This window comes from Paenibacillus sp. EKM206P (assembly GCF_011066155.1).
GTDB lineage: Bacteria > Bacillota > Bacilli > Paenibacillales > Paenibacillaceae > Paenibacillus > Paenibacillus polymyxa_D.
The window spans coordinates 1-57,326 of sequence record NZ_JAAMNQ010000006.1; the positions used below are offsets into that span (position 1 = coordinate 1).

A 57,326-nucleotide genomic window follows, 5' to 3' on the forward strand; every position below is an offset into this window, starting at 1 on the left:
GAAGTGGCCAAACGCATCAGACTGTAAATCTGCTCCCTTACGGGTTCGGTGGTTCGAATCCATCATCCTCCACCAGTTTTATAGGGGCATAGTTTAAAGGTAGAACAACGGTCTCCAAAACCGTTGGTGTGGGTTCAATTCCTGCTGCCCCTGCCAATTATTCATTACTTGCGGCGGTCGTGGCGAAGTGGTTAACGCACCGGACTGTGACTCCGGCATTCGTGGGTTCAAGCCCCATCGGCCGCCCTTTACTTATTGGGGATTAGCCAAGCGGTAAGGCAACGGACTTTGACTCCGTCATGCATAGGTTCAAATCCTATATCCCCAGCCATCTTTATGCGGACGTGGCTCAGCGGTAGAGCATCGCCTTGCCAAGGCGAGGGTCGCGGGTTCGATTCCCGTCGTCCGCTTTGTTACACTCTGGCGCCATAGCCAAGTGGTAAGGCAAAGCTCTGCAAAAGCTTTATTCCCCAGTTCAAATCTGGGTGGCGCCTCCATAATTGAATACGCCGGCGTGGCGGAATGGCAGACGCGCTCGACTCAAAATCGAGTGGGAAACCGTGGAGGTTCGAGTCCTCTCGCCGGTATTAACTAAAAGAGTTCATTAGAGACATTCTCTAGTGAGCTTTTTTTATTTGAGCTTTAGTACCCCCTCATTGCTTGAGCTGAAGACACCTTTGAGTTGTATTCCAAATGCGAATAAATATTTGCCGTTGTTGCATAATCGCTGTGGCCTAACCATTCCTGAACTTCTTTCATGCTTACCCCTAATACATTTACATAAATATACATAAATATACTCCAGGTATTCAAGACAATAAGAATTGTCAAAAGATAAGCGATAGGATTCCTGTTATTCCTTCATACGAATCAGAAGCTCATAGAACGTGTCCACCAGTGGCAGATTACCGGATGGAGTAGCCGCTTTTACTCTTACAGCATATCTTCGTTTTCAACCGCGAGTGCTTGTCCTTCCATATGAGAATTCTTCCTGGCTTCCTGAAGCAAGATTTCGGCTCTTTTCTTGGTTCCTTTTATCTTAAGCCCCGTAGGGATCCATTTTGGTTATCGTTTACCATTCTCATCTTTACAGTTAGGCGGATGTCCCGTTGCGCTTTCTCCTCTTCCAACACCTCCAGAGGGTGAACCCGATCCTTTTTCAAATACCGGTTGAGCTTCGGAATGGATTTGCTACAAAAGTGGTAGCTGAATCCGCCGATGGATTGCTTTAGCGCCCAGAAGGTGCATTTGATTTTGAACCGGGCGGTATAATGTCCGATGATCTAGGTCGCCTCCAGTGTTAGATCGGTGCTGGCTAGAATGGAGCATCGCCTGTTCGGATTCACCAGCAATAACCACAGTTTTTGGTTACTCTTTGGCCCCATAACATATCCACCACAGGTAACTGACGGATTATTCATTGCCATACATGCTCACGATAGCGTACTCAAACGCGGCGATACAGCTTTAAAACAGCTCGGCCAAGCACCACCTTCGTCCTCTTTTTACGGTAGCGACCCCAGTCTGTGGCAGGTGTACCATGACGTTCATAGGCAACGGTATTGGACTTGGCTTCGGTTACCAGATCCACCCGGATGCTGCCGAATTGGTTCCATTGTTCAACCCCCGCAAAGCAGGATTGATCAGAGGTATTTAAAACTATTTCCGGGACGTGCCCTAGTAAAAACACAGCATGAGGCCTATGACAATGACAACAAACCCGTGAAATGCGACTTCAAAATTACGTCACATTTAACACAATTGATATTGATTATCAATATCAATTGTGTTAATATAATTTTGTTTACTAGTGAACAAAAAAATCTAATGGAGACACTGAACTTGGTCTCAACTACTACAAGAGAGGGGAGATTGGGAAATTGGAGTTTCAAAATCATTTTAAAGGTCATCTTTACGAGCAATATATTAAAATGCTACATCTGAATGAGCTGTATACTGAACAAGAATTTAACTCGTTTCGGCAACAGGCCAAAAAGTACCAGATTGACATGCTCTCCAACAATATTACTAGTGTGCATGTTATTGATTGCATTGGTGATTATGAACCGATAAATCATACCGGGATTGTGGAGAAGATGGGGTTGTCCAAAGCTAGCATTACTAAAATTAGTGCAAAGCTGCTGGAAATGGGCTTCATTATGAGAAGTCAACTGAACAGCAATCGTAAGGAGATTTACTTTAGTTTAACGGATAAGGGAAGACACGTTTATCATTTGCATAAAGAAATGCACAAAGAAAAAGAAGAAAGGTTTTACCAATTCATTGAATCCTATTCAGAGGTTGAGCTGCAGACTATTGGAAAATTTATGAGTGATTTGGTGGCGCGTGCCGAAGAATACTCCGAAGGGAAGTTTACGATAAATGACGACATTAAAGATTGAGGAATTAAGATCCAAGATTGAAGGGAAAGAAATTTTAAAAGGGCTCACACTGGAGATTCATGGCGGAGAGATTCATGCGATTATGGGGCCTAATGGGACGGGAAAAAGTACATTGGCTTCAGCTTTAATGGGCCATCCCAAATATGAGGTTACTGGCGGTAAGGTGACATTGGACAATGAAGACCTTCTGGAGATGGAGGTGGATGAGCGTGCCCAGGCAGGCTTGTTCCTCGCAATGCAATACCCAAGTGAAATTGCTGGCGTGACCAACTCGGATTTTCTCAGAAGTGCCATCAATGCACGGCGTGAAGAAGGCGATGAGATATCCTTAATCCGTTTTATCCGTGAAATGGAGAGCAAAATGAAGGGGCTGGAGATGAACCCGGAATTTGTGCATCGTTATTTGAATGAGGGATTCTCTGGCGGTGAAAAAAAGCGGAATGAGATTTTGCAAATGATGCTACTTGAACCCAAGTTTGTGATCCTGGATGAAGTGGACTCAGGGCTTGATATTGATGCACTGCGTATTGTGGCCAATGGCGTAAATGAGATGCGCAGCCCGGATAGAGGCTTTTTAATCATCACCCATTATCAACGACTGTTGAATTATATTACCCCGGATTTTGTGCATGTCATGATGCAAGGCCGGATAGTTAAATCTGGCGGTCCGGAGCTTGCCCACCGTTTGGAGGCTGAAGGGTACGATTGGGTGAAGGAGGAACTTGGGATTACGGATGAGACGGTAAGGGATGCTTAAAAGCCGGAGAGGAGGAACAGCACGTGGATATACAAGCTAGAGTTTCAATGAATGTGGACGATTTACGCGCATGGTCAAGCGCTAAGGATGAACCTCGTTGGCTGATTGAACGCCGCGTTCATGCACTCGAACTGGCAGGGACGCTGGAGTTGCCTAAAGTGGAGAAAATCAATCTTGAAAAATGGGATATCTACGAAAGTGGAGATTACAAAGCTGAGAATGCGTGGTCTAGTTTGGAGGAAGCGCCGGAGGTTGTTCGAGGTTTGGTTGCTTCTCCGGTGAAAGGCGGACTAATCGTTCAGTTCAACTCGGATGTAGTGTATACGAAATTGTCCGAGAGCTTAGCCGCCCAGGGAGTCATTTTAACGGATCTGCATACTGCGGCAAAAGAGCATGAGGAGCTGGTTCAACGTTATCTCTTTCAGGCAGTAAAGCCAGAAGAACATCGTTTATCTGCTGCACACAGTGCCTTATGGAGTGGTGGCGTTTTTCTATATGTCCCAGACGGTGTAGAGGTTGAAGCACCTATTCAAGCGATCTTTCTTAACGATACAAGCGGTGTGTGTTTTGCTCCTCACGTCTTAATTGTGGCAGGGAGCAACAGCAAGATCACTTATGTGGATAATTGTGTATCGAGTGGTGATGATGTCAAGGTATTGCATAACGGTGTGACGGAGGTCTTCGCGGGGGCGGGCTCAAAGGTGCAAGTAGCTTCGGTTCATCAGCTTGCTGTAACTACAACAGATTTCACCCAGCGACGGGCGGTCGTTCTTGCTGATGGGGGTGTGGAATGGATTATCGGTGAGATGAACAATGGTTATACCGTGAGCGATACCAAGACTTTGCTACAAGGCAACGGGGCGGTCTCCGACAATAAGGTGATTGCTATTGGCACGGGCAATCAAAAATCGAGCTATACAGCTCAAGCTCAGCATTTTGGCAGAAGCTCGGTAAGCCAGATGATTACGCGTGCAGTCATGCTTGAAGAAGCTACGGCCATTATCAACGGCATTACAAAGATTGAAAAAGGTGCAACCCATTGTGATGGTCAGCAAACAGAACGCGTGCTTATGTTAAGTCCTAAAGCTCGCGGCGATGCCAATCCGATCCTGCTGATAGATGAGGATGATGTAACTGCGGGTCATGCTGCATCCGTGGGGCAAGTAAATGCAGAGCAAATCTATTATCTGATGTCGCGCGGGATATCACGGAGTGAAGCCGAACATCTTGTTATTTTCGGATTTCTCGCTCCTGTCATTTCGGAGATCCCGCTGGAAGGTGTTCGCAGTCGCCTAAAAGATTTAGTGGAAAGCAAGCTCGGCAGATCATAGCAAATCAAAATGAATCTTGAAAGGTTAAAAAGGAGTGATACCAATGGCTAAAAAAGCACCAGATATGGGCGAATATAAATATGGGTTTCGCGACAAGCACCAGTCTATTTTTCAATCTGGAAAAGGTCTGACGGAAGAGATTGTCCGGGAAATTTCCCGAATCAAGGAAGAGCCGGAGTGGATGCTCAATTTTCGGTTGAAAGCTTTGAATCAATTCTACAAAATGGCGATGCCTGAATGGGGAGCGGATTTGACCGAGCTAAATCTTGATGACATCCAGTATTACGTTCGCCCTTCTGAAAAACAGGGAAAGACCTGGGAGGAGGTTCCTTCCGAGATCAAAGCAACCTTTGACAAGCTGGGAATCCCTGAAGCGGAGCAAAAGTTCCTGGCGGGCGTATCCGCTCAATATGAGTCGGAAGTAGTTTATCACAGCATGCGGAAAGAGCTGGAGGATCAGGGCGTTATTTTCCTTGATACGGATAGTGCATTAAAGCAATACCCCGAAGTGTTTAAGCAACATTTTGGGACGATCATCCCTCCCGCCGACAATAAATTTGCGGCGCTTAATAGTGCGGTTTGGTCAGGCGGTAGCTTTGTATACATTCCGAAGGGTGTTCAGTGCGAGGTACCTATACAAGGTTATTTCCGTATTAATTCTGAAAATATGGGTCAATTCGAGCGGACATTAATTATTGCCGAAGAGGGCAGCTTTGTCCATTATGTTGAAGGATGTACAGCACCTATTTATAGTACCAGTTCTCTGCATAGTGGAGTTATTGAAATTATTTGCCGGAAAGATTCCCGTGTCCGTTACACGACCATTCAGAATTGGGCTCCTAATATCTACAACTTGGTAACCCAAAGGGCTGTGGCAGAAGAAAATGCCACAATGGAATGGGTGGACGGCAACATCGGCTCCAAGGTAACAATGAAGTATCCGGCAGTATTATTGAAAGGACGGGGAGCCAAGGGGTCCATCCTGTCTATTGCCGTAGCCGGTAAAGATCAGCATCAAGATGCTGGCGCGAAGGTAATTCACCTTGCTCCCGAGACAACATCTACGATTATATCCAAATCCATCAGCAAGCAGGGCGGAAAAGTAAACTACCGAGGGTTGTCCAGCTTCAGCCGCGATTCCGCAGGGTCCAAGTCCAATATTAAGTGCGATACGTTGATATTGGACCACATGTCAACATCAGATACGATTCCGTACAATGAAATTAAAAACGACCAGATTACTTTGGAGCACGAGGCAACAGTATCCAAAGTGTCCGAGGAACAATTGTTTTACTTAATGAGCCGCGGGCTTACAGAACAAGATGCTACACAAATGATTGTAATGGGCTTTATTGAACCGTTTACCAAAGAATTGCCAATGGAATATGCCGTTGAAATGAATCGGTTGATTCAATTTGAGATGGAAGGAAGCATCGGTTGATTCATTAATTTAATAGATCAAACCTTTATCATTCTTTAAAGAGGTGCTAGTAATGAAGAAAAATAATTCGGACGATTCAGAACTAGCTCAAATTACCCGAGAGATACGAAAACTTCAGTTCTGCTTCAATATGCTGTCAGGATTGAGCGCAAGTTGTGGTGTGATGATACCTTTAGACTCTATTCTTACGCTTATAAGGGAACTTTCGGATCAAGAGGTCACTCTTAGGCAAAAAGCAAAGGATCACTCAGACGATCTAGGGTGAAAAAAGGTATGAATGACGGTTGGTAAAGAAAATGGGAGGAATTGACATAATGGATGAAAATGGAGTTTTATTCGATGAAGTATCGGAAGTTCTTCTCAAACTACGTCCTTTCTTACTGCGTGACGGTGGAGATGCTGAACTGGTCGAAGTTGAGAACGGTATAGCAAAATTAAGATTTTTGGGAGCTTGCAATGGTTGCCCAAGTGCTACGATTACGTTAAAGGTTGCTATTGAGCGCGCAATTCTTGAGGAAATTGATGATATTAAAGAAGTTGTACAAGTGTTCTAAATTCCTTGATACTGAGCAACTGAGTTAGTCCTGTCGCAGACCATAGCTACGGAAGTTGATCCCGCTGCTCAATACCAAAGTACATTGACAGATTACCTTGCGGGTCGAAATCGACGAGCAGCGCTTATCTCCCTTCATTAAACAAGGTATTATCAATATTATATTCGGTATCGAGTGGGAAACCGTGGAGGTTCTAGTCCTCTCGCTCATACACAAAAGGGTGATAAAATGCTTAAAGGCATTTTATCATCCTTTTTATTATATATTCATGATTTTGGCAACAAGGTTAACATGGATTTGACCAGCGCTTTGATCTTATCGTAAGATGATGGTACTGAAAAAACTTTTCTAGTTTACCGAGCGCGAAAGAAATGAGGAAGAATATGCAGGAAAGAATTTTGGAGGCTTTTGTAGATGAAGTTCATGAAAATGGATTGAAATTTACGATGGATGATCTTGCGAAAAGACTCGCTATTAGCAAGCGTACGTTGTATGAAAACTTTTCGTCTAAGACGCTTATTTTAGAAACACTTATTGAGCGTACAAATGATGATATGATTCGAAAAACTGAGCAGATTATCCAAAATAATGAGTTATCTTTGTTAGACAAGATTAAGCAGTCGATTAGGGTCATGCCTCTGTATTATAAGTTTTACGATTTAAGGATATTGGACCAGATGAAAAAGTATTATCCTGAACAATGGAAAAGGGTACATGCCGATTTAAATGATTGGTCTCCGATTAGAACATTAATTCAGGAAGGCATCCGAGAAGGAATTATTGTGAACAAAAATGAGGCTCTGATCATGAAGCTTATTATTGAATCTGTAAATTTAACGCTTGATCAGCGTTTCTTTCTGGATAACAGTGTGACGGTAGAGGAAGCTACTTATTCTATTGTAGATATTTTGTTGTTCGGTTTGGTCGAGAATTAAAAAATAGCCTCAACAATATGCTGCATATTTGAAGAGGCCACTTTTTTATATGAAAACTAAGAAAACATTTTTAGTTTCAATTGTTTTTTGAAAAGGGATAATGAAGTTTACCTGATATCGAATAAAGAGATACGGAAAAGGAAGGGTGGAAATATGTCTATACTCACAAGAAATCGAGGAGCAATGCTGTTATTGATGCTTAACATTTTTTTGGCGTTCATGGGGATTGGCTTAGTTGTCCCTGTATTACCTAAATTTATAAGTGAGCTAGGGATGAATGGTTCTTCGATGGGACTGATGGTTGCAGCTTTTGCGTTGACTCAGCTTTTATTATCACCATTGTCAGGAAAGTTGTCTGATCGTTATGGACGTAAAAAATTGATTGTTTCTGGGATGTTCATCTTCATGTTATCAGAGCTTGTTTTTGGACTGGCTCATTCCATTCCTACCCTGTTCATAGCACGAATCATGGGTGGAGCAGGGGCAGCGTTGCTGACTCCTTCTATAATGGCCTATGTCGCTGACGTGACCTCGTTCGAAGAAAGAGGCAAGGGAATGGGCATGATCAATGCGGCGATCAACACAGGCTTCATAATCGGGCCAGGGATTGGCGGATTGCTTGCCACATATGGAATACGCATTCCCTTCTTTGCGGCAGCTGGAGCTGCGGGAATAGCAGCTATCTTGTCTCTGTTAGTGCTGCCTGAGTCTTTAAGCAAGGAAAAGCAACAATATAATAGAGAGCTTCCACGTCAAAAAGAAAATCTTTTGCAGCAATTTGCCAAGTCATATCAATCTCCATATTTCATGGGTTTACTCATTGTATTTGTCGTTGCTTTTGGGTTAGCGAACTTCGAAACCGTATTTGGACTGTTTGTTGACCATAAATATGGTTTCACACCGATGGATATTGCCATCATCATAACGACAGGCTCCATTTTGGGAGCAGTTGTCCAAGCGACTATATTTGGATGGATCATTAATCGTTTTGGAGAGAAAAAAGTAATTCACCTCTGTTTGGCCATTGGGGGCCTGTTCATTTTTCTAACCTTATTTGCTGAACAGTACGTGATGATTATGCTGACGACCTTCATCATTTTTCTGGCTATGGATATCCTTCGCCCGGCAGTAAGTACTTCTCTATCGCGGCAGGCCGGAGATGAGCAAGGCTTTGTGGCAGGCATGAACTCATCCTATACCAGCTTGGGTAATGTGATTGGACCATTAATTGCAGGACTGTTGTTCGATGTTCATATTAATCTGCCTTATATGGTTGCAGCTATAGCGTTACTGGCTTGTCTCGTCCTTTCACTACGTTCCAAGCAAGCGGGTGAGCAACATTCGATAGCCCGTGCAGCAGAACAGCATAGAGGAGGATAGCCGCAGGTCTATACTCATCCCCGACTTAGGTCTAGGTTCAAAAACCGTCTGGGGTCCGTTTTGTCAAACGCTTGTTCAGCGTACAATAAGGACATAAGCAAGACACAGTGAAAGGCGGTGAGAGATGATGAGAGTTAACAAAGGGAATGGGTTAGCCATTGTACTGATCGTGTTGGGTTCGATTATGCTGCTCGGTAAGTTTACTCCGTTTTTCGGTCACTTTTTAGGACATCTGATTGGTTACTTAATTCCGATAGCTATGGTTATGCTAGGCTACTACGGTGTGAAAAAAGGAAATGCGCTCTTCGGCTGGATCGTACTTGTACTTGGGGTACTGATTTTGCTCGGCAAACTGTCCTGGCTTCTGGGACCACTACTGGCAATCGGGTTGATTATATTTGGTGTTTCCCTGCTGAGTGACCGCAGAAGACGTTACTGATTTTAGCAGTTTAGCGAATGAAGAAATATTGCAGTAACGAAGTTTTAATTATGGGGATACGAATTGTGAAAGGAGCAGATGCAAATGAGTGTTTTTCGAAGAATGCGCGATATTACGGTAGCGACCTTCAATGAGCATTTGGAACAAAGCCAAGACCCAGTGCAACTGATTGACCAGTTCTTGTATAATACCCGCCAGGAAATTGCCGAAGCGGAAAAACTCCATCAACAGTATGCGATGCATACAAGACAGATGAAGCAGCAGTTGGATCATGCATTGTCCATGCAGACCAAACGGGAGGAACAGGCGCTACTGGCTTTGAAAGCTGATGAAGAACATATTGCGAAGCTGGCCCTACAGGAGAAAATGCTATATGCAGAAAAAGAAGAGCAGTATAGAGAATTGTGGGAGCAGAGCCGTGAATCACTACGTGAGCTAGAACAACAGCTAGATACGTTAAAGACAGAATATCAAACGGTACACAGCAAGCGTCAGTATTATGCGGCACGTGTACAGACGTTGAGACTCCAGCAGCAAATGAACGAACGGGCTGGTACATACGGTGGACGAAATGTTCCCCGAATGTTCAACCGCTTGGAAGACCGGGTAGCCGATATGGAAGCAGAAACGATGAGTCTGCGTGATTTACGTCGGGGTGAGGGCGACCATGCACAGGATGCCCAAGGCGGTGGATCGCTGCTCGAACAAGAGTGGGCGAGACTGAAAAGCAAGCTGAACAACAGCGGGAAGGAGTAATTTGATAATGACCCGAATTTACAGATCAAGCCGGGATAGAGTAATAACAGGTGTATGTGGCGGTCTTTCTGACGCAACAGGAATGGACTCAACATGGATTCGTATTCTGGTTGTGATCAGTTTCTTTATTACAGCAGGAACCACATTTATGATTTATGTGATTGCGGCACTGGTTATCTCCAAGGAGCCGAGATCTCCTTTCGATGGAGGATTTGGCCCTGACAGCGGGCCCTACCATCAACAGGATCCACGCTATTATGGCAGTCACAATACAAGATCGCAGTATGGGCAGGGAACTGGTTACAACCAGGGCGGTGCATATGGCAATTCGAACCCGTTTTTTGGTCAAGATGCCCGCAACTCATCCAAATTTAACACAGGTCAGAACAATGACTTGGATTCCATGATGGAAGATATTGAGAAAAAGGCAATGAAAAAAGAATTGGCAGAGTTACGCAAAAAAGTAGAGCAATTTGAGAAGGGAGATCGTAAATAATGGGGATCTTTAAAAGAATGAAGGATATGACAAGAGCATCGGTGAATGAAGTGTTGGATAAAGTGGAAGATCCGATTATTATGTTGAATCAATATCTGCGCGATATGGAGGCGGAAATTCACGAGGCTGAGGTAACGGTTGCCAAGCAAATGGCGAATGAACGACGTATGAAACAGCGTTTAGAGGAAGCGGTACGTGTATCCAATGAGCGTGAGAAGCAAGCCGAATCCGCATTGCGAAATGGTCAGGAAGAAGTAGCGCGCAAGCTGTTGGGAGAGAAGATTTATTTTGTGCAAAAGCAGGACGAATACCGCGACTTGCATACACAAGCTGAGCTTCAAGCAAAAGAATTAGTACAACAGCTTCACGACATGAAAGATGAGTTCTATAAAATGCGCAACAAGCGCAATGAGTTAGTATCCCGTGCTCAAATGGCGAAAGCCAAAAAGCAAATGTCTCAAATCAATAGTTTGCATACGATTGAAAGTGGGTCTGCTTCATTGGGCTTCCACCGTATGGAAGAAAAAATTATGCAAATGGAAGCTGAAGCTGACGTACTGCGTGCTCCTTACCGTCAAGCTCCAGGAGAAGCATATGTTAATCCGGCTGAGGCTGAAAAACAGTTTAAAGTGGATGAGCAGCTTCAACAGCTTAAGTCCAAAATTCAGACAGGTGTTAAACCAGTCGATATGAAGAAGGACTGACTACTCGGAAACAAGACATTATGATATGCTGTATGGAATGGACATTGGTCGATGATCGTGCCTAATCTGTATGGTTCAGGAAAGCCATATGGCGGAATGTTGCGCCACTATGGCTTTTCCGTCCTGTATAAACAAAAAGGGGGTGCAGCATGGAGAGAAGAAAATCAGCCTTGGCACTGGCAGGGATTGGCATCGGGATTATCATTTTATTCGGTCAGTGGATTGGGTTCCTCTCCGTGGTTGCACTGATTCTAATGTTGGCCGGAATATATAAGATCCGCAATTCCAAAATCAAAAAGGGTTACACGATGCTCGCGATTGGTGCTGGATTGCTAGTGCTGGATCATTTGTTCCTGTTTGTGGTAGTTACACTAGCATCATTAGCTATATTCTATTCACGTTCAAGGAAGCTGCATAAAGGTCAAAGCTCCATATTCAAGCACAATTTTATATCGAATCATAAATGGGATGAAGTGCCGTGGAGCCTGCGTAGCACAAGCATATGGCATGTGGTTGGCGATGTGGATGCCGATCTGACGTTGGCTCTACCAGAGGAACGTGAGTCCGTCATATTTTTACAAGGGATCTTCGGTGACATTGATATCACGCTACCGGATAATTACGGTGTAGAGGTGGAGATGTTCGTCCTGTTCGGACAGATTCAGTTTGACCGGGATCATGAGGCGGGGATGCTCAATCGACTGGTTTGGAAGTCTCCCCATTTTGAGCAGAGTGAATATAAAGTGAAGTTTGTCGTTTCGTACTTGGCGGGCGATGTCCGCGTCCGATTTTATTGAATCAGGAGGAGCCGGGATGAATCATAAAAAAACGTCCAACATGGTAACCCGCAGTATGGGTCAAGGTATCCTCCTGTGTGTTGTTGTAGGCGTAGTTGTCTTTTATATGCTGTATACATATGGATATGTGAAGTCGTTTCCAACCTGGGGAATGATATTGAAAGTTGCAGGAGCCGTTATACTGGTGTTGATTGGTACAGGGGCAATGTACGGATTTTATGAGAGCTACCGCTTTAAAAGCAGACTGGAAATGTTGAGAGAGACGTTGCTGATGTGGGAAAAGGGAACCCCTGCACGTGAGTTGCCGCCCCTAGGGCATGATGAACTTGGTAGACTGGGAGAGCAGCTGGAACGGATTGGACGTAAATGGCAGGAACAAGTTACGTCTTTACAACGCTTATCCACGGATAATGCTCAGTTGGCGGAACAGGCACGGATGACTGCGATTGTGGAGGAGCGGCAGCGGCTGGCCAGAGAGTTGCATGATGCCGTATCACAGCAATTATTTGCTATTTCAATGACCGCGACGGCTGTGGGGAGGACGCTGGATAAGGATTTTGATAAAGCACAGCGTCAAGTTGCGCTAATTGAAGAAATGTCTTCTGTGGCACAATCTGAAATGCGGGCGTTACTACTTCATCTACGGCCTGTCTATCTGGAAGGGAAAAGGCTTGAGCAGGGGTTGCGTGATTTGGTACAAGAGTTGCAGGCAAAGGTACCGATGGAGATTGATTTTGAGATTGAAAGCGGAGTACAGTTGGTTAAAGGCATTGAGAACCACTTGTTTCGTATTGTGCAGGAAGCGATGTCTAATACGTTGCGCCATGCCAAAGCAACCCGCATGGAAATTCGTATCGTGCAACGCCCAGATTCCATCAGGCTGACGATTCGGGATAACGGTATTGGTTTTGAGCTGGATGAGAAAAAGCAGACTTCATATGGATTATCCACGATGCAGGAGCGGGTCAGTGAAATTGGGGGAGCGATTCAGTATATAACGGCTCCAGGAAAAGGGACACGGATTGAGGTGTCCGTGCCAGTTATTAATGATGAAAGCGGAAGGAACGATGATCATGGAAACGGAATTACCGATTAGCGTACTGCTGGTAGACGACCATGAAATGGTACGAATTGGTCTTGCGGCGGTGCTGGGGACGGAAGAAGGTATTGAAGTGGTCGGCGAGGCCGGAAGCGGAGAAGAAGGCATACGGTTGGCTTCCGAATACAAGCCAAATGTGATTTTGATGGATCTGGTCATGGATGGCATGGATGGCATCGAAACGACACGCCAAGTAACTCGTCTGCTTCCAGAGACAAAGGTGATTGTGCTGACGAGTTATTTAGACGATGAGAAAATGTATCCGGTCATTGAGGCAGGGGCATTCAGCTATTTGCTTAAAACGTCTCGCGCTTCCGAAATAGCGGATGCGATCCGTGCAGCTGCACGTGGACAGTCCGTACTAGAGTCACAGGTGGCCTCCAAGATGATGAATCGATTCCGCCAGCCACAGGCTGAAGCGCCCGCCCATACGGAGCTGACTGATCGTGAGATGGAGGTACTTCGCCTGTTGGCACAAGGGAAGTCTAATCAGGATATCGCAGACGAGCTGATTATCGGGATTAAGACGGTAAAATTCCATGTCACGAACCTTCTCGCTAAATTAGGAGTGGAAGACCGTACACAGGCGGCGATCTATGCCTATAAGAACGGATTAGCAGAGTAGAATGTAGAATAAACGAATACAAAGAACCGGAGACGATAATAGTTCTCCGGTTTTTTGTGTTCTATAACAAGGTGTTTAGATCAGGAGGAATAAAAAGGCGATTAAAGCCAGATCTAGTGCAAGCCCTGCACCGTATCCATATCCGCCGTACCCACCGCGATAGCCTGCTTTGCCATTTCCATAACTACTATAGCCATTTCCAGCAAATCCGCCTGCGTCATAAGGAAAGGATGGACTCAGAGGTGCATTGGGCGGCTTAATTAAGGCATTTAGTTTGGCAGAGGTGCGAACTTTGTTTTTAGGATTCCTTTTTTTCTTTTTAGAGGAAATCTTTTTTGGGGATTGTTTTCCTTTGTTACTGTAGCTCCCGGCATAGAGACTGCCAGGAAAGGAGGGTGGATATCCGTTCAACATCAGCTTGCCTTTGCTACACCCACTTAAGATGCCGATGTGTCGTGTACCATCACGCATAACGGCACAGACCAGACGTCCACCATGAGGTGCCACATTAGCTTCATTTACAGGATAAATGGGAAACATGATTTCACCTCTTTTGGTGTAAGATGCATTGTGATCATAGTCTATTCTGACGGTGCCTACGATGTATGGTCGAACACCCAGTAGGCAGATGAATATTTTAGAAGGGCTTTGCCGTAGTGCTGTGTGTATAAAACCTCTGACAATGGGAATGCTATTGATAGATTCATAGATTTCAATCCAGCCGAAAAAGAAAGTATCCAGAGCGTAGGTTTGGGAATCGGATGGTTGTGGAGCGGGGGGAACGATAATGTTAAAAGCAAAGCTGATTAAAAAGGGGATTATTGCAATTTTGGTATTAGGAACGGTGCTGGTACTAGCTGGCTGGCGTTACGGAACCCTTCAGACAAACCGAAATGACTCCCGCGAGGCAGAAACGGCTTTACGCTCATTGTTAATCATCTCGGCTCAGACCCCGGGTACGTTGGATAAGCTGGTTGTGAAGTGGCAAGGCGATTGGATTTCTAATCATGAAGAGCCAGCAGATGTGGCGGCACAGATAGCTGATCAGCTGAATATACCCACAGTAAACAAACTCGTGGAAAATGGACACACGGTTTATCGTTCTGTTCGTAATAGTGAGGATCTAAAAATCCGCTTAAATGTAATGGAACGTCAAACTGGGCAATGGTATGTAGTCGTTCAACTGGAGAGCAACGATGCAGGACGTGAGCAGTTGATTCAGCTTCATAAACTCTGTGCTGAGCAATTAAAGTCTATGGGGATTCAAGCGCAGTGGAACACGGCCCTTCAGCGTTCGCTGCATACAAAGGAATCCAAAGATCAACTGTTGAAACTGACAGAAGCGAGCTTAACAGGGAACATCTCCATGCAGGCCAAAGAAAGATATACGGATGCGACTACTGTGGCTATATCCTATGAAGCTCCAGAGCTGCCGTTAATGATTCAAAGCGGTGAGCATCAGGTCCAGATGCAGATGGCTGTACATGAAGATAAGGAGCAACAGGATACACGTATAACGCTCGGTTTTCCGCTCATCACGATTGAATACTGACTTATAAGGTAAATTGATGATTCATCGGATAGCTTATCCATGGAGGATATGCTAAAATATCATCAAATCTTTAGTTCCATGTTTTTCGAAAATCAAGTATGATCTTGTATAAATATACACAATACTACATGCGGATTTCGGGGATTGTGGATTGCGGAATCTTGACATGGGAAGAATGAGGTACTACATGGCTGACATACCTGCTAAAGAATCTGTTGTGACGCAAGGCGCAGTTCTGTTTATTTTTGGCGCTACGGGCGATTTGGCTCGTCGCAAGCTTTTTCCTGCTATTTACAGCTTGTACCGCGAAGGCAAGCTTGCTGAGGATTTTGCCGTTATTGGCGTAGCAAGGCGTCCTCGCACAGAGGAAGAATTCCGTAATGACCTGTACGCTTCCATACAGGAGTTTAGTCGCTACAAAGCAGAAAATGATCAAGATTGGCAGGCATTTGCCGAGCATTTTGAATATAAATCGCTTGATATCAACAATGTCGAAGGGTTCCATGAGTTGAGACAGCAGACGGAGTCTATAGAAAGCAAGTTTAACATACCGGGAAATCGGTTGTTTTATTTGGCCTTGGCTCCTGAATTATTCGGAAGCGTGTCTAAGAGTTTGAAAGATGGCGGCATGATGGATGGAAAAGGGTGGAATCGTCTTGTCATTGAGAAGCCATTCGGTTATAACCTCGAATCTGCACAAGAATTGAACGTTGAAATACGAGAAGTATTTGCCGAAGAAGAAATTTATCGGATTGATCACTATCTTGGCAAGGAAATGGTACAAAATATTGAGGTGATCCGCTTCGCGAACGCCTTCTTTGAACCACTGTGGAATAATAAGCATATTGCCAATGTGCAAATTACGCTTAGTGAAACGGTAGGGGTGGAGGAACGCGGAGGTTACTACGATCATTCCGGCGCCTTGCGGGATATGGGACAGAACCATATGCTGCAAATGCTAACGATGATTGCGATGGAGCCACCTAGTCGTTTGTTGCCTGAGGATATCCGTGATGAAAAGGTGAAAGTGCTGCGTTCGCTGCGCCCTTTTGAAACGTCTGACGATGTGAAAACCAATGTGGTGCGTGGTCAATACATCGAAGGCAGTTATCGCGGTCAGCAGTTGCCGGGATATCGCCAAGAAGACAAGGTTGATCCACAGTCAAACACAGAGACTTATTTTGCTTCACGCGTGTTTGTTGATAATTTCCGTTGGGCTGGCGTACCATTCTATATTCGTACGGGCAAACGTCTCCCTGTAAAAACAACGGAGATTGTTGTGGAATTTAAGAGCATGCCAACGAACGTGTACCTCGGTCAAAAGCATAAGCTGGAACCGAACTTGCTCGTCATTCGGGTCAATCCAATGGAGGGCATTTACATTAAAATTAATGCCAAGAAACCTGGCTCGGAATCAGATATTGAGCCATTGGCTATGGATTTTTGCCAAAGCTGTATGGTGGGTATCAACTCACCGGAGGCTTATGAACGGTTGCTGATGGATGCCATTGAGGGTGATTCGACGTACTTCACGCGTTGGGATGAGGTTGCCACGGCATGGGGATTCGTCGATCGAATCGCCAAAGCATGGCAGCAGACCCCGGATACGCTGGAAACCTATGCTGCAGGCTCATGGGGACCGGAAGGTGCACACAAGCTATTGGAGCAGGATGGCTTCAAGTGGTGGCCGGTTAGCGGTCAGGATGAAGATAATGTCATCTGGCGAGTAGGCGGCGTTCAGTAATCCCGTTTTGTCCTGCATCCCCCTATGTCCTGTTTAGGACGTAAGGGGATGCTTTGCGTTCGGAGTGTGCTATAATAGCTTAGTCTCAGGTTTTCAGTTTGCAACTGATTATAGGTTAAAGGCAGGCTAAAACATGTAAATAGATCGTATTTATAATGAATATGGTAACGGGGTACGCCGAATAATGGGGCTAACGGCAATGAGCCGATGATTTTATGAAAACAGGCGTGCATCATGGCCTTTTTATGAATAGCTTGAGCAGGAATGCAATGGATTTGATCATGAAGGGATATGTGAAATGAGTAAAACAACAGATATACTTCAACAGGAAGTCGACAAACGGCGTACGTTTGCGATTATTTCTCACCCGGATGCGGGTAAAACGACACTGACGGAAAAGCTGCTGCTGTTCGGGGGCGCGATTCGTCTTGCTGGTTCAGTTAAAGCGCGTAAAGCAAGCAAACACGCCACGAGTGACTGGATGGAGATTGAAAAACAGCGGGGGATCTCTGTAACATCCTCAGTGATGCAATTTGATTATAATGGTCACCGCATCAACATTCTGGACACGCCAGGTCACCAGGATTTCAGTGAAGACACGTATCGTACATTAACAGCAGCAGATAGTGCAGTCATGCTGATTGACGTAGCGAAAGGTGTGGAAGCGCAAACGATTAAGCTGTTTCAAGTTTGTGCGAAGCGTGGAATTCCGATTTTCACCTTCATTAACAAACTGGATCGTGAGGGACGCAGTCCTTTTGATTTGATGGAGGAGTTGGAGCAGGTACTTGGCATCCGTTCGGTGCCTATGAATTGGCCGATTGGTACAGGACGCGAGCTGTGCGGTGTCTATGACCGTGTCAAAAATCAGGTCGAGCTGTTTCAGGGAGATGACCATTCCACGATTAAAGTACAAAAAGTGGAAGATTACAATGATCCGATCATTCGTGAGATGGCGGGCGAATATTTGCATGACCAATTATGCCAAGACTTGGAGTTGCTTGATGTCGCGGGTGACCCTTTTGACATGGAGAAAGTACAGCGCGGAGAATTAACACCGGTATTCTTCGGCAGTGCGATTAATAATTTTGGTGTACAAACATTTTTGGAAAACTTCCTTCAGCTTGCTCCTAAACCGGAGCCACGCCGTAGTACAGCTGGGGAAATTGAACCAACAAACGAAAAGTTTACTGGCTATGTATTTAAAATTCAAGCGAACATGAACCCGGCTCACCGTGACCGTATTGCATTTTTGCGTATTGTGTCTGGTAAGTTTCAACGCGGGATGAGTGTTAAGCATGTACGGATGGGCAAGGAGATAAAGCTGTCTCAGCCACAGCAGTTCCTGGCACAGGACCGTGATATTGTTGAGGAGGCTTTTCCTGGCGATATTATTGGATTGTTTGACCCGGGTATTTTCCGTATTGGTGATTCACTCAGCCAAGGTAGCGAGGTTGTGTTTGATGAATTGCCGACCTTCTCGCCTGAGATTTTTGCCAAGGTAACGGTGAAAAATGCCTTGAAGCACAAACAGTATCTGAAGGGTATTGACCAGTTGACCGAGGAAGGTATGATTCAGGTTTTCCGTACGGTAAGCTTTGACGATACGCTATTAGGTGTTGTCGGCCAACTGCAATTTGAAGTATTTGAGTACCGCATGAAGGGTGAGTATGGAGTTGATGTACAGCTTCAGCGTATGCCATTCCAATTTGCACGTTGGATTGTGGATGAGCAGATTGACCCGAGCAAGTTCCGTATTAACTCTACGCTGGTAAAGGATAAGAAGGGCAATTATGTCGCCTTGTTCGAAAACGAGTATGCCATGCGTACGGCTATGGAGAAAAACCCGACAGCTAAGTTTCTAGAAATGGCTCCGTAAGATTGAATAAGCAGAACAGTTTGATCTCAGTCATTTAGTGTATACAACGAATAGTCCACTCGATGTGAATGCGAGTGGACTATTTTCATTTTCGAATACGGGTAAAATAATGAGCACAATTAAATTGGAACAAAAAGTTAAATAGCTAGAGCTAGGTTAAAGGCACGGGTTTGATTTTATCGATTTGTTCATGTGCCAAATGGACGAAATCGTGCTGTTGATTTGGGCTCATATGCTTCCAAGCGATTTCAAGAATGACACCCAATCCAGGCAGAGCGGCTTCAGGTCCGTCCACTGACCCAATAATCATATCCGTAAGATCAGCTTCTGATTTGCCGTGTACTTTGTGAACAATTGCTTGTCGTAAATCCATTGTAATGGGCATGTGTACCTCCCGTATGTTGTAGTAGTGATCGAATGTATTATGGCTTGGGCTGTTGTCCAGTATACATGGAGAAGCATTTGGCATAAGTATGTCAAAATTTATGTTTGTAGCATGATATGCTATACTATGACGGACAGTATGGTGATCGGGAGGTAAAGAAGGAATGGCAAAAAAACAGTATGCGGTTATTGGCATGGGACGTTTTGGTTCCAGTGTTGCCAGTGCGCTGAGTGAGATGGGTTTTGATGTGCTGGCTATTGACTCGGACGAGCAGCGTACACAGGAAATGTCGAATATTGTGACGCATGCGGTGTCTGCCGACTCGACGGATGAGGAAGCGCTGCGAGCGCTGGGTATCCGTAATTTTGACGTAATCGTAGTTGCGATTGGCGAAGATATACAGGCCAGTATTCTGACGACATTGATTCTCAAGGACATGGGCGTACCAGCTCTTGTGGTCAAGGCACAAAATGAGCTGCATGGAAAAGTGTTGCAAAAGATAGGTGCAGATAAAGTCGTTTATCCTGAACGGGATATGGGGTTACGGGTAGCCCATCATTTGACATCCCCCAACATTTTGGATTATATCGAGCTGTCCAAGGACTACAGTATTTTGGAGATGAGAGCCGCCGATTCCATGATTGGAAAAAACCTGAAAGAGTTAGACATACGTGCACGCTTCGGCTGCAATGTGATGGCGATTCGCAGAAATCAGGAAATGAACATTTCACCTTATGCCGAGGATCGTCTGGAGCCGGGTGATGTACTGGTCATTGTGGGCCACAAGGATGACCTGACCAAGCTGGAGCTGGCATTTGCAGCCTAATGAGGGCTTGTGTTCAAGTGCAAGTGATACATCATTTATTTTTATTGAAACGGACAAAGAAACGGAAGGTTAAACGAATGGAAATCATTTCACCGAATAATGCGCGTGTAAAAGAGTGGGCGCAACTGCTGGAGAAAAAGCATCGCACACGGCAGCATAAATATATTGTCGAGGGTATTCATCTGGTGCAGGAAGCGCTGCGTTCGGACGCGGCTGTCGAAACCGTCGCCTATGATTTGGACAAGGGCATTCCCGCCGAGCTGAATGGCCTGGATCCAGCCGACCAGCCGGTGGAATGGGTTCCCGTGTCAGCGGCGGTCATTGCAAAATGCACCGATACGAAGACGCCGCAGTCGGTTTTTGCCATCGTGCGTAAGGAGGAGCGCAGCGCATTCCCGGCATTGCTGGAGCAGCCGGATGCACTGGTAATGGTGCTGGACGGGGTGCAGGACCCCGGCAATGTAGGCACCATCATCCGCAGCGCGGACGCTGCTGGAGCCGCAGGCGTAATATTGGGTCATGGCTGCGCCGACCTGTACAATCCCAAAACGATTCGCTCCACGATGGGATCGTTGTTTCACCTGCCGGTGATTGAAGGCAGTCTGGAGGAGCTTTTGCCGCAGGCCAAAAGTAAAGGTGCCCGCTTGCTCAGCACCTCGTTGGATGCGAGCTTGTCATGCTATACCATAGATTTGCGTGTTTCCACTTGGCTTGTGATCGGAAACGAAGGCCAAGGTATTTCTGATGCTACCGCGCGCATGGTGGATGAGTCGATATTCATTCCGATGCAGGGGCAAGCGGAATCACTGAACGCGGCGATGGCTTCTACGGTGCTGTTATTTGAGGCCATGAGACAACGAAACTAAGAGAGTGAACACGGGGCTGTGGTTTATAACATCAATTGAGACTAATTATATTATTAAATGAGACTGTTTATACCATCTAAATGAGACAGTCAATGTCCCCGAAAACCCAAGTAGAAGTGGCTTGGTGTTCTTTTTTTGTAAGAACGACTGAAGGTAATTCAAAGTAGGCTGTTACATCTAACATAATATTCATGCTGCGGACTTTCGTCCTGGGTCCGGCATTCGCTGAGTCGTGAATATAGGAACGTTATCCGAAAGAACCCTAAATCGATTAAGAGATGAGGAGCATTTGATGACCTATAAATCAATTTTAATAGATCAATTAACTGCATGTTATAACGATAAGAGTTGGTTCATTCCTCTTGCGGATATACTGGATGATCTAACAGCAACGGAAGCAGTTACTGAGAATGACAATAAACAAACCATATGGTCCATAGTGAATCATCTTATTTATTGGAATGAAACATGGCTTGAGCGTTTTAAGGCAGGAGAATTTATATTAAATAATGCTATTAACAATGATGAGACATTTTCTTTGACTCAAGATCAATTGAATGATTTAGGCTGGAAGGAAACATTAAATAGACTTGAGAATGTATTTAGCAATTGGAGAGTTATTTTAGAAGAAACAGATGAATCAAAGCTCACAAAACAACTTCCAGAATATTTTAATGCTCCTTGGTGGGGAGTTGTTTCTAATTTAAGTATTCATAATGCATATCATATCGGACAAATCATGTTGTTAAAGAAACAAATTCGAGTTAAATAATGTTTTTAGGTTGTTCCCAGATGAGGGGGCAGCATATGCAGAGCTGGTCGTCCGGCCAGGAAGTGATTTGGCTTGGTAAATCAAGCTCAAAAAAAAGGCACGTTTTCAGTTTTGAAAATGTGCCTTTTTTGCCATTAATTTAAAGTCGAAATGGCAAACGTAACAATGAGTGTCATCTGCTTAATTTGCGCCCTTCTTTGTCAAGAAACAACAGTTCGTAGTATTTTTTGGGTCGCCCTTTACTGTTGTCTCGTTTTTCAAATACCGTTTGTACGTATTTACTTTCTTCAATTTTGTTAAGGATACGGTTTGCACCTCTGACGGTCATGGACAGGCACCCAGCAACATCCTCAGAGGATAATTTATTTGTTCTCATGATTTCTGCATAAGACATGATTTTTTGCAAGTTGATGTTGTTTATTCCGATAGTTTTGGCTAACGCGATGATTTCCGGGTCCCCCTGTTCAGAGAACTGTATGACATTCATGCTCCGCATTGGGCCGATAACCTTCTGATCCTCGTTTATAAAAAAGCTGCAGCTGCCCGTAAAGGCTTCCGCCTGTCTGTGAGCTTTGGTGGCGTTAATGTTAGCTTGAAAATATTCATGTCCCGAGCCCCACCCGATCTTCACCTTGTCGCTTATGCGCTCTTCCAGATACTCCAGTAGGGTGCAGTTATGCGCGTTAGTGGTGATTTTCATGAAATTTCCGTAGGTGGTGTATAGTCTGACAAAGCCTTCCGAAATTTGGGCCGTGTCTGCCAGATTCACGCTGCGCAGAAACCTGCCGACAAGGACCTTTAGCTCATGAAGCTGCTCTTCAGATAGCGGATCCGCCGTTCTGGTCGATAAGCATGCGACAACTGCCCTCTGACTCTTAAGCTTGAGGATAGTAATCTCGTTGATGATCTCTCTTATGGTCTCTTTAACGTTTTCCAAAGTGGGCCGGATTAAGATATATCTGACTCCGTGCTTTTTGAGTTCTGGAACAAAGTGGCCGAACGCGGTGATGGACAAGTCTATTTTCTTGTCTTCCCATAGAGTGATATGGTTCTCCAGCATTGTCTCCACCCGTTCGAGCAGATCACCGCTGTCAATGGGCTTTCCCTCATGAGTCAGGTATTGCTGGAATTCGCTGAAAGACTTGATTATATACGCATAATCCACATAGATCCGGGATATATCAAGCCCAGGTTCTGTAACCAGCAGCCGGAAAAGTTCCCTGTAAAGCAGGTTTTCATCATCCTGCAAAATGTGAACAGGTACTTTTTCATCCAGGCATTCCTTATCGATTGACTCGTAAAGCATCCTGCCACTGATCACAAATCCATCCACCGAATCTAAGTTTTTGAGATAGATGTCTGTTGTTTCCCGGAAGTTACTGATTGTAAGAAACCTGAACTGACATAAGGGCCGCATTTCTTCTTCAATGGCGCGGAAATAGTCCATATGGGTCTCAGGCGTGATAATACCCAGCTTGATTTTCATGATAGATTCCTTTCATAAACAGTTCAATCAAAAGAGTTATATCACAATAAATGTGATATTTCAATGTTCCGGCAGCCTCTAAAATAATGTTCTTAAAATGTCTTATTTTCTCTTGACAGCGAATGGATTTAAAAGTACGATAAAAGCGTTCTCAAAAAGTCTTAAAATATGAAGGGGGGAATGTTTACTCTGTTCTTACGTTCATTCAATTTGTGCTTTGGGAGATGTTTATTGTGATTGAAGAAGCTGGAGGTTTTTTGAGTATGGCCCATCAGCTGCAGGACAAATTGGTCAAGCACAGGCATCATCTTCATGCGGTTCCGGAACTTGATTTAAGTTTGCCGAGGACAACTGCCTACGTAAAAGAGGTGTTGGAGTCGATGGGGCTTGAGCCTACTCCCGTAGGAGAGTCAGGTCTAATGGTTACGATAGGCGGACAACATGCCGGGAAGGTGATCCTTATCCGTGCGGATATGGATGGGCTGCCCATTCAAGAAGAAACGGAGCTTTCTTTTGCGTCGTTGAACGGAAACATGCATGCATGCGGTCATGACTTGCATACTTCCATGCTGCTCGGAGCTGCGGAGATCCTGAAGGCCAACGAAGAGCAGCTTCGCGGGACGGTTAAGCTTATGTTTCAGCCGGGTGAAGAGACTCTGCACGGGGCAAAGATGATGCTTGAGAATGGGATTCTTGATAATCCTAAGGTGGATGCAGCCATGATGCTTCATGTGTTGACCGGAATGCCAATTCCTATCGGGCAATTTGTAGTGCCTGAGGCCGGTGGAGCTATCTCAGCTTCCTCTGATTGGTTCGAAATCATCATCCGCGGAAGGGGTGCACATGGAGCAATGCCGAGTGCCGCGGTCGATCCGTTAAATGTGGCTGCTCATCTTCATCTGGCGCTGCAGGGTATTCTCAGCCGTGAAATTCCGCCAGTTGAGAGTGTCGTCCTTACCATTGGCGTGATGGAAGGCGGAAGTACAAACAACGTGATTCCCGATACGGCCAGAATGAAAGGAAGCGTACGCACATTTAACGCCGCATTGCGGGACAAAATGGAAACCCGTATCCACGACATTTCTGCAGGTATCGGAGAAACTTTTCAGGCAAAGGTGGATGTGATCTATACCAGGGGATGTCCTGAGGCGAAAACGGACAGCGGGCTTAACCGTCAAATGAGAACTACGATTGCAAACACTTTTGGCGCCAGTTCCTTAATCGGTATAACCCAATTGATACCCGGCGGGAAATTAATGGGATCGGAAGACTTCGCATTTATCTCACAAGCGGTGCCAAGTACCTCAGTATTTCTTAACGCAGGCAATACCGAGGAAGGCTATGGTTACCCTGTGCACCATCCAAAGACGATGTTCTCGGATGAGGTGCTGTACAAAGGGGCTGCGGCTTACGCTGCTTTCGCCAGAGATTGGCTTGAAAGTAATAGATAATATCTCAACAAAACCAGGAGGAATTGAAATGACAGAGAGACGTATGATTGGACCAACCAAATTTGAAGAGTACTCGGAGAAATACAAGGAATTTCTATTAATGACCCGCCGTGACGGAATCATCGAAGTACGGTTGCATACCGACGGAGGGCCGTACAAGCATTCTTGGGAAGCCCATACGGCATGGTCCCATGCATGGTCAGATATTGGCCGCGACCCTGAGAACGAGGTAATGATTATTTCAGGAACAGGGGATAAATGGGTAATAGGGGACCCTGAGGTCTGGAATACAAAATTTATGGACTGGCCGAAGCAAAAGAAGCTCGAACAGTATCATGAATCGCTGAGACTGCTTGAAAATTTGATATTCTGCATTGACATCCCCACCATCGGGGCGATCAACGGGCCGGGAACGCACTGTGAACTCGCAACTCTCTGCGATATTACCATTTGTACTGAAGACGCGGACTTTTTTGATCCTCATTATCTGGGAGGCACACCTCCCGGAGATGGAATGCTGCTCACACTGCAGAACATGATCGGTTTCAAGAAAGCAGCATATTACGCATACACCGGCAAGAATATCAATGGTCAAACCGCCTTGGACCTGGGCATCGTTAGTGAAGTCCTGCCCCGGGAAAAGCTTCTTCCTCGCGCATGGGAGCTTGCGGAGATGATCATGCAGGCACCGCGTTCAACGAGACATCTGTCCCACTCCATTATATCCCGTCCATGGAAACAAGCCCTGGTCAGTGATCAAGGGTTCCAGCTTGCCCACCAAATGTACGACATGGCCATTGATGAAGAAGGAGCTCTGGAGCGGCTGAAAAAAATGCAAGGACGTCTAATGGGCAAAGAAGTTCATTAGAGCTATGGCGGGACCTACACGATTCGTAGAATACTCGGAGAAGTACAAGGACTTGTTCTTCATGACAGAAATTGATCAATACCGCGAAGCTAAAAATATATCTACCGGATACATTTACACTGTGCTCTATAAGAAAATAAAAGGCATGAATTATTAAAAGATAAGAAAGATTATTGTCTGAATTGAATCCGTATCGTTAAATTACTTTAGATATTCTGAGGACGTTTTTAATTCAAGCTATATGTGGTTAATAACTGCCATAAGACACTTTGAAACAACAATTAAAAATAACACTAACGAGACGACGCTGCAGAAAATATGTAGTGTCGCTTTTTTAGAGGTTACATGTGAAAATCTCTATTCTTAATTTTATTTATGAAAAGATAAAAACTAGATCAGCTAATTAATTTGTTACCCGAAAGGAGAAGGGGATATATTCCTACAGAGGAAAACCGCATTTTCAGCACGGTGTTTCTTGTCGAGCAACCGTATCTGATAACGGACTGTGGGCCAGAAGTCAAACTTAGCATTGCATTATAGCCGAGTGATTTACGCTTTGGAGGTTGGTAATATTGATTACCAGGAAGGGAGGTTTTCTACATGGAATCTTTAATGTGGAATAATAAAAACTGGCTACATGAAGACCAAGAATTCTCACCAAAACGGAGAGTAGATAATAAAATCAGCTGGCAAAGGCCTCACATCATCGGAAGTTTTCACAGTAGAAAGATGAAGCGTACTGTCGAGTACCACTCATTGAATGAGTGTTTATTTTATTATTTTCTAGAGGTGGATGTTTCAACATTATATTACTATGTTCAACCCGTTGAAGTCCCCATCCCATATAAAACAAAAAAATTAGAGAAAAAAATTTTGGTTACATGTGCCTGATGTTCTGGTATTTCGAAATGGTTATCCTCCTTTGTTATATCAGATAAAAGAGGCACCAGATGTGGTTCATAACATTAAATGAGACTAATTATATTGTCAAATGAGATAGGAACATCTACGCCTGCACCTGGTTTTTCTTCCGCCCTATAGTCCCAACCTAAATCCAGTAGAGGGGCTATGGCTGTGGCTTAAATCCAATGTGGCGAATAACGTGTTTTTTTAGAGGTTTTATAAGATTAAGCTTCATGTCGGCCAGTTTATGAAACGGATTAACAACTGGAAACAATTCGAGTTTTGAATATTTTGGAATATACTCTTTAAAATGTCATTTCATTTGAACATCCAAATAGAAAGGTATTTGATTATGATATTCATTAACAAACTCCTCAAAGCCTTTCGGCTTGGACAAGTCGAGCTATATTACTCCTAAATAATGATAAAATTATTATCCTTTTCCTCAATCTATTTTCCACTAAAGTAGTACAGAAAGTTGAATTTGAAGTAGCTGATTTACAAGAACAAAAATATCATTCCATATATCTGTCTTCTGCAATATGGTCATTTAACAGTAAAGGACAGCATTGGAGGTTCAAGATAATCAAAAAAATTATACCTCTTGGCTCTATGCAAAGGGATTTTCTAAATTTCTTGCAACAAAATATTTTAAATTAGCGACTGAGTAGATCACCGATCTTCGAAAACATGTGCCCTTCCAGACGAAGACGAACAGCCAGGTATCTTTCGTAAAGTCGTTTATCTGAGGTCTCTTTCATGGTTCTTTTCATTACCCAATAGGCGATTGAAATAATGTTGTTGGTTTGTTAATTGCGTGTTATTATATCAAATGAATTTGACAGGTTCCCAAATCTTTGTTAGAGTTTCAATCAAATACGTATAACCTTTTCATGGGATGTTACCGATAGGGCATAACCTGAATTGGCTTGTTTACACTGTAAGTGTACACAGGCTGGTTTGGGTTTTTTTATTGTCTGTCACCCTTCGCTACCCCTTTTATCACACATTTGGAAGGAGAATGTTTATGTCCAGTTATATTTTCCCTAAAGACTTTTTATGGGGCGGTGCTCTTGCTGCCAATCAGGCCGAGGGCGCTTATTTGGAAGACGGTAAAGGATTGAGTCTGGTAGATCTGCTGCCTACCGGAGAGAAGAGAAGAAGCATAATGAAAGGGAATGTTCCCTCGCTGACTCCACTTGAAAGCGAATTCTATCCTTCCCACGAAGCCATTGATTTCTATCATCACTATCGCGAGGATATTGCGCTATTTGCAGAAATGGGCTTCAAGGCGCTGCGTGTTTCCATTGCCTGGGCTCGTATTTTTCCAACGGGAGAAGACGCTACTCCCAATGAAGCAGGTTTGCAATTCTACGATGATTTGTTCGACGAGTTGCATAAACACGGCATTCAGCCAGTCGTTACCCTCGCTCATTTTGACGTGCCGGTGGATCTGGTCGAGAAATATGGAAGCTGGCGGAGCCGGAAGCTGGTAGGCCTGTTTGAAACCTATGCCAAAACAGTATTCACCCGCTATAAGGATAAAGTGAAGTACTGGATGACATTCAACGAGATTAACATGCTTCTCCACTTGCCATTTCTTGGCGCCGGTCTTGTTTTTCAAGAAGGTGAAAACGTTAAACAAATTCAGTACCAGGCTGCACATCATCAGCTTGTTGCAAGCGCGTTGGCTGTAAAAGCGTGTCACGAAATTATCCCGGATGCCAAGATTGGCTGTATGCTTGCTGCCGGCAGCTTCTATCCGTATACGTGTAATCCCGAAGATGTGTATCAGGGCATGGAAAAAGACCGCGAGTCCTACTTCTTCATTGATGTACAGTCACGCGGTGAATATCCTGGTTATGCGAAGCGCTTCTTCAAGGATCATGGATTAAACATCGAGATGGAATCAGGCGACGCAGCCATTCTGAAAAATCATACCGTTGACTATATCGGATTCAGCTATTATTCAAGCCGGACGACCAGCACAGACCCGGAAATCGTCAAGAACATGACCAGTGGTAATGTATTTGGCTCCGTGGCCAATCCATATCTGGACAAGTCCGAATGGGGTTGGACAATCGATCCAAAAGGATTCCGCATCACAGCCAACCAACTGCATGACCGTTACCAAAAGCCACTGTTCGTAGTAGAAAACGGTTTTGGTGCCAATGATGTGGTTTCGCCTGAAGGAGAAGTTAACGACGATTACCGGATCGACTATCTCAAGCGGCATATTGCCGAAATGGGTGAGGCTCTGCAAGACGGAGTGGAAATTATCGGTTACACAAGTTGGGGACCTATTGACATTGTCAGCGCTTCCTCAGGAGAGATGAAAAAACGCTACGGTTATATTTATGTGGACCGTGATAACGAAGGCAACGGTTCGTTGAAACGGATTAAAAAGAAAAGCTTCCACTGGTACAAAAACGTAATTCATTCCGACGGTGAAAATCTGGGCGAATAATCGTACCACAAGTAAATAGGATCGGACGTCCCGGGCCCACGGGGATTTCCGATCTTCGTTTCTTCATTGAAAGCGTTGACAATCGTTCCTCTTCAAGCTATACTTGACGCAATTCCATCATTTTTAGGATTGTTACTGCGTAGCAGGCAAAACCTAAGCCACAAATAAGAAGATGTTACAGTCTTGTTTATTTGGCGTGCTTCGGTTTTTTTCTGTTTACAATAAAGAGGATGGAGCAAGTGTGGCTCTTGCTGGCATATGGAACGGGGGATCAAGATGAACATAGCAAAGGTCATCAACAACAATGTAATCAGCGTCTACCAGACGGACGGTACCGAACTTGTGGTGATGGGTCGGGGGATTGCTTTTAAGAAAAAGCCTGGAGACAAAGTAGACGAAACCAGAATTCAGAAGGTGTTTGCTCTGAAAAACAAGCAGACATCCGATAATTTCAAAATGCTGCTGCGTGAGGTACCGCTTGATTTGATTGTGATTGTGGAGGAAGTCATTAATGACGCCAAGCATAATCTGAACAGAAAGCTGAACGAAAATATTTATGTTTCACTGACCGATCATATCAATTTCGCTGTTGAAAGATACCGGGAAGGATTGGAAATCAAAAACGCGTTATTGTGGGAAGTCAAGCAGCTGTACAAAGAAGAATTCGCGATGGGTCTGAAAACGTTGGAGCAAATCAAACAAAGGCTCGGTATTGAACTGCCTGTGGACGAAGCGGCTTATATTGCGATTCACATCGTGAATGCTGAAATGAACGAGGAAGTCATTACGACCATGAGTATCACGAAGTTTATCCAGCAAATTATTAATATCGCAAAATATCATTTTAAGGTGGAGTTCGACGAGGACTCTCTGAGCTATTTCCGTTTTATTACGCATCTGAAATTTTTCGCCCAGCGCGTATTTAAGGGAAATCACTACGAAAATAACTATGATCATTTGTATGACATGATTAAGGAAAAGCATAAGGAAGCGGCTGCTTGTACAGAGAAAATCGGAGCTTTTGTGCAAAAAGAATACAACCACGAATTAACGAACGAAGAAAAGCTGTATCTGACCGTGCATATTGAACGAGTGGTGAATAGATAAGTCGTACTTTTCCGACGAAAAAAATCAAAATTATACGTTAAAAAGTTTTTATTGACAAATATGGTAGATTGATTATATTATGAGAGTAACAGGAATTTAATAAGTTTTAACTGGGATTGTTACTGGTTATGCAGGCAAAACCTAAGTCATGAAAAATTGCGGGACTAAAGTGCCCACCATTTTTCAAGGCTTAGGTTTTTTGTGTGCCTAAATATGTAAAAAGCCCCTTAGAACATGGAGGTGTCTATCATGAGTTATGAAAAACTGGCCAAAGAAATTGTACACCTGGTAGGTGGCGAAAAAAATGTAGTATCGCTCGTTCACTGCGCCACACGCCTGCGTTTTGTGCTAAAAGATGAGGCAAAAGCAGACAAGGAAAAGTTGGAAAAAACCGACGGAATTATCACTGTGAAGCAGAGCGGTGGTCAGTTCCAGGTTGTAGTCGGCAACAAAGTACCAGAGGTATATAATGCAATCGGCAATGTATCCAATATCTTGAATGAAACTGGAAAAGAAGATCATTCAGCTAAAGGCAAGAAAGGATTTGGCGCCGTAATCGACGTAATTTCCAGTATTTTTGCACCGTTGCTTGGAGTTATGGCGGGGTCCGGTATTTTGAAAGGTCTGCTGCTGATTGCGAGTAACCTTGGCTGGTTGCTACCGAAAGACACTACCTATATGATTTTGTATGCTGCGGCCGACAGCTTGTTTTATTTCCTCCCTCTCTTGTTAGCGGTTACAACGGCACGGAAATTCGGAGGTAATATCTTCGTTGCCCTGACCATTGCCGGAGGGTTGCTTTACCCGACCATTGTCACGCTAAAAACGGAAGCTACACCTACGGACTTTTTCGGTATTCCTATTGTTATGATGAGTTATTCATCTACCGTTATTCCGATCATTTTAGCCGTCATCGTCATGAGTAAGCTGGAAAAATGGTGCAATCGAGTGATCCATGAGAGCGTCAAAAACTTTATTACACCTTTGATTCTACTTGTAATTATGCTTCCTCTAACCCTGATCGTGTTTGGTCCAGTCGGGGTGTATGTGGGCAACGGGATCGCTACTGCACTCGTTGCTGCATTTAGCTTTAGTCCATTGCTGGCTGGAGCAATCCTTGGTGCTTGCTGGCAGTTGCTCGTTATTTTCGGTGTTCACTGGGGCCTTGTACCTGTATTCATTAATAATATTGCTGTTAATGGCAGAGACGGGATCAAGCCTTCCGCTGCGGCTTCCATCTTTGCTCAAACCGGCGCTTCGTTCGGTGTTATGCTGAAAACCAAAAATAAGAAGCTGAAAACGCTGGCGGGTTCCGCTACACTTACCGCTTTGTTCGGCATCACGGAGCCAGCAGTTTATGGGGTTACGCTGCCGTTGAAACGTCCGTTTATTGCAGGTATTATCGGTGGTGCTGTCGGTGGTGCCATTATCGGTCAAGCGGGAACGCAAGCATTTGCCTCCGGCGCACCTGGATTGCTGACCTTGCCGATCTTTTACGGCCCTGGTGGACAAGGATTCCCGGGATTGATTTTAGGGATTACCGTTTCATTCCTGGTGTCGGCCATCTTGACTTATATTTTAGGTTTTGAAGATCCAGTTGAAGAAGAGGAAACTACTAACAATTCGGTTAAAGAATCGACCTCTACAGTTGTTGTTTCTAATGAAGAGGTACTTAGCCCAATTGAAGGAACTGTGGTCGCTTTGTCGGAGGTTCCCGATCCTGCATTTGCTTCGGAAGCTATGGGTAAAGGGATCGCCATCCAACCGACAACGGGCAGAGTCGTAGCCCCGTTCGATGGAACCATCACCGTGGCGTTCAAGAAAAAACATGCGCTTGCAGTTGTTTCGCATCATGGCGCAGAAGTTCTGATTCACGTCGGAGTAGATACGGTCAAGCTGGACGGTAAACATTTTACGTCCCATATCAAAGAAGGCGATCAGGTGAAAGCTGGGGACCTACTGCTTGAGTTTGATGTTGAGCAAATCAGGGCAGAGGGTTATCCTACGATTACGCCAGTTATCATTACGAATTCTTCCGAATATACTGAAGTCCTTCCAATCACTCAAGGAGAGGTAACGGAGCAGGCCCCGCTGTTGAAACTGTCTAGCGCTCTGAATGAGAAAGAAAGCATTGCCTAAATGTCTTAAGGACAAGGCTCTGATGATCCATATTCCCGGATCATCAGAGCTTTTTTGTCGTCCTTTCAGGTAGCAGATAAGTCGATTTGTAATTGACAATATGTCAATTAAATTAGCTTGTACGGTTGTAAAAACTATTCTATAATTTCTTGTAAATATGAAAAATTTTCTGAAAACATTAACTGAATATGAATTGATGGATCAGGGGGAAATGCAAGGAATGTTAGAGAAGTGGGCAGAGGCAGTAAATGGCGTCATTTGGAGCAATCCTGTGGTATATGTCTGTTTGAGCGTGGGGCTATTATTTTCAATTATGACTCGATTTCTGCAAATCAGACATTTCAAAGAGATGATTCGCCTTGTCTTTAAAGGGAAAAGTTCTGAGGCAGGTGTATCCTCATTTCAGGCCTTTACGATGGCGTTATCAGGACGTGTAGGAACGGGGAATATTGCGGGGATTGCACTGGCAGTCGGTATGGGAGGACCCGGGGCAATATTTTGGATGTGGGTCATGGCTTTTATCGGATCGGCCACTGCGTTTGTTGAATCTACACTGGCTCAGATCTATAAGGTAAAGCGTGATGGTCAGTATCGAGGCGGCCCGGCCTTTTATATTGAAAAAGGGACAGGCTTAAAATGGTTTGCGGTTATTTTCGCAGTTGTAGCGTTGGTCGCTATGTGTTTACTGTTGCCGGGAACTCAATCGAATTCGATTGCGGTAGCTTTTCATAGTTCGTTTGGTATGGATATGAAGGTTTCCGGGATAGTAGTTGTGGTGTTGCTGGCGCTTATCATATTTGGTGGTGTAAAAAGAATTGCCAATGTGGCACAGGTAGTCATACCCTTTATGGCACTTGGCTACATCCTTGTCTCTTTCTATATTATGATGACGAACATTACTGCGCTTCCCGATGTATTTGCCCTTATTTTTCGCAGTGCCTTCGGTATCGATTCAGTGTTCGGTGGTATAGCAGGGACAGCCATTGCCTGGGGGGTAAAACGAGGCATTTATTCGAATGAAGCAGGACAAGGCTCTGGTGCCCATCCAGCCGCCGCCGCAGAAGTGTCTCATCCGGCAAAGCAAGGACTGGTTCAAGCATTTTCTGTATATGTAGATACCTTTTTAGTCTGTACGTCTACGGCTTTCATGGTCTTGTTTACAGGGATGTACAATGTGAAGGGACCAGGTGGGGGCTATATTGTGCAGCATCTTCCGGGTGTTGAAGAAGGAACTCAATATACACAATCTGCCATCGAATCGGTATTTCCGGGTTTTGGGTCGAGTCTTTTGTCCATTACATTGTTCTTTTTCGCCTTTACCACCATTATCGCATATTATTATATCGCTGAAACGAATATGGCCTACCTGATTGCCGATCGTAAAGCCAAATGGCCTATGTTCCTGTTAAAGCTGGTTATTCTGGGTTCGACATTCTATGGAACGGTTGTCAAGGAATCTGCGTTGGCGTGGACACTGGGGGATGTGGGGGTCGGTATTATGATGTGGGTGAATCTGATTGCTATGATCCTCCTGGCCAAGCCTGCGCTTCTGGTGCTTAAGGATTACGAACGGCAACGGAGGCAAGGGATAGACCCGGTATTTGATCCGAAGAAGGCAGGGATTTCAAATGCCGATTACTGGTCAAAGGAATATCAGCCTCCTTCAGATGAGTTGACGATCACCGCTAAACCAAGCAAGCTTCAAGCCTAATAAGATAGAGAAGTAAGATCAAAGGTGGCTCCGCGGGGAGTCATCTTTTTTTCGTTATCTTGCCTTTACATTCCAAGAAGGGTACATATGTTCACTATTTAGTTTATAATTTAGACAGAGGGATTTTGAATAATCCTGCCATAGATATGTGGGAGGTCACATTTGCATCAGAGAGGTGATTTGAATGAGTACATCCGATTTATCCATAACTGACGACAAGTGGAGAGCTATCGTAGAAAACGACAAGTCTTATGACGGGATATTTTTGTACGCCGTGAAGACAACGGGAATATTTTGTCGCCCCTCCTGCAAATCCCGACCTCCCAAAAGAGAGAACATCCGTATATTTAAAACAGCGGAACAGGCATTGGCTGAGCATTTCCGTCCATGCAAAAGGTGTAAACCGACAGGACAACGATTGCCTGATCATGAATGGATCGCACGGGTTACAGAATACGTGAATTCTAACTATATGAAGGACTTAACATTGCACATCCTAGCTGAGATAAGTCATGGAAGTCCGTATCATTTACATCGTACCTTCAAGCGGGTCATGCATCTAACCCCGATGGAATATATACAGCAGACCAGGTTGGAACAAGCGAAGGAGCTGCTCATCTGCTCAGATATATCTGTTGCGGAAGTGGGGGAGAACGTAGGTCTGTCCAATGCACCTTACTTTATTACGTTATTTAAAAAGAATACAGGCTACACCCCATTGCAATATCGCCAACTCAAATCGAAAGCAACATAAAATGGAGGTACACAGCATGGCACATCAAATAAATAAAACGATCTATTGGTCATTGTTGACACATGAGGATTGGAATTTATATATTGCAGCTACATCGGAAGGATTATGTTATGTGGGCTCGCCCAATCATCCTGTAGAGGAATTGTTTTCATGGGCAGGAAGTCGATTTCCCGGTAGCCCTTTAGTTGAAGAGGATGCCGCTTTACAGCCCTATGCCAAGGAGCTGATTGAATATTTCCAAGGGGAGCGCACCCAATTTACATTGCCCTTTGACTTTCAGGGGACTGCATTCCAGCTGGCGGTTTGGAATGCGTTGTGTGATATTCCGTATGGGGAAACACTATCCTATTCAGATATTGCCAACGCTATTCAAAAACCAGCCTCTGTTCGTGCGGTGGGGGCCGCCATCGGTGCTAATCCGATTTTGGTTACGGTCCCTTGTCATCGGGTCATTGGTAAAAATGGAGCTATGACCGGATATCGTGGTGGTTTGGACATGAAGGTTAAGCTTTTGCAGCTCGAAAAGGAAAGAGTGGCGTTGGTTCAGTATGAAAAATGAGTATTACAAATCCCCAAAGACACTTCTGAATAAAGGGACCGGCTTCTTGTCAGGGTATACACACTCGTTGAACCCGTATACAGGTTGTACCTTTGGTTGCTCGTATTGCTATGTACGCCAATTGCCAGTCTCCACATTTCGGAAGGAAGCGTGGGGGACATGGGTTGATATTAAAAATCAGGCGGCAGATATTCTTCGCAAGGAACTTCGTAGAGCCAAATCCAAAGGTAAAGTCACGATTTTCATGTCGTCAAGCACAGATCCTTATCAGCCTGCTGAGTACAAGGAAGAGGTGACCCGGTCTCTGCTGGAGGTGATGGTGGATGAGCCACCAGATTTTCTCTTTTTACAGACGCGCAGTCCACTGGTACGGCGGGATACCGATTTACTGCTCCGATTGGGGGATCGTGTTCGTGTAAGTATGACTGTAGAAACAGATCGAGAAGATATACGCAAACATTTTACCCCGGAAGCTCCTCCCATCCAGGCTCGTCTCCAAACGCTGCATCTCTTAAAGGAGGCAGGTGTACCGACGCAAGCTACGATTGCTCCGATGCTTCCAAGCAGTGAACATTTTGCAGACAAGCTCGTGCCTCTGGTCAACCGTGTCTGTATTGATGATTATTTTATGGGAGATGGCAGTGGGGGGAGACGAACGCGTAGCTTAAAAATAGGTGCGCTGTACGAGTCATTGGGGCTGGAAGAATGGTATCATCCTGCTGCCTATAAGACGGTTTATGAACGTTTTCTCCATGTTTTCCCGAAAGAACAGCTCTACGTGAGCAAAGAAGGATTCGAACCTTGATGGAACAGAAGTCTATGCCATTGAACCAAGAGTGAACCATATAAGGGGGCAGCGGGAGAACGAATGCAAACCGTAATGACCAAAAACTTTGATTATGGGGACAAGGAAATCAATTATCTAAAAAACGTAGACACCGTACTTGGTGCAGCGATGACGCAAATGGGCAAGGTAGAACGGGTAATCATTCCCGAACTGTTTGCGGCGCTCGTTCATGCGATTGTGGGACAGCTTATATCGGCCAAGGCGGTTCAGACCATATGGGCAAGGATGCAAGAGAGGTTAGGCATGATCACTCCACAAAATATAGCCGTTCAGACGGCTTTAGATATTCAAAGCTGTGGCATCACCATGAAAAAGGCCACATGTATCCTTAATATAGCCCAAACGATCGAGCAGGGCTTATTGGACTTACAGGAATTATATGAGCTTTCCGATGCACAGGTGATCCAGAAATTGTCCTCGCTGCAAGGGATAGGTCCTTGGACGGCTGAAATGATGCTGATTAATTGCATGGAGCGTCCCGACGTCGTCAGTTGGGGCGATATGGCTATTCGACGGGGAATGATGAAGCTGTACAATCTGGAAACACTGACCAAGCAGCAATTTGAGGAGTACCGCCGAGTTTATTCGCCCTATGGTTCGGTAGCCTCTATTTATTTGTGGAGCATTTCATTTCGTTAAGAATCAGGGAGTGGAAACGATGGAGAAAACAATCAGAGAACAAATACTGTCATACGTGGATGCGGATTTTCAGAAATTCACGGCTGCATTGCTTCCGACGATTAATAATGTGCTGGGTGTACGGCTGCCAGTGCTGCGTAAGCTGGCTCAAGATATTGCCAAAGGGGATTGGCGTCTCTACCTAGATACCGCTGAAAGTGAACACTTCGAAGAAGTCATGCTGCAAGGTATGGTGATTGGTTCTGTAAAAACGGATATAGAGGAAGTTTTGAGTTATACCGCCAAGTTTGTTCCGAAAATTGATAATTGGTCCGTATGTGACAGTTTCTGTGCCGGATTGAAAATCACCAAACAGCATAAAGAAAGAGTATGGGAGTTTATTCAACCCTACCTGCTCTCCAAGAAAGAATATGGAATTCGGTTTGGTGTGGTTATGCTTCTGAATTTTTATATTGAGGAACAGTATATGAACCGGGTGCTTACTTTGCTAGATCAGACTCATCGTGAGGATTATTATGTACAAATGGCGGTAGCATGGGCGATATCGATCTGTTATATCAAACTGCCTGAGGCAACGATGGCGTATTTAAATCATAATACATTAGATGATTTTACTTTCAATAAAGCTCTGCAAAAAATTACAGAATCATATCGGGTGGATCAGGCCACAAAAACGACCATTCGTAGTATGAAGCGAAAAAGAAAATAGGATGGGGCTCAGCAGCCAGGTACGCACTTTGCCTTTTTTGGAATTTAATAATAAAATGGAAGTAACTTTCGAAAAGGAGATGACGTGAATTGGCAGAGCAAGTGCGTCTTGGTAAAACAGATTTATATGTAAAACCAATCGGTTTGGGTGCAAATAAGGTGGGAGGACATAATCTCTTTTCCGATTTGAACAATGAAACGGGCAAAGAAGTCGTTCGCACAGCTTTGGACAATGGCATCAACTTTCTGGATACGGCTTTTATTTATGGACCTGAGCACTCGGAACGATTAATTGGTGAGGTATTGAAAGAGCGTGGTCAGCGTGATAAAGCTGTTATTGCCACAAAGGGTGCACACAAATTTGTGAACGGAGAGATTGTTTTTGACAACTCGCCTGCTTTTTTACGAGAATCCGTCGAATCTAGTCTGAAAAGATTGCAGACCGATTATATCGATCTGTTCTATATCCATTTCCCCGATGAAGCTACGCCGAAGGCAGAAGCAGTCGGAGAACTGAAGAAGCTTAAGGACGAAGGCAAAATCAAGGCTATTGGCGTATCTAACTTTTCCATTGAACAACTTAAGGATGCGAATAGCGACGGTTATGTAGATGTGCTCCAATCCCAATATAATTTGTTTCAACGGGAAGCTGAGAAGGATCTGCTGCCTTATACCAAGGAAAATGGCATTTCGTTTGTGCCTTATTTCCCGCTAGCTTCAGGATTGCTGGGTGGTAAGTATACGAAAGACATGACCTTCACGGACATTAGAGCGAATAATCCACTGTTTCAGGGAGATACATTTGCTCTTAATTTGGACAAAGTGGAGCAGGTACGGGAGATTGCCAATGCGTTGAATGCAGAGGTTGCTCACGTAGTGCTCGCATGGTATTTGACCCGCGATTCGATTGATGCCCTCATTCCAGGGGCGAAGGGGCCGGAGCAGGTGCTGGCGAATCTGAAGACGCTAAATGTCCAATTGAGTCAGGCTGATATCGAAAAGATTGACCATATTTTCAAATAATGAGTGCACCTTATATTTGCAATTATATATTTGTTCCATCTAGAGGAGCTGCCGGACGGGCGGCTTCTTTTTCGTCCCTTCCTTGCATATCCTTGTAGGGTAAGTTCAACGCTGCGGGGGGATCGGATGATGAGAAGACCGCAATGGCACAGCGCGCCCAACAGAAGGCGACGCGGCAGACGTAGAGTATTTTTGATTGTGGTACTGGCGCTGCTGGTAGGAATCATACAGGTGGCTGCTTATGTGGAGCAGCATTTGAAGCCGCCTATGATGCATCTGGCAAAAGTGCGGGTCAAACAAATGGCGACGGAGGCTATTAATTCAGCAATTACAGCACAGGTAGAGCAGGGGAAGACAGCTGATAATTTGATCGAATGGAGAACGGATGCACAAGGAAGAACCTCCGGCTTTGTTCTGAATTATGCAGAGCATATGAAAATTACGTCAGACACGCTCAAAGCAGTTAAGGCAACGATGGACAGCATGAGCCATTTTGATGAGAGCGTTCCGATTGGTCAGGCATTGGGCAGTCCATTGTTGGCAGCTTATGGCCCCAAGATTCCTCTAAAGGTGGAGCCGCATGGAGCGATCAAGGTGGATTTAAATACGCGGCAACAGGATGCGGGCATAAACATGATCTTGGTTGAAGTGTATATTCGGATTACGACGGAAGTGTCTGTGGTTATACCGTTTGAGATGCAACCTCAGATTGTGGAGACGGAAATCCCCGTTTCTTATTTGCTGGTGGTGGGCAACGTTCCGATGTACTACTATGACAATCAGGGAAAACCAGTAGGTAAAAATGGTGCAGCCGCTCCGCAGTTGGCGTTGCCTCCCCATTCCATAGAGAGTAGCGGCGCTATAGATTCCAGCATAGTAAGTGTTCCAGAGGTACAGGAAGACCCAAACTCCTCTAGTCAGCCCCCAACGCCATAGAGCAGAGTGGAGTGGCGTGAGTTGCTCTGGAAAAATAAAAGGGACCCTATGAGGAGGTCCCTTTTGTCTTTCCTGTTTTGAGCGCTTTGCGTTCGGACTGCTCCCACTGTCTTAATAATGGATACGGGTCAAAGGACCAATCTGCCCAGCCATTGTCCCGATATATACCATAGTGCAGATGCGGTGGAAACTTGCCTTGGGTACCAGGTTTTCCATAGCCCGAGCTTCCGACCCAGCCAACCGTCTGGCCAGGTGTAACGACGTCTCCGTTGTGAACGGTTTTGTCAAAGCCGGAAAGGTGCGCATAGTAGTGATAGCGGTTGTTGAGATCTCGGATTCCGATGCGCCATCCTCCAAAGGGATTCCAGCCCTTCATTTCAACTACACCGTAGCAGGTACTGCGAACTGGAACTCCGTAGCCAGCAAACAGGTCAGTTCCTTCATGTATACGGTAGCCCCCCCAGCTGCGACGGCTTCCCCATGTGCTGCGGTAGCTATAAATGCTGCCTAAAGGAAGGGGGAAAGCTTGACTGACCAGATCCAGCTTGCCATACGTCCGATACAGCTTGGCAAACTGCTGAACTCTTTGAACTGCGCGGCTGTTATGGTAATATTCCCAAACAGCAATACCAAATTCATCCTCGTTGTTTCCATACTTTCCGAGATAAGATGCGATGCTGAACAGCAGATCCTTGTCATTATTACGGTCAGCAATTCCATCACCCGAACCGTCTTGTCCCAGCCCGGAAAATAGTTCTATGGAACGTGGATTTTGATCCTCCGAATCAGGGTTCATCAAGCCGGACCAGATCGGTCCCGTAACGAAAATACCTATGGTCCGTTCTGCATGCTTGCGATCTTTGGGATGAGCCACCGTAAGTGTACGTTCATACTGGTCGATGGCGGCCAGCCTGTACCAAGGGACTCCTGTCAGGGCTTCGATGGAACGATATAAAGCAAGCCTGGAAATATACATTGAAGACTGTGCATGTTCAGCATCTACATTAACTGTCAGGCTGCTTCCGGCGGACGAGGATTGTAAGTGATTGGCAAAGGCATGGGCAGGAAGCGGACAGGCCGTTGTCAGTGTAGCAGCGCATATCAGCAGCGATAACAGACGAACAGCGCGGGCTGTCCGCGTAGGGTAAGGCACGTGAACCGACCTCCTATAGAAGGGCTTAACCGCCCAGTAAATTCTAGACCCTATTCAATAGCGTGAATAGGGCGCTTTTGTTTAGATTGAGCCATATCCGCCGCTTTTATCCATATAAAAAGTTTACTTTTTTCGGCATCAATGTCATATCAAAAAGGGAACAATGAATGGAGGTTTTTCCATGGCTTTCATGTTATAATGTATGACAATGACAGCTTAAGCTTATCAGAAAGAAGGTCTATGCCATTGTCTAGAAAAGAGAAGGAAGCTAAGCCCGACTGGATTCGTATTAAACTTACGACAGGCGATAACTATCAAGAAATCAAGAGCATGATGCGTTCCAAGACATTACATACCGTATGTGAGGAGGCACGATGCCCTAATATATATGAATGCTGGGCCAATAGGACAGCTACATTTATGATTTTGGGTGATATTTGTACGCGTGCGTGTCGTTTTTGCGCAGTAAATACGGGATTGCCTACGGAACTTGACTTGCAGGAGCCTGATCGCGTCGCGGAAGCGGCTGGGAACATGAATTTGAAGCACTGTGTCGTAACCAGTGTGGCTCGCGACGATTTAAAAGATGGGGGCGCTACTATATTTGCAGAAACGGTTCGTGCGATTCGCGGCCGGTTACCTTTGTGCAGTGTAGAAGTATTGATTCCCGATTTTATGGGCGATATTGAATCGCTGCGAATCGTCATGGATGCCAAACCAGATATTCTGAATCATAATATTGAAACGGTGGAGCGCATGTCCGACAAGGTTCGGGCTAAAGCGAAATACCGTCGCTCTCTGGAGCTGCTTCAACGTGCGAAGCAATTAAATCCGGCTATTCCAACGAAATCAAGCATCATGCTAGGTGTCGGAGAAGAGTGGGACGAGATCTTACAAGCCATGGATGATCTGCGTAAAGTCGATTGTGACATTCTGACAATTGGTCAGTATTTGCAGCCGTCCGAGAAACATTTATATGTGCAAAAATATTATCCACCGGAAGATTTTGCGAAGTTAAAGGAAGAGGGATTACAGCGGGGATTCAGCCACGTCGAATCTGGACCGTTGGTCCGCAGCTCCTACCAAGCGCATGAGCAGGTGAAGTCAGCCGCTCAGCATAAGGAAGAAAGCGCCCTTTCGCAGGCTTGATCCGGGAAAGGCGGTCAGAATAGCTTGTTTCAAATCGGTGGTAAAAACTATGAATTGTTGCAGGATCACAAGAACGGATGGAATCCCGAAGCGTTTCGTGATCGGTATAGTGAAGTGCTGGATCGCTATGATTACATTATTGGTGATTGGGGTTACAATCAGCTGCGTCTGAAGGGCTTTTATCGAGACGGCCATCCCAAAGCAAATAAGGATACATCTATAGGGGTACTGGACGATTACATTAATGAATACTGCAATTTTGGCTGTGCCTATTTTGTGCTGCAAAAAAGCCGTGAAGTGGTTAATAAAAACGGCGTCAATGATGAAATCGTTGCTCCAGATATTCAGCAGTTGGTAGATGCTCAAAGGGAACAAGCGGGAACGTTAGAAACCGAAGAGCAGCAAGAAGTATTGCAACATATAGCTGGAGAACAGGAGTGGCCGCAACCACAACAGGATTCCACAGCTACGGAGGAATCGCTAGTGGAGCAGCCTCGAGAATTCCGAGAACCACGCGAGTTGCAACGTCGGGAACCGAAGGATGCCCAGGAAGTACGTGAGCGACAGCCGCGTGAAGCTCGCGAAAGTCGTTCATCCAGAGAAGGACGTGAAGGAAATCGGCAACGTGAGCCACGTGAAGCACGTGATTCGCGCCAGCCAAGAGAACCACGTGAAGCAAAGGATGGACGCAATCCGGGTGAAGGGCAGCAAACTCGAGAACCGCGTAGACAGCGCAATCAGCAAGGGAATTTCGATAAAAAGGAATCGCGTGGACCACGCTATGAGCGTCAACCAAAGGAAAATCGGGAGGGACGGCAAGTTCGTGTCTCACGTGAACCTGAGGGCCAGCGTCAGACCCATCCAGCTGCTAAAGCCGAAAAAACTGAGGGTAGTAAAAAGAATAAAACATTTACTGCTCCACAACAAAACGGTTCCTGAATTTTCAGGAACCGTTTTGTTTGTAAAAAAAGAGCCAGAGTCGGCTCTTTTACAGGTTCTAATTAAGAAAGGCGTTGCGTACTCGATCCCAAAATGGGAAAGGACGGTAACGAGCGAAGCTGATCTTCTGACTTGCGACCTGACATCGAACAGAGATTAAGTCATCCACAGGAAAGTTCAGGTGATCTACTGTCAATAAAAGACGCTGATCTTTCCGTGAAAAAATATCACAATGATGATGTTTGGGCAGTAGCAATGGCGATCCTAGTGTCCGATACACGCGGTTATTAATGGAAGCGATCTCAGTCAATTGCAATGCTTCAATGGTGGGATGAACCATAGCTCCGCCAAGTGCTTTATTATAGGCGGTCGTCCCTGAGGGGGTAGAAACACATATACCGTCACCGCGAAACATTTCAAAGGTGATATCGTTAATATCTACTTGGGCAACGACAGTGCCATCCACCCCTTTTAACGTAAACTCATTCAAGGCAATAAAAGAAGCATTGCCTGATTTCTTGTGAATTTCCAACTCAATCAGTGGATACTTAACGATTCTCGGGTTAAGCGGTCCCTCAGATCCGCTTTGGCTCATCAGGTGGATTAGCTCCTCCAGCTCGTCCGCACGCCAATCGGCGTAAAAGCCTAGATGACCGGTATGTACACCAACAAAGGCAATATCCGGAATGCGGTCGATGAAGGTATGAAACGCATGAAGCATTGTACCATCGCCTCCAATAGACACGACGATTTCCGGCGATTCGGCATCCAGCTTGAAATTCTTTTCTTGGGCAAGACGGTGAAATTGCTGACTCAAGTCCATGGAGTGCTGATCCCCGCGATCCAGAACATAATATCTCAAGATGAAAAGCTCCTTTGTCATGGGTATATATCGATCATAATCAATTATGAGCAAGAACACAATCGTTCATTGCCTGTGTGTTCTTCTCAAACGTACGTATAAGCGACGGGTACCCACACTCAACCATGAGAGACTAAGCATTCCAGCCAGTATAAAGCCAAGAAACAGCAGACTTTGCAACAGCATGGCGGACGAGAAGCCAGGGGACCATACGATGTCGTATATTGGAAAAAAGACTGGAGAGCTTCCCTGTCCCATCAGAGGCTGCCATAACACGAGAGCGAGCAGTGCCGAGATGAAGCCGTGCGCAGCCCGGGCCAACAAAAATGGCATATAACGAAGATCCGTCATATTTAAAATACTTGCAACCTGCGCATGAACCGATAGCCCGCCCCAGGAGAGCACAAAAGCGGCTGCGGCTACCTTGAATGGTATCGCTGCCGTGGCTTTACCTGCGGCCTGCGCTCCTAAAGTGACTTCGAAAATACCACCTACGATGGACTCCGTTAACGTAGGAGGAAGACCACATGCAGTCAAGAGGTTTGCCGTAAGCAGATGAAGCCCGCTCATTAAACCGGAGTTCGTCAAAGCTTCTAAAATGACGCAGAAGAATACAACTAGCCCTCCTACGACAATAATAAGGCGTAGGGAGGAAGTAATCGCCTGACGGAGTAACTCACCCAATGGACGACCATCTTCCAAACGAGCTGTATGCATGGCATATAATGCTTGGCGTAGGGGTCCAGGCTGTCTATTGCGACCAGCAGCTTTTGTATTTGTGGACTTCGACCAGGCTTTTGGAGTAGGTTGAGGGCGGTCGCTGCGAGTATCTGTTTCCCCTGAACGAGAACCGTGGAAGCGCATAAGTAGCCCGATGATGAGCACACCACCATAATGAGCCGCGCCCAGTACGAGTGCAATTTCTGGTTGATGGAAGAAGCCAACGGAAACCGCACCGATCAAGAATATCGGATCAGAGGAAGTCGTAAATGCGACCAAACGCTCTCCTTCAATGCGTGTGATCCATTTTTGCTCCCACAGCTTGGCTGTTAGTTTAGCTCCAATCGGGTAACCGGATGCACAGCTGACCGCAGCGACAAAACCTCCACAGCCAGGTACACGGAATAGAGGCTGCATCAGCGGATCCAACAGCGCACCTATGAAATGAACAATTCCGAAACCGAGGAGAAGCTCGGAAATAACGAAAAACGGGAATAAAGATGGAAACAGCACGTCCCACCAGATGGCAAGCCCCCGAAGCCCGGCATTCAGAGAAGATTGCGGGTATACAGCCATAAGTATAAATAGGAATAGCAGTGAAAGGATGAGCAGAGGAAGCGAGTAACGACGGTATAGCGACATAGAGGCCCCTCCTTTGGAGTTGTACTATTATACCTATGTCGGGGATGGACAAAGAGTACAAAAAAAACAAAGAAAACGGTTACATTTGTTGCTGTATTTTTGTAAATAGTATGTTAAAATAGGAAAACAACGATCCATAACCTTAAGGATGGAGTGATCAGGATGAGTATCGTTGCCGGTCTGTTCGTATGTGCTTTTGTGTATGTTATTCGTGCCTCTCTCGTCCATTCCGGTGAAGAGGATTGGCGGAGTTATTAATTGTATTTATAGAATGACGAAGCTATGTGCAACGAAGCACATCCTCTTCATATGTTAAATTGATAAAATGACGCTTATTTTTAGCGTCATTTTTTGTTTTTTGTTATAATACGGGTGTATATTTATTACCATAGCACAGAAAGTTGGAGGAAAAGTGAACCCTAGCCTGAGCATTTATGACAACCTTGGGGGCGCGGAAGGTATTCGTGCTATTATTGAGGCCTTCTACCCGAGAGTTTATAAAGATCCGTTGTTAAGTCCCCTGTTTCCTAAAGACATGGAACCGGTTAAGGAAAAGCAGTTTATGTTCCTGAGCCAGTTTTTTGGAGGACCGTCCCTTTTTTCTGATGCATATGGTCATCCGATGTTACGTGCGAGACATATGAAGTTTCCCGTTACGGAGGAGCGAGCAGAGGCATGGTTGTCTTGTATGGCAGGTGCGTTAACGGATACGGGCATTGAGGAGCCGCTTCGTTCAATCATACTTAACCGTTTGTCTGGTCCTGCGCATCATTTTGTAAATACCCCGTAAGCTTGCGGGGATTGCCGAATTTTGGAGAGGGTTGTAAAAACATTGGAACTTGAACCGTTATATCAGATTAAAATCACCTGCACACATTGTGAAGAAGAATTTCAGACATCTCGTGTCAGACCAAGCCTAAAGAAGGCCATTCGTACAGATTCAGATTTTTGCGCTTATTATAAGAATGAAAATCCGGATTTTTATGTCGTAAGGGTCTGTCCTCATTGTGGGTTTACCTCGACAGAGCACTCTACCGTTCAGTTAAGCGATCAGCAAACCAAGATTTTTAGAGATAAAATCGGTAATCGCTGGCAGTCTCGCGAATATGGCGGGCATCGTAGCTGGGAAGAGGCATTAGAAACGTATAAACTGGGTTTACTCTGTGCCCAGGTCATCGGAGAAAAGGAACGCGTAGTAGCCAGTCTATTACAGCATATCGCATGGATGTACAGATACCAGGGAAATGAGGAGCAGGAGCTTCGCTTTCTCAAATTTAGTCTGGATTCTTACGTTCGGGTTTATGAACTGGAGGGTGTCGGGGCGAATAATGCCAAACTGCTGTATCTGATTGGTGAATTGCATCGACGTACAGGGAACTTTAACGAAGCGGTACGCTGGTTTTCGCGTGTCATTAATGACAAAAAGATTATGGATGCAGCCATGATCCGGGCTTCCCGCGAACAGTGGTCTGTACTGCGAGAACAAATGATGGCTAAAAATTTCCAACTGCCGGAGGAAATGCAAGACGCAAGCTCCTCCTGAAGAAATAAAGGTGTGCACTATGGCCGATTTAGGCTCATGGTTCACACCTTGTTTGTAAAACGGGTTATATTCTCTTACAACTCATGAATTAATGATGACGCAATGTGGTATCTGACAGCAAATAATCGTCATCACAATCCACTAAAGTAACCTTGTTATGGCAACATGGAAACACAAGCAGCTTTTTCATACCTTCGTGTATGAGCTTAAGTTCTTTAGGCTTCAGGGGCAGCAATACATTATCCTGGTCGCAAAACGGACAAGACTGTACATAAACGTCTCCCATGACGATGTCATAAGGCCAGGTTTTATGAAAAGGGATCATGATTTGTCCGATTCTCCGCCGTTCGGGTCAGCGGTTTCTTCTTTAGCCAGTTCGGCCAGCTTTTGCATCAAAATGTGCTGGGGTGTATGCATAAGGTGTTCCAGCGGAATACCGAGCTTTTCGGATAATTTCACAGCCGTTTCCGGCGAAATTTGTAAGGGTCTCATTCTGTTTTCCTCCCAATTGTAGTGATTTACTATCACGATGTAGCTTTATTGTATATGAAACCACATGAATTCGCCAAAAAAGAAAGGTGGAACTATTATGAAAACACCGTTAAAGCAAACATGGGATCTGGAATCTATTTTTAGCGGAGGGTCTTCCTCTGCCTCATTCCATGCATTTTTGGAAGAATTGGAAAGCAAGGTCCAACAGCTGCAGTCCCAGCTTAAAGCAGCTAAAGTACCACAAACGGTATTGGATACCGAGCGTCTGGATAGTGTATTGAGTAGCATCCAGGAGCTGTTTAATGGCGCGTCGCAGGCGGGTTCCTTTGTCTCTTGTCTAACTGCTCAAAACCAGCACGACAAGCTGGCTGTTCAACTGGGAGCGCGTGTCAACACGCTGTATGCCCAAGGGAAAAGTGCTTTAGTATCTTTCCAGAACTTGCTGGCACAAACCAGTGAAGACATTTGGCAGAAATGGATGGAGCGCGAAGCTATCCAGCCGATTTCTTTTGTCCTGAACGAATATCGGAACGAAGCACGTGAAAAAATGGCTCCTGAGCTGGAAAGCCTTGCATTGGATCTGGCAGTGGATGGCTACCATGGATGGGGCGACTTCTATGATACCATTGTCAAAAATATGACGATCCCTGTACCAGAAAATGGCGAGATCGTAAACCTGTCTGTAGGTCAAGCAGCTAATAAGCTGGATGAAGCAGATCGCAGCGTACGTAAAGATGTGTTTGCACGTTGGGAAGAGGCATGGGCTCAGGTAGAGGACTATTGCGCGGATACATTGAATCATTTGGCAGGCTTCCGTCTGAAGCTATATGAAAAACGAGGCTGGACAGATGTGCTTAAAGAACCGCTGGAAATCAGCCGTATGTCCGCACAAACGCTGGATACGATGTGGCAGGTTATTAATGAAACAAAGCCTATTGTAGTTAAATACTTGGAGCGGAAAGCAAAGCTGCTGGGCTTAGAGAAGCTGTCCTGGCATGACGTTGAAGCTCCGCTGGGAACATCAACCACTAAAATCCCATACGACGATGCTGCTGTAACGATTGTTGAGCAATTTGGTAAATTTAGCTCGAGAATGGCTGACTTTGCCCAAATGGCTTTTGAGAAAAGTTGGATTGAAGCAGAGGATCGTCCTGGCAAACGTCCGGGTGGTTTCTGTACATCTCTGCGTCTAAGCAAAGAGACCCGTATTTTTATGACCTATGCCGGATCACCATCCAACGTTTCGACACTGGCCCATGAGCTCGGACACGGTTATCACCAGCATGTGATGAATGAATTGCACCCATTGAATCAGAATTATGCCATGAACGTAGCTGAGACGGCGTCGACGCTGGCAGAACTTATTGTATCAGATGCTTTGCTGGAAGCTGCCGAGGGTCAGGAGAAGGTAGCTTTGCTGGAGGATAAAATTCAGCGTGGTGTAGCCTTCTTTATGAACATTCATGCCCGTTTCCTATTTGAAACCCGTTTTTACGAGTTGCGGAAAAAAGGAGTCGTAGGAGCACAACAATTAAGCGAGTTGATGGAACAAGCGCAGCGTGAAGCGTTTAGTGGTATCCTGGATGAGGCTCATCCTCATTTTTGGGCATCCAAGCTGCATTTCTATATTACGGACACTCCTTTCTACAACTTCCCGTACACATTCGGGTATATGTTCAGTGCAGGAATTTACGCTTTTGCGAAGGAAAACCCTGACGGCTTCGCCGACCAATATGATGCCTTGCTGCGTGATACAGGTCGCATGACAGTCGAAGAATTGGCTTCCAAGCACTTAGGTACCGATTTAACACAGGCTGACTTCTGGCGTAATGCTGCGCAAGTTACTGTTCAGGATATTGAGCAATTTTTACAAATGACAAAATAACGGATTTACACTTTTGAAAGGTCTCCTATAAGGGAGGCCTTTTTTGTAATTTTTACAGAAGATGATGAACAAAGTCGCAAAATGTCGAAGTGTAATTAACATTACCTGTTGGCGAAATTTAAAATGATGGATATACTTAGAAAATAGTTATAAATACCCAATTATGTTGGTTTTGATTGTAAGGTTAAAAATCTTCGCATATAATTGAGCCGTAAGACCTATTAATTATTTTCGGACAAGGTATATAGGAGGGTTTTTGTAATGGATGAAGTAGGTCAATTGTCGTTGGCAAGGCAGATGGATATCGTTTTAAAAGAACTGGATAATGAACTGGCGGGTTTGTCGTCAGGCATCGTATTTGTACAAATACGTAACAATGTAGTTGGGAAGTTTGGGATTCGCCATAATCCGCTTGCAGGTAAGGGTGGCACGTTTGCAGCAGTAGAACCGGGGTTATCAGCAAAGCATCGGGAGGATTTTCGGCGTATGGCCCTAGAAACGCTAAATCATAAGCGTAGCTGGACTCATGGTGAGATTGCTTTCGATTTTGCCATCAGACAAGGAACGATTTTGGTAGATGCAACACTGGAGTCCAACTACAACATGGCGAATCTCATGATCCGCTACAACAAGCCTACATACCGAGCGGCTAATTCGGAATAATCATCAATATGAGAATTTTGCAAAATCCTAATTTAAAAAAGAGAAAAGGCGGCCTTCCTTGGGAAGACCGCCTATGTTATATGCCCGTTATAACGCATTTTGGTAAATTACGATGAACGGAATGCTCATGTGGAATAATGACGCTTATTGACCTGAACGTCCTGATAATTGCTGTTCGGCCAGCTGTACCAAGCGTTTAGTGATATAGCCTCCCAGAGAACCAGCTTCACGGGATGGCATGTCACCGTAGTAACCGTCTGCCGGAATGGTGATGCCCAGCTCTTGTGCAGCTTCATATTTCAATTGTTGCAGTGCGTTGTTGGCTTGAGGAACAACAAGGTTGTTACTGCGACGACTTCTGCCTTGATTAGCTTCATTCATGTGTAGTCACCTCCTTCGGCTGTGATGAGGTTAGTATGCGACAGAGTTATGAAAATATGCGCCGAAGGAAGGAAAGTGACTAGAGGGAAATTACGGATATATGATATGAATCTGAGTTTTGAGATCGATGGATTGCTTAGGCTCCAGACGGATCAGCCCGCCTCCTTCAACAGGATCAGGTAAATTAGGAGCATCTGACAGCCAGGTATAAGGCTCAATGCAAAGATACTGATCGCATTCACCTTTGGTGTATAACACCCAATACTTAAAGTATTGCTCATCTGCTGTGTAGCGGATTTGATAACCATCATCACGAGTCAAAAGAGCTACAGCAGGGCCTTCCGTTGCCCGCAGCAGCGTGTCTAGATTTGTTCCTTTCAGTGAAAGACCCGAAGAGAGCTGTTCCAAGTCATTCAACGAAGTAATCATACCTGTAGGTAGCTGTTCAGCATCCTGCTCATATACGCCGTTCACAGGTAGCTTTAGGCGCCAGCGCTCAGGTTCTCCGTCCACCATAAACCAAGTGTGATATCCCAAGCCAAATGGGGCTGCTTTTTCACCCAAATTGGTTACGCGCAGTGTTTGACTTAATATAGCACCCTGCAAGCGATACGTCATCTCCAGACGCAAAGGAATGGGGAATTGTTCCATCCAGTGCGGATCACTTTCTGTCAAAAGCTCGGTAGTGACACTGCAACCTTCTTCATCCTCTTCAATATCACTGCAGCGCCAGGATTGATTACGATGCAGACCGTGTATATGGTTGTCATTGGCTGTATTTCGGTCGAACTGGTAAGGAACACCGTCAAACTCAAATTGTCCTTTGCGAATTCGGCCAGGAGGAATCAAAATGGGCAAGCCAAAATGATAAGGCTTTTGTAAATAAAAAGCCAATTCTTCCTCACCGGGCCGACGTACGATATCCCTGTCGAGCTTCAGATCACGCACTGAGATAATATTATTCCCGAGGCGAGGGATCATCGTAACTTCCAGTTCACCACTATGTAAAACATACGTGTCGTAACCGTTCCAGTGTTCTTTGGTCACTTGTTTCATATCCATGCTCCTTTGTCCACTATAATCGGTTGAAGCTTCGTGTCATTATGATAACAGATTTTTGATCGTAGGGCACAATCGTCATTTGACAATAACATTATGCGGAATTATCATTAATGTAGTTTAGAAAGTAATGACATGGATAACGCGATGATGAGGACAAGTAAGCTTTCGCATAAGCTCTTCAGAAAGCCGGTGGTGGATGGGAACCGGTGAGCCTGCATTGCTGAATGGACCTTGGAGTGCCGCACAGAACAGGATTTTACAGTCCTCAGTATGACGGCCGATTGCTCCCCGTTAACGGAGCTTTAAGATTGCAATCAGTCATGGCGCATAGCTCCGATAAGCAAAGGCTGACGGCAATGAATAAGGGTGGTACCACGGTCTCGCGTCCCTTGAGGATGCGGGGCCTTTTTGCGTTCTAAATATTGAAATAATCGGAGGAGGAAGAGTATGAAAACTGTACTTTCAGGTATTCAGCCTAGTGGACAACTTACTTTGGGCAACTACATTGGTGCAATGAAAAACTTTGTCAAATTGCAAGAGGATCACCAATGTTACTTTATGGTTCCAGATCTTCATGCGATTACCGTACCGCAGGAACCAGCTCAATTACGCGAGCAGTCGGAGGCGGTAGCGGCATTATTTATTGCAGCGGGTATTAACCCAGAGAAATCCAACGTCTTTTTACAATCCCATGTTCCTCAGCACGCTGAGCTGGGATGGTTGATGACAACACTGACGAATATGGGCGAGCTGGAACGTATGACTCAGTTTAAGGACAAGGCTGCTGGCAAGGATTCCGTAGGAGCAGGGTTGTTCGTATATCCGTCGTTGATGGCAGCTGACATTTTGCTCTACAACGCGGATCTCGTCCCGGTGGGCGAAGATCAGAAACAGCATCTGGAACTGACACGGGATTTGGCTGGCCGCTTTAATCATCGTTATGGAGATTATTTTACAATTCCCGAGCCGTATATCCCTGAAGTAGGGGCAAGAATTATGTCCCTGGATGATGCATCCAAAAAAATGAGCAAGAGTAATCCGAATGCAGGCAGTTTTATTGCGCTACTGGACGAACCGAAAGTCATACGCAAGAAAATCAGCCGCGCTACGACCGATTCTGGCAGTGAGGTTAGATATGATCTGGCCAATAAACCTGAAATTAGTAATCTAATGAGCATTTACAGCCAGTGTTCCGGTTTGTCGCTCCAAGAAGTGCAGGATCGTTATGAAGGCCAAATGTACGGGACATTTAAAAAAGAACTGGCAGAGACGGTTGTGGCTATGCTTGAACCGATTCAGCAACGCTATCGCGATATCCGGGAATCTGGTGAAATTGGACATATTTTGGCCCAATCCGCAGAGCGTGCACAAGAAGCTGCTGAAGTCACGCTGTCTGCGGTCAAAGAGCGCATGGGCTTTCTGCCACGTCTACGCTAAAGCATATTGAGGCGAAACGAATTAGGCCTTTTATAGGATTGGATTAGGAGCGGCGTTGTCGGGCTTTGACCACGAAACCCCAGCCAATATTGCCGACAGATAATAGCCCCAGTAGAATGGCAAGCCATGCGGAATAACTGATGGATATAGCGGCTGCGGTCAGCAGGACAATGGATGAAACGGCGAACCATAGGGATAAACCTTTGCTCATTGGTAAAAACCTCCAGTGTTCGAATGTTGAATTTCAGGAATAAGTAGTTGTAAGCGAGCCATAATAATCTTGCAAGCTTGCAATGAACCTCACTCACAAAGAACTGAAAGGAGATTCAAATATGAGCAGACGTCGTTCAAACAACCTGCAAGTACCGCAGGCCAACGCCGCTTTACAACAATTAAAATATGAGGCAGCTCAAGAACTTGGCATCACCATCCCTCAGGACGGTTACTTCGGTAATGTTGTTTCCCGCGAAACAGGTTCTCTTGGGGGATATATTACGAAAAAGCTAGTCCAACAAGCAGAACAATCCTTGTCGGGCAGCAGCCGTTTGCAGTAATACACATAAACACTCCATCTTGGAAGCTGTATTATGAGCAACTGTCATGAAGAAAATCCGGAGCGATCATGCTCCGGATTTTTTTTACGCATGGCTTATGACCATTGTGAATCACGCAAGTCCGCTTCGTCAAGAGGGCGCTTTCATGAGATGTGATTTTTGGCGCGAATGGCCAAAAAAACAGCAAGCTCCCAGATTAAGGGGGAACTTGCTGTTTCTTGTTCATACGGCTGGTTGTTAGCTTGTAGCAGATTTTAATTCGTATGCAGGGAAAGGCGTTTTTGCATCTTTTCGTCACTGAGCCATCCGATATAACTGTTGATCAGCCCGAACTGCTTATCCATCGCGACCACAGCCACGAATGGATATTGCCTCCGGTGTCGATACCTCACGTCTCCCCATCGCACAATGTAGCCCCATTCCAGTTCTTCCACCTCGGCAACAGCAAAGGAGGAGAAATAGCGAAATGCCTGCACATCGCGATAGGATTTGGATGCTTCTACGGCAGGATGTGTGGATGGAATTGCGTGTTTCGTCCAAAATAAGTGCGAGCCATTTAATCCGCCAATGTCATAACTTCCATTCTGATGAGCTTTTACCACATGCCACCGGTTCCATGATACGGTGGGAATGATATAATAATTGTCGCCCTCCTGACGCTCGTTGTCCATATTACGTACCGCTTTTCTGGTTATAAAATGACTCCAGGTTCGCCAAATGTAATACAGGCCAATAATGACGTACAGCGTAATAAATAAGGGAGCAGGTGGAATCAATCCGGTGATCCACAGCATAATCGCAGCAACATGGGTGCCAAAAATAAAGGGATCGAAAATATGGATGATATTCCAAGATATCCACTTGTTTGTAAACGGCCGGAATGCCTGTGTTCCGTACGTATTAAATAAATCTGTGAATACATGCAGGCAGACGGCAATCGTTACCCATAATGCTACATGACCTGGGGGCACATCTCTGAAGATCAGGCAAATTAGCCCTGTTATGGACAAGATCCATATCAACCAGAAGGGAATTGAATGCGACAGTCCACGGTGATTGCGAATGTAGGCTGCATTATTTTTCAACCGAAGCAAAGTGTCAAAATCCGGAGCTTGTGACCCTACAACTGTAGCGAGCAGCACCACTGCGGCCAACTTTGGATCTCCGGCGACGACAGGGTCAGTGTAGGCCAGACCGGCCAATCCGATTCCCATGACAAAGTGTGTGGCTGTATCCATATCTGTCGCTCCTTTTGTATTGTTTCCTGTACTTATTACTACCCAAATTTACTGTAAACGATCAGCAGGGGCGATTTGCCATCGGAATTGTGAACGTTTTGTGCGTTTTCTGTCAAACTTTTTAGGGTAGGTATATGATAAAATTTATATCGGAGTTCAACTTACTCCCGAATTCATACATCTCTAAGGGGGAGTTACTCACAATGGATAATATAAGTTATAAGACTTCTTCGGATGCGGCTACCTATTCTGTAAAATCTAAACCACCCGGCAAAGCGGGCACTTGGAAAGATTTTATTACAGTTACCAAGCCAGGCATCCTTCGTACCAATCTGGTTGCAGCCTTTGGTGGTTTTTGGTTAGCATCGCAATGGGACGTTGACTATATAAAGCTAATTCTTACACTTTTAGGTACAATGCTGGTTATGGCATCTTCATGTGTTTTTAACAACTATTTTGACCGTGAGCTGGATTTGAAAATGGAACGTACACGTAATCGCTCACTGCCAACAGGGCGTCTGACCCCTACAACGGTGTTGTCATACGCTATTATTTTGGGTGTTGTCGGGTTAGCTGTTCTATTCTTCTTCTCTGGTGTAAAGGCAGGGTTACTGGGATTACTTGGTATGTTCGTCTACGTCGGTATTTATACACTTTGGTTAAAACGTTCATCTACATGGAGTACATCCATCGGCGGTATTTCTGGTGCAATGCCTCCTGTAATTGGTTATGTGGCCGCTTCGGGTCGTATTGATATGGGCGCTTGGCTTTTATTCGCTCTCCTGTTCTTATGGCAGCCGCCTCACTTCTGGGCACTTGCTATTCGCAGAGTTGAGGAATATCGCGCAGCAGGATTTCCGTTGTTGCCAGTCGTAAAAGGTATCCATCGGACAAAGATTCAGATGATTCCTTATATTGTATTGCTGATTCCGGTACCCATCCTTATGTATGCTTATGGATATGCCGGTATGATTTTTATGATCGTGTCCGTGTTACTGTCCGTGCTGTGGGCATTCTATGCCTTTAAAGGTTTTACGATTAAGGAAGAAGAAACGGATTCCTGGGCCAAAAAAGTATTTTTCTTTTCCATTAACCATCTGACACTCAGCTTCTTGCTGATGATCGTCGATACGGTTCATAAATTCTAATGTCATTTTAGAGGCATTTTATAGTACACCATATAGCTGTCCAACAGGCATGAAAGCGGCCTGAGGACAGCTTTTTTGTTATTCAAGACTAAAGAACAGGTGGCGGGTATATAATGTATTCTTCTAATCCTGCTTTTTCCAATTGAGCGATCACATATTCGTCTGGAGTCCCTTCTACGCCAGCGTATCCTTTGCGGGTATACATATGGTAGGCATCTGGAAAAGAGTCTGCAAGCACACCCCTTATTTTTTTCCCTGAGCTGTCATTGTCCATAAATAAATATATTTCGTCGTGCTTGGCTCGCTTGTGGAGGGATTCCAGTTTTATAGAGTTTAGTGTGCCGAAGGTGCATAAAATGTGAACCTCCGGGTCAAGTAATCGGCGAAGTTTGCTGCGGTCATTTTTCCCTTCGACGATCACGGTTATCGCCATTTAAGCTCACCCCTTGTCTGATACATATGCTCGAAATTCCCCGGGAAATGAAGAATATGAGTATAGTGTAGCTCCAAATAGGGTTCTCATGCAAAAAATAACAAAATAGCCTGCCAGAAGTGGCAGGCATGGGTACAAGGGACAACATGTTAGGGCAATTTAGACATTAAAACCAGCAAGTACGGAGAATGATGACGAGCAGAATATAAAGAACAAGAATGGTGCCAGTTGAAGTTCCAAAAACAGGGCAAGGGCTTACAGGATGACAGTGGCTCACAGGCTGCACCTCCCTTTATTAGTGAATGTTCAGTCAAAATAGTCTATGTGGATAGGGGTATAGTGTACTGTGCATCTGCCCTCTGGAACGGCATTTTGGGCTTTAAAGATAGCATTTTAGCATACCCACTGCCTCAGACTAGCTAGGAATGATAAGGTCCTGTGGCAGACAGTGGCGGCGTCGGAGATATGCGCTTAACGGGAACGAATAGCAGGCCAGCCATCAGAATCAGAAATGCGATAAAAAAAGGGGATATGTGATCCGGAAGCTGACCCGCCAGTACAGGCCCGGCAAAGGAGCCGATTGACGTTGCAATGGATTGCAGGGCAAAGGTTTTGCCCAATCGAGCACCTCCAATTCGTATGAAGAGAGAGGCCAGCGCTGGAAAAATGATGCCTTTGGCTGTTCCCAAAATAAACAGGATGATGCCTATTGTCGCTTCGGGCGTGGTGGCGAGTGCATAGAAGCTTAAAGACATCAGAATAATGCCACAAAGTAGCCTGACCATCGGTGAATATTTGTTCAGAAAAAGCAAACTAAGCGTACAGAGTGCTCCCAAACTGATGATGGAAAAAAGCAATCCGGTGGACATCATGGACGCAGAACCGTTATTTCGTAATGGGATCTCATAAAATAAAATGCCTTGTGCGCACGCCAAAACAAAAGGTAAAAGCAGGTAACGCCAATTGAATGGTAACCGCGTCTGTGCTGCCGAGAGTGGAGCAGGTGTCGTATGACCATCAGATAATTGGGCCTGCGGAGCGGGTGCTTTTTTGGGTAAGGTGAAATAAGCCATAAGCCCCGTGATTACGAGAATGATGCCAAGGGAACTAAATGTCTCGCTAAAGCCAAAACTGGCTACGATAAATGCGCCTGCGGCTGGAGACAGAACAGAGGCCAACGTATGGACGACACCATGCCCCGACATATATTTACCCTGCGTAACCGGATGATCAGACAGTTGCGCCAGCATGGCCAGACAGGCTGGAGATAAAAAAGCCAACACATAGCCACTAATCGCACGCAGAAAAAGTAATTCCCACGGTGTATGGATGTACGATTGAATGATCAGGATCAGGCCTGCAGCTGTCAGGCTGAACATAATATATCGGCGACTGCCGTGTTTGTCGACTTTGGGACCTGCCATCAAATTGCCAGGCAGGTGAGTCAGAGAGTAAATCCCCATCATCCAACCGATAAAGGTAGGAGCTGCCCCCAGAGAGATGGCGAATGGCGTCAAAATAGGATATTGCGCATGCAGATCAAAAAAGGCAATGAACAAAAAGAGATACAGCCAGAGGGCTGTTTTCATGTGAATGACCCCCTTTCCCTAATGTAAACTTTCATGTTACTTCGTACTGGCCCTTCCTAAGTTGTACGCTGGATTGGACGAACATAGACCACTTTGTA

Annotated in this window: 58 protein-coding genes, 6 tRNA genes and 2 pseudogenes; 50 read left to right on the plus strand and 16 right to left on the minus strand. The window is 45.2% G+C overall.

Going from position 1 to position 57,326, the window contains the following annotated elements; all coding sequences use genetic code 11:
* The first annotated feature begins 82 nt into the window (after positions 1-82).
* From G9G53_RS14015 to G9G53_RS14040, 6 genes are all read left to right on the plus strand, one after another.
* Positions 83-156, plus strand: a tRNA-Trp gene (locus tag G9G53_RS14015).
* 17 nt (positions 157-173) lie between these two features.
* Positions 174-246, plus strand: a tRNA-His gene (locus tag G9G53_RS14020).
* A 10-nt stretch (positions 247-256) separates the two neighbouring features.
* A tRNA-Gln gene (locus G9G53_RS14025) sits at positions 257-331 on the plus strand.
* A gap of 7 nt (positions 332-338) precedes the next feature.
* A tRNA-Gly gene (locus G9G53_RS14030) sits at positions 339-410 on the plus strand.
* 12 nt (positions 411-422) lie between these two features.
* Positions 423-497: transfer RNA gene (locus G9G53_RS14035), tRNA-Cys, on the plus strand.
* 11 nt (positions 498-508) lie between these two features.
* Positions 509-587 (plus strand) — tRNA-Leu (locus G9G53_RS14040).
* 860 nt (positions 588-1,447) lie between these two features.
* Here G9G53_RS14040 and G9G53_RS14045 read toward each other — a convergent pair.
* Positions 1,448-1,591, minus strand: a complete 144-nt coding sequence (locus G9G53_RS14045) for a hypothetical protein (RefSeq protein WP_161627025.1) — start codon at positions 1,589-1,591, stop codon at positions 1,448-1,450.
* 289 nt (positions 1,592-1,880) lie between these two features.
* Between G9G53_RS14045 and G9G53_RS14050 the strand changes: the two genes are divergently transcribed.
* The 14 genes from G9G53_RS14050 (at position 1,881) to G9G53_RS14115 (ending at position 13,716) form a co-directional block, all read left to right on the plus strand.
* Positions 1,881-2,402, plus strand: coding sequence for a MarR family transcriptional regulator (locus tag G9G53_RS14050; RefSeq protein ID WP_069012661.1), 522 nt, complete (start codon positions 1,881-1,883; stop codon positions 2,400-2,402).
* The gene (gene sufC / locus G9G53_RS14055; protein ID WP_029518161.1) at positions 2,383-3,159 is read left to right on the plus strand and encodes a Fe-S cluster assembly ATPase SufC; all 777 of its coding nucleotides are present in this window, start codon (positions 2,383-2,385) and stop codon (positions 3,157-3,159) included. Before G9G53_RS14050 ends, sufC begins: the two co-directional genes overlap by 20 nt.
* A 23-nt stretch (positions 3,160-3,182) precedes the next feature.
* Positions 3,183-4,490, plus strand: a complete 1,308-nt coding sequence (sufD, locus tag G9G53_RS14060) for a Fe-S cluster assembly protein SufD (protein WP_425312624.1) — start codon at positions 3,183-3,185, stop codon at positions 4,488-4,490.
* Between the two features lie 43 nt (positions 4,491-4,533).
* Positions 4,534-5,931, plus strand: a complete 1,398-nt coding sequence (gene sufB, locus G9G53_RS14065; protein WP_165148429.1) for a Fe-S cluster assembly protein SufB — start codon at positions 4,534-4,536, stop codon at positions 5,929-5,931.
* Between the two features lie 314 nt (positions 5,932-6,245).
* Entirely contained in the window at positions 6,246-6,485 is a 240-nt protein-coding gene (locus G9G53_RS14070) for a NifU family protein (RefSeq protein WP_013373004.1), read from the plus strand.
* A gap of 383 nt (positions 6,486-6,868) precedes the next feature.
* On the plus strand, positions 6,869-7,420 hold the full coding sequence (locus tag G9G53_RS14075; protein ID WP_029518165.1) for a TetR/AcrR family transcriptional regulator: 552 nt from the start codon (positions 6,869-6,871) through the stop codon (positions 7,418-7,420).
* 129 nt (positions 7,421-7,549) lie between these two features.
* Positions 7,550-8,800 carry an MFS transporter gene (locus G9G53_RS14080; RefSeq protein ID WP_274597671.1) on the plus strand — a complete coding sequence of 417 codons (1,251 nt, stop codon included), beginning with the start codon at positions 7,550-7,552 and terminating at the stop codon, positions 8,798-8,800.
* A gap of 127 nt (positions 8,801-8,927) precedes the next feature.
* Entirely contained in the window at positions 8,928-9,239 is a 312-nt protein-coding gene (locus G9G53_RS14085) for a LiaF transmembrane domain-containing protein (protein ID WP_013311898.1), read from the plus strand.
* Positions 9,240-9,323: 84 nt separating this feature from the next.
* Positions 9,324-9,995 (plus strand): PspA/IM30 family protein, encoded by a 672-nt coding sequence (locus G9G53_RS14090; protein WP_013311897.1) that lies wholly within the window; start codon positions 9,324-9,326, stop codon positions 9,993-9,995.
* Positions 9,996-10,002: 7 nt separating this feature from the next.
* Positions 10,003-10,491, plus strand: coding sequence for a PspC domain-containing protein (locus tag G9G53_RS14095; protein ID WP_165148435.1), 489 nt, complete (start codon positions 10,003-10,005; stop codon positions 10,489-10,491).
* On the plus strand, positions 10,491-11,195 hold the full coding sequence (locus G9G53_RS14100) for a PspA/IM30 family protein (RefSeq protein ID WP_013311895.1): 705 nt from the start codon (positions 10,491-10,493) through the stop codon (positions 11,193-11,195). The genes G9G53_RS14095 and G9G53_RS14100 overlap by 1 nt, the downstream gene beginning before the upstream one ends.
* A gap of 149 nt (positions 11,196-11,344) precedes the next feature.
* Positions 11,345-11,992, plus strand: a complete 648-nt coding sequence (gene liaF, locus G9G53_RS14105) for a cell wall-active antibiotics response protein LiaF (protein WP_165148438.1) — start codon at positions 11,345-11,347, stop codon at positions 11,990-11,992.
* 16 nt (positions 11,993-12,008) lie between these two features.
* Positions 12,009-13,088, plus strand: coding sequence for a sensor histidine kinase (locus tag G9G53_RS14110; protein ID WP_165148441.1), 1,080 nt, complete (start codon positions 12,009-12,011; stop codon positions 13,086-13,088).
* Positions 13,066-13,716 (plus strand): response regulator, encoded by a 651-nt coding sequence (locus G9G53_RS14115; RefSeq protein WP_013372995.1) that lies wholly within the window; start codon positions 13,066-13,068, stop codon positions 13,714-13,716. Before G9G53_RS14110 ends, G9G53_RS14115 begins: the two co-directional genes overlap by 23 nt.
* 75 nt (positions 13,717-13,791) lie before the next feature.
* Here the strand turns inward: G9G53_RS14115 and G9G53_RS14120 are convergent, their stop codons facing one another.
* On the minus strand, positions 13,792-14,256 hold the full coding sequence (locus tag G9G53_RS14120; protein ID WP_165148444.1) for a hypothetical protein: 465 nt from the start codon (positions 14,254-14,256) through the stop codon (positions 13,792-13,794).
* Between the two features lie 247 nt (positions 14,257-14,503).
* On the opposite strand from G9G53_RS14120, the gene G9G53_RS14125 reads away from it, so the two are divergent.
* The 3 genes from G9G53_RS14125 to G9G53_RS14135 all read left to right on the plus strand — a co-directional run bounded on the left by G9G53_RS14125 (position 14,504) and on the right by G9G53_RS14135 (position 18,891).
* Positions 14,504-15,268, plus strand: a complete 765-nt coding sequence (locus tag G9G53_RS14125) for a YwmB family TATA-box binding protein (RefSeq protein ID WP_165148447.1) — start codon at positions 14,504-14,506, stop codon at positions 15,266-15,268.
* A gap of 187 nt (positions 15,269-15,455) precedes the next feature.
* Positions 15,456-17,012 carry a glucose-6-phosphate dehydrogenase gene (gene zwf / locus G9G53_RS14130; protein WP_029518173.1) on the plus strand — a complete coding sequence of 519 codons (1,557 nt, stop codon included), beginning with the start codon at positions 15,456-15,458 and terminating at the stop codon, positions 17,010-17,012.
* A 298-nt stretch (positions 17,013-17,310) separates the two neighbouring features.
* The gene (locus G9G53_RS14135) at positions 17,311-18,891 is read left to right on the plus strand and encodes a peptide chain release factor 3 (RefSeq protein ID WP_029518174.1); all 1,581 of its coding nucleotides are present in this window, start codon (positions 17,311-17,313) and stop codon (positions 18,889-18,891) included.
* A 151-nt stretch (positions 18,892-19,042) separates the two neighbouring features.
* On the opposite strand, the gene G9G53_RS14140 is transcribed toward G9G53_RS14135, so the two are convergent.
* Positions 19,043-19,276, minus strand: coding sequence for a small acid-soluble spore protein SspI (locus G9G53_RS14140; RefSeq protein WP_016819939.1), 234 nt, complete (start codon positions 19,274-19,276; stop codon positions 19,043-19,045).
* A 160-nt stretch (positions 19,277-19,436) separates the two neighbouring features.
* On the opposite strand from G9G53_RS14140, the pseudogene G9G53_RS14145 reads away from it, so the two are divergent.
* The 3 genes and pseudogenes from G9G53_RS14145 to G9G53_RS14155 all read left to right on the plus strand — a co-directional run.
* Positions 19,437-20,102 (plus strand): annotated as a pseudogene (locus G9G53_RS14145) (potassium channel family protein); the annotation flags it as partial.
* 77 nt (positions 20,103-20,179) lie between these two features.
* Entirely contained in the window at positions 20,180-20,968 is a 789-nt protein-coding gene (locus G9G53_RS14150) for a TrmH family RNA methyltransferase (RefSeq protein ID WP_165148842.1), read from the plus strand.
* Positions 20,969-21,260: 292 nt separating this feature from the next.
* Positions 21,261-21,740 (plus strand): DinB family protein, encoded by a 480-nt coding sequence (locus G9G53_RS14155; RefSeq protein WP_069012594.1) that lies wholly within the window; start codon positions 21,261-21,263, stop codon positions 21,738-21,740.
* Positions 21,741-21,912: 172 nt separating this feature from the next.
* On the opposite strand, the gene G9G53_RS14160 is transcribed toward G9G53_RS14155, so the two are convergent.
* Entirely contained in the window at positions 21,913-23,226 is a 1,314-nt protein-coding gene (locus tag G9G53_RS14160; RefSeq protein WP_029518181.1) for a hypothetical protein, read from the minus strand.
* A 263-nt stretch (positions 23,227-23,489) separates the two neighbouring features.
* On the opposite strand from G9G53_RS14160, the gene G9G53_RS14165 reads away from it, so the two are divergent.
* The 15 genes from G9G53_RS14165 to yunB all read left to right on the plus strand — a co-directional run bounded on the left by G9G53_RS14165 (position 23,490) and on the right by yunB (position 39,338).
* Positions 23,490-24,677: a M20 metallopeptidase family protein gene (locus tag G9G53_RS14165; RefSeq protein WP_238437844.1), complete on the plus strand. Its 1,188-nt coding sequence runs from the start codon at positions 23,490-23,492 to the stop codon at positions 24,675-24,677.
* A 28-nt stretch (positions 24,678-24,705) separates the two neighbouring features.
* Positions 24,706-25,545 carry an enoyl-CoA hydratase/isomerase family protein gene (locus tag G9G53_RS14170; RefSeq protein WP_029518183.1) on the plus strand — a complete coding sequence of 280 codons (840 nt, stop codon included), beginning with the start codon at positions 24,706-24,708 and terminating at the stop codon, positions 25,543-25,545.
* Positions 25,546-26,145: 600 nt separating this feature from the next.
* Positions 26,146-26,436, plus strand: coding sequence for a hypothetical protein (locus G9G53_RS14175; protein ID WP_165148453.1), 291 nt, complete (start codon positions 26,146-26,148; stop codon positions 26,434-26,436).
* A gap of 127 nt (positions 26,437-26,563) precedes the next feature.
* The gene (locus tag G9G53_RS14180; RefSeq protein ID WP_238796269.1) at positions 26,564-26,659 is read left to right on the plus strand and encodes a transposase; all 96 of its coding nucleotides are present in this window, start codon (positions 26,564-26,566) and stop codon (positions 26,657-26,659) included.
* A gap of 816 nt (positions 26,660-27,475) precedes the next feature.
* Positions 27,476-28,915: a 6-phospho-beta-glucosidase gene (locus G9G53_RS14190; protein ID WP_165148456.1), complete on the plus strand. Its 1,440-nt coding sequence runs from the start codon at positions 27,476-27,478 to the stop codon at positions 28,913-28,915.
* Between the two features lie 276 nt (positions 28,916-29,191).
* Positions 29,192-30,022: a BglG family transcription antiterminator LicT gene (licT, locus tag G9G53_RS14195; protein WP_061829908.1), complete on the plus strand. Its 831-nt coding sequence runs from the start codon at positions 29,192-29,194 to the stop codon at positions 30,020-30,022.
* A 249-nt stretch (positions 30,023-30,271) separates the two neighbouring features.
* Entirely contained in the window at positions 30,272-32,161 is a 1,890-nt protein-coding gene (locus G9G53_RS14200) for a beta-glucoside-specific PTS transporter subunit IIABC (protein WP_165148459.1), read from the plus strand.
* Between the two features lie 220 nt (positions 32,162-32,381).
* Entirely contained in the window at positions 32,382-33,872 is a 1,491-nt protein-coding gene (locus tag G9G53_RS14205) for an alanine/glycine:cation symporter family protein (RefSeq protein ID WP_029518187.1), read from the plus strand.
* A 184-nt stretch (positions 33,873-34,056) separates the two neighbouring features.
* Entirely contained in the window at positions 34,057-34,626 is a 570-nt protein-coding gene (locus G9G53_RS14210) for a bifunctional transcriptional activator/DNA repair enzyme AdaA (protein WP_039272725.1), read from the plus strand.
* Between the two features lie 16 nt (positions 34,627-34,642).
* Positions 34,643-35,185 carry a methylated-DNA--[protein]-cysteine S-methyltransferase gene (locus G9G53_RS14215; protein WP_029518188.1) on the plus strand — a complete coding sequence of 181 codons (543 nt, stop codon included), beginning with the start codon at positions 34,643-34,645 and terminating at the stop codon, positions 35,183-35,185.
* Positions 35,175-35,990, plus strand: a complete 816-nt coding sequence (locus tag G9G53_RS14220) for an SPL family radical SAM protein (protein ID WP_165148462.1) — start codon at positions 35,175-35,177, stop codon at positions 35,988-35,990. The genes G9G53_RS14215 and G9G53_RS14220 overlap by 11 nt, the downstream gene beginning before the upstream one ends.
* Positions 35,991-36,053: 63 nt before the next feature.
* Positions 36,054-36,671 carry a DNA-3-methyladenine glycosylase family protein gene (locus tag G9G53_RS14225; RefSeq protein ID WP_165148465.1) on the plus strand — a complete coding sequence of 206 codons (618 nt, stop codon included), beginning with the start codon at positions 36,054-36,056 and terminating at the stop codon, positions 36,669-36,671.
* A gap of 19 nt (positions 36,672-36,690) precedes the next feature.
* A complete protein-coding gene (locus G9G53_RS14230) occupies positions 36,691-37,380 on the plus strand; it encodes a DNA alkylation repair protein (RefSeq protein WP_165148468.1) in 690 nt (229 codons plus the stop codon).
* A gap of 89 nt (positions 37,381-37,469) precedes the next feature.
* Positions 37,470-38,402: an aldo/keto reductase gene (locus G9G53_RS14235; protein WP_165148471.1), complete on the plus strand. Its 933-nt coding sequence runs from the start codon at positions 37,470-37,472 to the stop codon at positions 38,400-38,402.
* Positions 38,403-38,528: 126 nt separating this feature from the next.
* The gene (gene yunB / locus G9G53_RS14240; protein ID WP_165148474.1) at positions 38,529-39,338 is read left to right on the plus strand and encodes a sporulation protein YunB; all 810 of its coding nucleotides are present in this window, start codon (positions 38,529-38,531) and stop codon (positions 39,336-39,338) included.
* Positions 39,339-39,384: 46 nt separating this feature from the next.
* Here yunB and G9G53_RS14245 read toward each other — a convergent pair whose 3' ends face one another.
* A complete protein-coding gene (locus G9G53_RS14245) occupies positions 39,385-40,491 on the minus strand; it encodes a M23 family metallopeptidase (protein WP_039272724.1) in 1,107 nt (368 codons plus the stop codon).
* A gap of 246 nt (positions 40,492-40,737) precedes the next feature.
* On the opposite strand from G9G53_RS14245, the gene lipA reads away from it, so the two are divergent.
* Complete coding sequence (gene lipA, locus G9G53_RS14250) at positions 40,738-41,640, plus strand: lipoyl synthase (RefSeq protein WP_029518195.1); 903 nt, start codon at positions 40,738-40,740, stop codon at positions 41,638-41,640.
* Positions 41,641-41,664: 24 nt separating this feature from the next.
* Positions 41,665-42,579, plus strand: a complete 915-nt coding sequence (locus tag G9G53_RS14255; protein ID WP_165148477.1) for a YutD family protein — start codon at positions 41,665-41,667, stop codon at positions 42,577-42,579.
* Between the two features lie 58 nt (positions 42,580-42,637).
* Here the strand turns inward: G9G53_RS14255 and G9G53_RS14260 are convergent, their stop codons facing one another.
* Positions 42,638-43,441 (minus strand): NAD kinase, encoded by an 804-nt coding sequence (locus G9G53_RS14260; protein ID WP_013372943.1) that lies wholly within the window; start codon positions 43,439-43,441, stop codon positions 42,638-42,640.
* Positions 43,442-43,507: 66 nt separating this feature from the next.
* Positions 43,508-44,803: a sporulation integral membrane protein YlbJ gene (ylbJ, locus tag G9G53_RS14265; RefSeq protein ID WP_165148480.1), complete on the minus strand. Its 1,296-nt coding sequence runs from the start codon at positions 44,801-44,803 to the stop codon at positions 43,508-43,510.
* 412 nt (positions 44,804-45,215) lie between these two features.
* Here ylbJ and G9G53_RS14270 point away from each other — a divergent pair, with 412 nt between their 5' ends.
* The gene (locus tag G9G53_RS14270; protein WP_029518198.1) at positions 45,216-45,593 is read left to right on the plus strand and encodes a globin domain-containing protein; all 378 of its coding nucleotides are present in this window, start codon (positions 45,216-45,218) and stop codon (positions 45,591-45,593) included.
* A gap of 21 nt (positions 45,594-45,614) precedes the next feature.
* A complete protein-coding gene (locus G9G53_RS14275; protein WP_049817024.1) occupies positions 45,615-46,346 on the plus strand; it encodes a DUF2225 domain-containing protein in 732 nt (243 codons plus the stop codon).
* Between the two features lie 88 nt (positions 46,347-46,434).
* Here the strand turns inward: G9G53_RS14275 and G9G53_RS14280 are convergent, their stop codons facing one another.
* Both G9G53_RS14280 and G9G53_RS14285 read right to left on the minus strand, forming a co-directional pair.
* Entirely contained in the window at positions 46,435-46,671 is a 237-nt protein-coding gene (locus G9G53_RS14280) for a hypothetical protein (RefSeq protein WP_029518200.1), read from the minus strand.
* Positions 46,668-46,838, minus strand: coding sequence for a YycC family protein (locus G9G53_RS14285; protein ID WP_014277894.1), 171 nt, complete (start codon positions 46,836-46,838; stop codon positions 46,668-46,670). The genes G9G53_RS14280 and G9G53_RS14285 overlap by 4 nt, the downstream gene beginning before the upstream one ends.
* Positions 46,839-46,935: 97 nt before the next feature.
* Between G9G53_RS14285 and G9G53_RS14290 the strand changes: the two genes are divergently transcribed.
* Positions 46,936-48,723 carry a M3 family oligoendopeptidase gene (locus G9G53_RS14290; RefSeq protein ID WP_029518201.1) on the plus strand — a complete coding sequence of 596 codons (1,788 nt, stop codon included), beginning with the start codon at positions 46,936-46,938 and terminating at the stop codon, positions 48,721-48,723.
* Between the two features lie 261 nt (positions 48,724-48,984).
* Positions 48,985-49,386: a hypothetical protein gene (locus G9G53_RS14295; protein ID WP_013311862.1), complete on the plus strand. Its 402-nt coding sequence runs from the start codon at positions 48,985-48,987 to the stop codon at positions 49,384-49,386.
* Between the two features lie 144 nt (positions 49,387-49,530).
* On the opposite strand, the gene G9G53_RS14300 is transcribed toward G9G53_RS14295, so the two are convergent.
* Entirely contained in the window at positions 49,531-49,767 is a 237-nt protein-coding gene (locus tag G9G53_RS14300) for an alpha/beta-type small acid-soluble spore protein (RefSeq protein WP_013311861.1), read from the minus strand.
* Positions 49,768-49,857: 90 nt separating this feature from the next.
* Entirely contained in the window at positions 49,858-50,823 is a 966-nt protein-coding gene (locus G9G53_RS14305) for an aldose 1-epimerase (RefSeq protein WP_165148483.1), read from the minus strand.
* Between the two features lie 453 nt (positions 50,824-51,276).
* Here G9G53_RS14305 and trpS point away from each other — a divergent pair, with 453 nt between their 5' ends.
* The gene (gene trpS, locus G9G53_RS14310; RefSeq protein ID WP_029518204.1) at positions 51,277-52,266 is read left to right on the plus strand and encodes a tryptophan--tRNA ligase; all 990 of its coding nucleotides are present in this window, start codon (positions 51,277-51,279) and stop codon (positions 52,264-52,266) included.
* A gap of 43 nt (positions 52,267-52,309) precedes the next feature.
* On the opposite strand, the gene G9G53_RS14315 is transcribed toward trpS, so the two are convergent.
* Positions 52,310-52,477 (minus strand): hypothetical protein, encoded by a 168-nt coding sequence (locus G9G53_RS14315; protein WP_007431986.1) that lies wholly within the window; start codon positions 52,475-52,477, stop codon positions 52,310-52,312.
* A 121-nt stretch (positions 52,478-52,598) separates the two neighbouring features.
* On the opposite strand from G9G53_RS14315, the gene G9G53_RS14320 reads away from it, so the two are divergent.
* On the plus strand, positions 52,599-52,820 hold the full coding sequence (locus G9G53_RS14320; protein ID WP_013311857.1) for an alpha/beta-type small acid-soluble spore protein: 222 nt from the start codon (positions 52,599-52,601) through the stop codon (positions 52,818-52,820).
* Positions 52,821-53,074: 254 nt separating this feature from the next.
* Here the strand turns inward: G9G53_RS14320 and G9G53_RS14325 are convergent, their stop codons facing one another.
* Entirely contained in the window at positions 53,075-54,058 is a 984-nt protein-coding gene (locus tag G9G53_RS14325) for a metal-dependent hydrolase (RefSeq protein ID WP_039272715.1), read from the minus strand.
* Positions 54,059-54,261: 203 nt separating this feature from the next.
* On the opposite strand from G9G53_RS14325, the gene cyoE reads away from it, so the two are divergent.
* Complete coding sequence (gene cyoE, locus G9G53_RS14330; protein ID WP_013311855.1) at positions 54,262-55,206, plus strand: heme o synthase; 945 nt, start codon at positions 54,262-54,264, stop codon at positions 55,204-55,206.
* Positions 55,207-55,294: 88 nt separating this feature from the next.
* Here cyoE and G9G53_RS14335 read toward each other — a convergent pair whose 3' ends face one another.
* From G9G53_RS14335 to G9G53_RS14340, 3 genes and pseudogenes are all read right to left on the minus strand, one after another.
* Entirely contained in the window at positions 55,295-55,639 is a 345-nt protein-coding gene (locus tag G9G53_RS14335; protein WP_029518206.1) for a toprim domain-containing protein, read from the minus strand.
* A gap of 166 nt (positions 55,640-55,805) precedes the next feature.
* Positions 55,806-55,874, minus strand: a pseudogene (locus G9G53_RS26490) (YjcZ family sporulation protein); the annotation flags it as partial.
* 184 nt (positions 55,875-56,058) lie between these two features.
* Positions 56,059-57,228: an MFS transporter gene (locus G9G53_RS14340; RefSeq protein ID WP_029518208.1), complete on the minus strand. Its 1,170-nt coding sequence runs from the start codon at positions 57,226-57,228 to the stop codon at positions 56,059-56,061.
* Positions 57,229-57,326 lie beyond the last annotated feature (98 nt).

Bases quoted from the DNA above. Each gene is read 5' to 3' on its own strand.
- G9G53_RS14125 (WP_165148447.1), top strand. From the start codon at position 14,504: ATGTTAAAAGCAAAGCTGATTAAAAAGGGGATTATTGCAATTTTGGTA.
- zwf (WP_029518173.1), top strand. From the start codon at position 15,456: ATGGCTGACATACCTGCTAAAGAATCTGTTGTGACGCAAGGCGCAGTT.
- G9G53_RS14175 (WP_165148453.1), top strand. From the start codon at position 26,146: ATGGAATCTTTAATGTGGAATAATAAAAACTGGCTACATGAAGACCAA.
- G9G53_RS14140 (WP_016819939.1), bottom strand. From the start codon at position 19,276: ATGCCCATTACAATGGATTTACGACAAGCAATTGTTCACAAAGTACAC.
- G9G53_RS14315 (WP_007431986.1), bottom strand. From the start codon at position 52,477: ATGAGCAAAGGTTTATCCCTATGGTTCGCCGTTTCATCCATTGTCCTG.
- G9G53_RS14110 (WP_165148441.1), top strand. From the start codon at position 12,009: ATGAATCATAAAAAAACGTCCAACATGGTAACCCGCAGTATGGGTCAA.
- trpS (WP_029518204.1), top strand. From the start codon at position 51,277: ATGAAAACTGTACTTTCAGGTATTCAGCCTAGTGGACAACTTACTTTG.
- G9G53_RS14305 (WP_165148483.1), bottom strand. From the start codon at position 50,823: ATGAAACAAGTGACCAAAGAACACTGGAACGGTTACGACACGTATGTT.
- G9G53_RS14085 (WP_013311898.1), top strand. From the start codon at position 8,928: ATGAGAGTTAACAAAGGGAATGGGTTAGCCATTGTACTGATCGTGTTG.
- G9G53_RS14205 (WP_029518187.1), top strand. From the start codon at position 32,382: ATGTTAGAGAAGTGGGCAGAGGCAGTAAATGGCGTCATTTGGAGCAAT.
- liaF (WP_165148438.1), top strand. From the start codon at position 11,345: ATGGAGAGAAGAAAATCAGCCTTGGCACTGGCAGGGATTGGCATCGGG.
- G9G53_RS14120 (WP_165148444.1), bottom strand. From the start codon at position 14,256: ATGTTTCCCATTTATCCTGTAAATGAAGCTAATGTGGCACCTCATGGT.
- yunB (WP_165148474.1), top strand. From the start codon at position 38,529: ATGATGAGAAGACCGCAATGGCACAGCGCGCCCAACAGAAGGCGACGC.
- G9G53_RS14190 (WP_165148456.1), top strand. From the start codon at position 27,476: ATGTCCAGTTATATTTTCCCTAAAGACTTTTTATGGGGCGGTGCTCTT.
- G9G53_RS14300 (WP_013311861.1), bottom strand. From the start codon at position 49,767: ATGAATGAAGCTAATCAAGGCAGAAGTCGTCGCAGTAACAACCTTGTT.
- G9G53_RS14340 (WP_029518208.1), bottom strand. From the start codon at position 57,228: ATGAAAACAGCCCTCTGGCTGTATCTCTTTTTGTTCATTGCCTTTTTT.
- ylbJ (WP_165148480.1), bottom strand. From the start codon at position 44,803: ATGTCGCTATACCGTCGTTACTCGCTTCCTCTGCTCATCCTTTCACTG.
- G9G53_RS14220 (WP_165148462.1), top strand. From the start codon at position 35,175: ATGAAAAATGAGTATTACAAATCCCCAAAGACACTTCTGAATAAAGGG.
- G9G53_RS14200 (WP_165148459.1), top strand. From the start codon at position 30,272: ATGAGTTATGAAAAACTGGCCAAAGAAATTGTACACCTGGTAGGTGGC.
- G9G53_RS14215 (WP_029518188.1), top strand. From the start codon at position 34,643: ATGGCACATCAAATAAATAAAACGATCTATTGGTCATTGTTGACACAT.
- cyoE (WP_013311855.1), top strand. From the start codon at position 54,262: ATGGATAATATAAGTTATAAGACTTCTTCGGATGCGGCTACCTATTCT.
- G9G53_RS14075 (WP_029518165.1), top strand. From the start codon at position 6,869: ATGCAGGAAAGAATTTTGGAGGCTTTTGTAGATGAAGTTCATGAAAAT.
- licT (WP_061829908.1), top strand. From the start codon at position 29,192: ATGAACATAGCAAAGGTCATCAACAACAATGTAATCAGCGTCTACCAG.
- G9G53_RS14170 (WP_029518183.1), top strand. From the start codon at position 24,706: ATGACAGAGAGACGTATGATTGGACCAACCAAATTTGAAGAGTACTCG.
- G9G53_RS14230 (WP_165148468.1), top strand. From the start codon at position 36,691: ATGGAGAAAACAATCAGAGAACAAATACTGTCATACGTGGATGCGGAT.
- G9G53_RS14160 (WP_029518181.1), bottom strand. From the start codon at position 23,226: ATGAAAATCAAGCTGGGTATTATCACGCCTGAGACCCATATGGACTAT.
- G9G53_RS14100 (WP_013311895.1), top strand. From the start codon at position 10,491: ATGGGGATCTTTAAAAGAATGAAGGATATGACAAGAGCATCGGTGAAT.
- G9G53_RS14290 (WP_029518201.1), top strand. From the start codon at position 46,936: ATGAAAACACCGTTAAAGCAAACATGGGATCTGGAATCTATTTTTAGC.
- G9G53_RS14325 (WP_039272715.1), bottom strand. From the start codon at position 54,058: ATGGATACAGCCACACACTTTGTCATGGGAATCGGATTGGCCGGTCTG.
- G9G53_RS14210 (WP_039272725.1), top strand. From the start codon at position 34,057: ATGAGTACATCCGATTTATCCATAACTGACGACAAGTGGAGAGCTATC.
- sufC (WP_029518161.1), top strand. From the start codon at position 2,383: ATGACGACATTAAAGATTGAGGAATTAAGATCCAAGATTGAAGGGAAA.
- G9G53_RS14090 (WP_013311897.1), top strand. From the start codon at position 9,324: ATGAGTGTTTTTCGAAGAATGCGCGATATTACGGTAGCGACCTTCAAT.
- G9G53_RS14135 (WP_029518174.1), top strand. From the start codon at position 17,311: ATGAGTAAAACAACAGATATACTTCAACAGGAAGTCGACAAACGGCGT.
- G9G53_RS14285 (WP_014277894.1), bottom strand. From the start codon at position 46,838: ATGAGACCCTTACAAATTTCGCCGGAAACGGCTGTGAAATTATCCGAA.
- G9G53_RS14320 (WP_013311857.1), top strand. From the start codon at position 52,599: ATGAGCAGACGTCGTTCAAACAACCTGCAAGTACCGCAGGCCAACGCC.
- G9G53_RS14225 (WP_165148465.1), top strand. From the start codon at position 36,054: ATGCAAACCGTAATGACCAAAAACTTTGATTATGGGGACAAGGAAATC.
- G9G53_RS14165 (WP_238437844.1), top strand. From the start codon at position 23,490: ATGGCCCATCAGCTGCAGGACAAATTGGTCAAGCACAGGCATCATCTT.
- G9G53_RS14095 (WP_165148435.1), top strand. From the start codon at position 10,003: ATGACCCGAATTTACAGATCAAGCCGGGATAGAGTAATAACAGGTGTA.
- G9G53_RS14295 (WP_013311862.1), top strand. From the start codon at position 48,985: ATGGATGAAGTAGGTCAATTGTCGTTGGCAAGGCAGATGGATATCGTT.
- G9G53_RS14150 (WP_165148842.1), top strand. From the start codon at position 20,180: ATGGAAATCATTTCACCGAATAATGCGCGTGTAAAAGAGTGGGCGCAA.
- G9G53_RS14335 (WP_029518206.1), bottom strand. From the start codon at position 55,639: ATGGCGATAACCGTGATCGTCGAAGGGAAAAATGACCGCAGCAAACTT.
- G9G53_RS14155 (WP_069012594.1), top strand. From the start codon at position 21,261: ATGACCTATAAATCAATTTTAATAGATCAATTAACTGCATGTTATAAC.
- G9G53_RS14280 (WP_029518200.1), bottom strand. From the start codon at position 46,671: ATGATCCCTTTTCATAAAACCTGGCCTTATGACATCGTCATGGGAGAC.
- G9G53_RS14115 (WP_013372995.1), top strand. From the start codon at position 13,066: ATGGAAACGGAATTACCGATTAGCGTACTGCTGGTAGACGACCATGAA.
- sufB (WP_165148429.1), top strand. From the start codon at position 4,534: ATGGCTAAAAAAGCACCAGATATGGGCGAATATAAATATGGGTTTCGC.
- G9G53_RS14070 (WP_013373004.1), top strand. From the start codon at position 6,246: ATGGATGAAAATGGAGTTTTATTCGATGAAGTATCGGAAGTTCTTCTC.